Source organism: Halomonas sp. 111, assembly GCF_052379685.1.
Taxonomy (GTDB): Bacteria; Pseudomonadota; Gammaproteobacteria; order Pseudomonadales; family Halomonadaceae; genus Vreelandella; species Vreelandella citrativorans.
In genome coordinates this window covers 1-57671 of record NZ_JBQSYV010000025.1, presented here as the reverse complement: position 1 = coordinate 57671, position 57671 = coordinate 1, and the positions used below count along the sequence as shown (strand labels likewise).

The 57671-nt window shown below is 53.5% G+C and carries 46 protein-coding genes and 5 tRNA genes (1 of these 51 running past the window's edge); 33 read left to right on the top strand and 18 right to left on the bottom strand.

What is annotated here, in order from left to right; all coding sequences use genetic code 11:
• The 6 genes from ACT3T7_RS16535 to ACT3T7_RS16510 form a co-directional block, all read left to right on the top strand.
• The coding region annotated (locus ACT3T7_RS16535) for a YadA-like family protein (RefSeq protein ID WP_444631622.1) crosses the window boundary (this coding region is incomplete at its 5' end): on the top strand, positions 1–2579 show 2579 of its 3329 nt. Its footprint begins 750 nt before the window's first position.
• A gap of 14 nt (positions 2580–2593) precedes the next feature.
• Positions 2594–3418 carry an OmpA family protein gene (locus ACT3T7_RS16530; RefSeq protein ID WP_444631621.1) on the top strand — a complete coding sequence of 275 codons (825 nt, stop codon included), beginning with the start codon at positions 2594–2596 and terminating at the stop codon, positions 3416–3418.
• Between the two features lie 84 nt (positions 3419–3502).
• Entirely contained in the window at positions 3503–3895 is a 393-nt protein-coding gene (locus ACT3T7_RS16525) for a hypothetical protein (RefSeq protein ID WP_444631620.1), read from the top strand.
• A 138-nt stretch (positions 3896–4033) separates the two neighbouring features.
• Complete coding sequence (locus ACT3T7_RS16520) at positions 4034–4951, top strand: SH3 domain-containing protein (protein WP_444631619.1); 918 nt, start codon at positions 4034–4036, stop codon at positions 4949–4951.
• Between the two features lie 59 nt (positions 4952–5010).
• Positions 5011–6330: a FecR family protein gene (locus ACT3T7_RS16515; protein ID WP_444631618.1), complete on the top strand. Its 1320-nt coding sequence runs from the start codon at positions 5011–5013 to the stop codon at positions 6328–6330.
• Complete coding sequence (locus ACT3T7_RS16510) at positions 6314–8602, top strand: CHASE2 domain-containing protein (RefSeq protein WP_444631617.1); 2289 nt, start codon at positions 6314–6316, stop codon at positions 8600–8602. The genes ACT3T7_RS16515 and ACT3T7_RS16510 overlap by 17 nt, the downstream gene beginning before the upstream one ends.
• Before the next feature lie 90 nt (positions 8603–8692).
• Here ACT3T7_RS16510 and tsaA read toward each other — a convergent pair whose 3' ends face one another.
• Positions 8693–9424, bottom strand: a complete 732-nt coding sequence (gene tsaA / locus ACT3T7_RS16505) for a tRNA (N6-threonylcarbamoyladenosine(37)-N6)-methyltransferase TrmO (protein WP_087105969.1) — start codon at positions 9422–9424, stop codon at positions 8693–8695.
• Positions 9425–9528: 104 nt separating this feature from the next.
• On the opposite strand from tsaA, the gene ACT3T7_RS16500 reads away from it, so the two are divergent.
• Positions 9529–10059 (top strand): GNAT family N-acetyltransferase, encoded by a 531-nt coding sequence (locus tag ACT3T7_RS16500; RefSeq protein ID WP_444631616.1) that lies wholly within the window; start codon positions 9529–9531, stop codon positions 10057–10059.
• A gap of 30 nt (positions 10060–10089) precedes the next feature.
• On the opposite strand, the gene nadC is transcribed toward ACT3T7_RS16500, so the two are convergent.
• Entirely contained in the window at positions 10090–10944 is an 855-nt protein-coding gene (gene nadC, locus ACT3T7_RS16495; RefSeq protein WP_444631615.1) for a carboxylating nicotinate-nucleotide diphosphorylase, read from the bottom strand.
• A 107-nt stretch (positions 10945–11051) separates the two neighbouring features.
• On the opposite strand from nadC, the gene ampD reads away from it, so the two are divergent.
• The 7 genes from ampD to ACT3T7_RS16460 all read left to right on the top strand — a co-directional run bounded on the left by ampD (position 11052) and on the right by ACT3T7_RS16460 (position 20441).
• Complete coding sequence (gene ampD, locus ACT3T7_RS16490) at positions 11052–11636, top strand: 1,6-anhydro-N-acetylmuramyl-L-alanine amidase AmpD (RefSeq protein ID WP_444631623.1); 585 nt, start codon at positions 11052–11054, stop codon at positions 11634–11636.
• Between the two features lie 382 nt (positions 11637–12018).
• Positions 12019–14691 carry a pyruvate dehydrogenase (acetyl-transferring), homodimeric type gene (gene aceE / locus ACT3T7_RS16485; RefSeq protein WP_444631614.1) on the top strand — a complete coding sequence of 891 codons (2673 nt, stop codon included), beginning with the start codon at positions 12019–12021 and terminating at the stop codon, positions 14689–14691.
• Between the two features lie 59 nt (positions 14692–14750).
• Positions 14751–16793, top strand: a complete 2043-nt coding sequence (gene aceF / locus ACT3T7_RS16480; protein ID WP_444631613.1) for a pyruvate dehydrogenase complex dihydrolipoyllysine-residue acetyltransferase — start codon at positions 14751–14753, stop codon at positions 16791–16793.
• Positions 16794–17101: 308 nt separating this feature from the next.
• Positions 17102–17755 carry an adenylate kinase gene (adk, locus tag ACT3T7_RS16475; RefSeq protein WP_087105981.1) on the top strand — a complete coding sequence of 218 codons (654 nt, stop codon included), beginning with the start codon at positions 17102–17104 and terminating at the stop codon, positions 17753–17755.
• Between the two features lie 105 nt (positions 17756–17860).
• Entirely contained in the window at positions 17861–18559 is a 699-nt protein-coding gene (tsaB, locus tag ACT3T7_RS16470; protein WP_192527630.1) for a tRNA (adenosine(37)-N6)-threonylcarbamoyltransferase complex dimerization subunit type 1 TsaB, read from the top strand.
• Complete coding sequence (locus ACT3T7_RS16465; RefSeq protein ID WP_444631612.1) at positions 18556–19263, top strand: class I SAM-dependent methyltransferase; 708 nt, start codon at positions 18556–18558, stop codon at positions 19261–19263. Before tsaB ends, ACT3T7_RS16465 begins: the two co-directional genes overlap by 4 nt.
• Positions 19264–19313: 50 nt before the next feature.
• Positions 19314–20441, top strand: a complete 1128-nt coding sequence (locus tag ACT3T7_RS16460) for a phospholipase D-like domain-containing protein (protein ID WP_444631611.1) — start codon at positions 19314–19316, stop codon at positions 20439–20441.
• 26 nt (positions 20442–20467) lie between these two features.
• Here the strand turns inward: ACT3T7_RS16460 and ACT3T7_RS16455 are convergent, their stop codons facing one another.
• Complete coding sequence (locus ACT3T7_RS16455; protein ID WP_087105988.1) at positions 20468–21136, bottom strand: YecA/YgfB family protein; 669 nt, start codon at positions 21134–21136, stop codon at positions 20468–20470.
• A gap of 69 nt (positions 21137–21205) precedes the next feature.
• Between ACT3T7_RS16455 and ACT3T7_RS16450 the strand changes: the two genes are divergently transcribed.
• The 3 genes from ACT3T7_RS16450 (at position 21206) to ACT3T7_RS16440 (ending at position 24842) form a co-directional block, all read left to right on the top strand.
• Positions 21206–21787 carry a SprT family zinc-dependent metalloprotease gene (locus tag ACT3T7_RS16450; protein WP_087105989.1) on the top strand — a complete coding sequence of 194 codons (582 nt, stop codon included), beginning with the start codon at positions 21206–21208 and terminating at the stop codon, positions 21785–21787.
• Positions 21788–21957: 170 nt separating this feature from the next.
• Entirely contained in the window at positions 21958–23907 is a 1950-nt protein-coding gene (acs, locus tag ACT3T7_RS16445) for an acetate--CoA ligase (RefSeq protein ID WP_444631610.1), read from the top strand.
• 272 nt (positions 23908–24179) lie between these two features.
• A complete protein-coding gene (locus tag ACT3T7_RS16440; RefSeq protein ID WP_016916171.1) occupies positions 24180–24842 on the top strand; it encodes a LuxR C-terminal-related transcriptional regulator in 663 nt (220 codons plus the stop codon).
• A 73-nt stretch (positions 24843–24915) separates the two neighbouring features.
• On the opposite strand, the gene ACT3T7_RS16435 is transcribed toward ACT3T7_RS16440, so the two are convergent.
• From ACT3T7_RS16435 to ACT3T7_RS16420, 4 genes are all read right to left on the bottom strand, one after another.
• Positions 24916–28857, bottom strand: coding sequence for a hybrid sensor histidine kinase/response regulator (locus ACT3T7_RS16435; RefSeq protein WP_444631609.1), 3942 nt, complete (start codon positions 28855–28857; stop codon positions 24916–24918).
• A gap of 90 nt (positions 28858–28947) precedes the next feature.
• Positions 28948–29469: a hypothetical protein gene (locus tag ACT3T7_RS16430; RefSeq protein WP_444631608.1), complete on the bottom strand. Its 522-nt coding sequence runs from the start codon at positions 29467–29469 to the stop codon at positions 28948–28950.
• Between the two features lie 102 nt (positions 29470–29571).
• Positions 29572–31368, bottom strand: a complete 1797-nt coding sequence (locus ACT3T7_RS16425) for a sodium:solute symporter family protein (protein WP_172117422.1) — start codon at positions 31366–31368, stop codon at positions 29572–29574.
• A 6-nt stretch (positions 31369–31374) separates the two neighbouring features.
• Positions 31375–31635 (bottom strand): DUF4212 domain-containing protein, encoded by a 261-nt coding sequence (locus ACT3T7_RS16420; protein ID WP_172117423.1) that lies wholly within the window; start codon positions 31633–31635, stop codon positions 31375–31377.
• Between the two features lie 734 nt (positions 31636–32369).
• On the opposite strand from ACT3T7_RS16420, the gene ACT3T7_RS16415 reads away from it, so the two are divergent.
• From ACT3T7_RS16415 to ttcA, 3 genes are all read left to right on the top strand, one after another.
• Positions 32370–34184 carry a putative nucleotidyltransferase substrate binding domain-containing protein gene (locus tag ACT3T7_RS16415; protein ID WP_172117424.1) on the top strand — a complete coding sequence of 605 codons (1815 nt, stop codon included), beginning with the start codon at positions 32370–32372 and terminating at the stop codon, positions 34182–34184.
• On the top strand, positions 34181–34843 hold the full coding sequence (locus tag ACT3T7_RS16410; RefSeq protein WP_444631607.1) for a DNA polymerase III subunit epsilon: 663 nt from the start codon (positions 34181–34183) through the stop codon (positions 34841–34843). The genes ACT3T7_RS16415 and ACT3T7_RS16410 overlap by 4 nt, the downstream gene beginning before the upstream one ends.
• Positions 34844–34990: 147 nt before the next feature.
• Positions 34991–35902 (top strand): tRNA 2-thiocytidine(32) synthetase TtcA, encoded by a 912-nt coding sequence (gene ttcA / locus ACT3T7_RS16405; protein WP_444621515.1) that lies wholly within the window; start codon positions 34991–34993, stop codon positions 35900–35902.
• On the opposite strand, the gene fnr is transcribed toward ttcA, so the two are convergent.
• From fnr to ACT3T7_RS16385, 4 genes are all read right to left on the bottom strand, one after another.
• Positions 35889–36641, bottom strand: coding sequence for a fumarate/nitrate reduction transcriptional regulator Fnr (gene fnr / locus ACT3T7_RS16400; protein WP_444631606.1), 753 nt, complete (start codon positions 36639–36641; stop codon positions 35889–35891). The two genes, ttcA and fnr, sit on opposite strands and share 14 nt — an antisense overlap.
• A 62-nt stretch (positions 36642–36703) precedes the next feature.
• A complete protein-coding gene (gene hemN / locus ACT3T7_RS16395; RefSeq protein ID WP_444631605.1) occupies positions 36704–38131 on the bottom strand; it encodes an oxygen-independent coproporphyrinogen III oxidase in 1428 nt (475 codons plus the stop codon).
• An 85-nt stretch (positions 38132–38216) separates the two neighbouring features.
• A complete protein-coding gene (locus ACT3T7_RS16390) occupies positions 38217–38942 on the bottom strand; it encodes a sulfite exporter TauE/SafE family protein (RefSeq protein ID WP_444631604.1) in 726 nt (241 codons plus the stop codon).
• Entirely contained in the window at positions 38939–40795 is a 1857-nt protein-coding gene (locus ACT3T7_RS16385; protein WP_444631603.1) for a heavy metal translocating P-type ATPase metal-binding domain-containing protein, read from the bottom strand. Before ACT3T7_RS16385 ends, ACT3T7_RS16390 begins: the two co-directional genes overlap by 4 nt.
• 144 nt (positions 40796–40939) lie before the next feature.
• Here ACT3T7_RS16385 and ACT3T7_RS16380 point away from each other — a divergent pair, with 144 nt between their 5' ends.
• From ACT3T7_RS16380 to ACT3T7_RS16355, 6 genes are all read left to right on the top strand, one after another.
• Positions 40940–41677 carry an alpha/beta fold hydrolase gene (locus ACT3T7_RS16380; RefSeq protein ID WP_172117431.1) on the top strand — a complete coding sequence of 246 codons (738 nt, stop codon included), beginning with the start codon at positions 40940–40942 and terminating at the stop codon, positions 41675–41677.
• A gap of 88 nt (positions 41678–41765) precedes the next feature.
• Positions 41766–41841 (top strand) — tRNA-Val (locus tag ACT3T7_RS16375).
• A gap of 59 nt (positions 41842–41900) precedes the next feature.
• Positions 41901–41977 (top strand) — tRNA-Asp (locus ACT3T7_RS16370).
• A 38-nt stretch (positions 41978–42015) separates the two neighbouring features.
• Positions 42016–42092, top strand: a tRNA-Asp gene (locus ACT3T7_RS16365).
• 39 nt (positions 42093–42131) lie between these two features.
• A tRNA-Val gene (locus tag ACT3T7_RS16360) sits at positions 42132–42207 on the top strand.
• A 56-nt stretch (positions 42208–42263) separates the two neighbouring features.
• Positions 42264–42340, top strand: a tRNA-Asp gene (locus ACT3T7_RS16355).
• A gap of 90 nt (positions 42341–42430) precedes the next feature.
• Here ACT3T7_RS16355 and ACT3T7_RS16350 read toward each other — a convergent pair.
• The 4 genes from ACT3T7_RS16350 to glcD are packed head-to-tail and all read right to left on the bottom strand — an operon-like array spanning position 42431 to position 46729.
• A complete protein-coding gene (locus ACT3T7_RS16350; RefSeq protein WP_087111863.1) occupies positions 42431–42832 on the bottom strand; it encodes a GlcG/HbpS family heme-binding protein in 402 nt (133 codons plus the stop codon).
• A gap of 29 nt (positions 42833–42861) precedes the next feature.
• Positions 42862–44097 carry a glycolate oxidase subunit GlcF gene (gene glcF, locus ACT3T7_RS16345; protein ID WP_444621519.1) on the bottom strand — a complete coding sequence of 412 codons (1236 nt, stop codon included), beginning with the start codon at positions 44095–44097 and terminating at the stop codon, positions 42862–42864.
• 14 nt (positions 44098–44111) lie between these two features.
• A complete protein-coding gene (gene glcE, locus ACT3T7_RS16340; RefSeq protein WP_444621520.1) occupies positions 44112–45212 on the bottom strand; it encodes a glycolate oxidase subunit GlcE in 1101 nt (366 codons plus the stop codon).
• 17 nt (positions 45213–45229) lie between these two features.
• Complete coding sequence (gene glcD / locus ACT3T7_RS16335) at positions 45230–46729, bottom strand: glycolate oxidase subunit GlcD (RefSeq protein ID WP_444631602.1); 1500 nt, start codon at positions 46727–46729, stop codon at positions 45230–45232.
• Positions 46730–46942: 213 nt separating this feature from the next.
• Between glcD and glcC the strand changes: the two genes are divergently transcribed.
• Together glcC and ACT3T7_RS16325 are read left to right on the top strand one after the other, a co-directional pair.
• Positions 46943–47719: a transcriptional regulator GlcC gene (gene glcC, locus ACT3T7_RS16330; protein ID WP_444631601.1), complete on the top strand. Its 777-nt coding sequence runs from the start codon at positions 46943–46945 to the stop codon at positions 47717–47719.
• A 130-nt stretch (positions 47720–47849) separates the two neighbouring features.
• Complete coding sequence (locus ACT3T7_RS16325) at positions 47850–48374, top strand: gamma carbonic anhydrase family protein (protein ID WP_172117437.1); 525 nt, start codon at positions 47850–47852, stop codon at positions 48372–48374.
• A gap of 140 nt (positions 48375–48514) precedes the next feature.
• On the opposite strand, the gene ACT3T7_RS16320 is transcribed toward ACT3T7_RS16325, so the two are convergent.
• Entirely contained in the window at positions 48515–50206 is a 1692-nt protein-coding gene (locus ACT3T7_RS16320) for an L-lactate permease (protein WP_444631600.1), read from the bottom strand.
• Between the two features lie 489 nt (positions 50207–50695).
• On the opposite strand from ACT3T7_RS16320, the gene ACT3T7_RS16315 reads away from it, so the two are divergent.
• From ACT3T7_RS16315 to ACT3T7_RS16305, 3 genes are all read left to right on the top strand, one after another.
• Positions 50696–51391, top strand: coding sequence for a glutathione S-transferase N-terminal domain-containing protein (locus ACT3T7_RS16315; protein WP_444631599.1), 696 nt, complete (start codon positions 50696–50698; stop codon positions 51389–51391).
• Between the two features lie 197 nt (positions 51392–51588).
• Positions 51589–51987 (top strand): phasin family protein, encoded by a 399-nt coding sequence (locus ACT3T7_RS16310; protein WP_444631598.1) that lies wholly within the window; start codon positions 51589–51591, stop codon positions 51985–51987.
• 167 nt (positions 51988–52154) lie between these two features.
• Complete coding sequence (locus ACT3T7_RS16305; RefSeq protein WP_087111895.1) at positions 52155–52871, top strand: GntR family transcriptional regulator; 717 nt, start codon at positions 52155–52157, stop codon at positions 52869–52871.
• A 33-nt stretch (positions 52872–52904) separates the two neighbouring features.
• Here ACT3T7_RS16305 and ilvY read toward each other — a convergent pair whose 3' ends face one another.
• Positions 52905–53783 (bottom strand): HTH-type transcriptional activator IlvY, encoded by an 879-nt coding sequence (gene ilvY, locus ACT3T7_RS16300; protein ID WP_172117441.1) that lies wholly within the window; start codon positions 53781–53783, stop codon positions 52905–52907.
• Positions 53784–53978: 195 nt separating this feature from the next.
• Between ilvY and ilvC the strand changes: the two genes are divergently transcribed.
• Entirely contained in the window at positions 53979–55451 is a 1473-nt protein-coding gene (gene ilvC, locus ACT3T7_RS16295) for a ketol-acid reductoisomerase (RefSeq protein WP_172117442.1), read from the top strand.
• Between the two features lie 126 nt (positions 55452–55577).
• The gene (gene modF, locus ACT3T7_RS16290; protein ID WP_193057148.1) at positions 55578–57080 is read left to right on the top strand and encodes a molybdate ABC transporter ATP-binding protein ModF; all 1503 of its coding nucleotides are present in this window, start codon (positions 55578–55580) and stop codon (positions 57078–57080) included.
• Between the two features lie 199 nt (positions 57081–57279).
• Here the strand turns inward: modF and ACT3T7_RS16285 are convergent.
• The coding region (locus ACT3T7_RS16285; protein ID WP_444631597.1) for a cytosine permease at positions 57280–57671 on the bottom strand (392 nt) is incomplete at its 5' end.

Sequence of the window (57671 nt, the reverse complement as noted above, 5' to 3'; positions counted from 1 at the left end):
TCTACGGGGCGACCGGCGCGACCATCACCGACGCGGCGGGCAATGCCAGCACGCTCACCGGCGATTCACTCACCGTGGGCGGTGCGAATCCGATCCTAGTGAGCGGTAGTGCCGGTGAAATCACGGGTCTGACCAACACCACCTATGACGAAAACAACGTCATAGCTGACCGGGCGGCTAGCGAAGGTCAGTTGAGTCAGGTGGCAACGGATCTGACCAACACCGGCTTTAACATCGCAGCCGATAACGGTACGGATGACAATGTCCGTCTTGGCGAAACCGTTACCTACACCAACGACGACGGCAACCTGGTCTCAACGGTACGTGACAACGAAATCGTTTATGACCTGGCGGACAGCATTGCCATTGATCAAGTCACCACCGGCGATACCGTGATGAATGACAACGGCGTCAGCGTGGGTGCCGATGTACAGCTCAGCGATACCGGGCTGGCGATTGGCGATGTTAACAGTAATGATCCAAGCACAAGCGTAGAAGCGGGCACGATCACTCTAGCCGCTAACCCGACCACAAGCCCGGCTAACGAAATCGTCATCGACGCTAATAGCGGCACTGTTAGTGGACTGGCGAACCGTGATCTAAACGGCGCCGACTTCGCCCAGGCGGGTCGTGCGGCTACTGAAGAGCAGCTCAACATCGTCAATGATGCTGCGACAGCCGGCTGGAACGTCACTGATGCCAACGGCAACGCCGCCAACATCGGCCCGAACGGCAACGTGGCGTTCACCGGCGATAGTAATATTGCCGTGGCGCAGACCGGATTCGACGATAACGGTGAAGTTGAAATCACGCTCAACCGCGATCTTGACCTGGACAGTGTGACCACTGGCAACACCGTGGTGAATAACGACGGTCTCACCATTAATGACGGCGCAGGTAACCTGACCACCGTGACCAACGATGGCCTGACCATTGCTGGTGGCCCGAGCATCACTGCCAGCGGGGGTATTGATGCAGGCGGGATGAATATTGCCAATGTTGCAGATGGGGAGTTGAGTGAAAATAGTGCTGATGCCATTAACGGTTCCCAGCTCTATGCCACTAACCAGTGGATCGAAAACCTGCAGGGTAATTTCGTCAACATCGTGGGTGACAGTGCCGATGAGTACATTACTCAAAATGGTCGAGGCATCCGCTATGTACGCACCAACGATAGTGGCCTGGCCGTAAGCGATGCTTTTGCCCAAGGCGTAGGCTCAACGGCGCTTGGCTACGAAGCACGCGCTACTGCAGACCAAGCACTAGCGATGGGCTATGAAGCGGTAGCTGCCCATCAAGGCAGTGTAGCGCTGGGAGCAGGAGCCCAAACCTCAGAAGCGGTAGGCACAGCATCTATTGAGATTGCAGGCCAAACCTATCAGTTTGCAGGCGCTAATCCGGTGGCAACTGTTAGCGTGGGCAGTGCAGGCGCTGAACGCACCATTACCAACGTGGCCGCGGGACGCATCTCCGCTGAAAGCACTGATGCGGTGAACGGCAGCCAGCTACACGCCACAAACCAGGCGGTCGGCGATCTTGATAACCGTGTCACAACGGTTGAAGGCGATATCAGTAATATCAACAACGATCTGGCTGATCTGGATAGTCGCGCGGTGCAGTACGATCGTAACGACGATGGCAGCGTTGATTACGCCACCATTACGCTAGAAGGCGAAGATGGCACAACGATTACCAACGTGGCAAATGGTGACGTGTCTCGGGGAAGCTCCGATGCTGTTAATGGCGGCCAGCTATGGGATGTGCAAAATCAGATCACCAGTATTGAACAGGGTGGATCTAAATACTTCCGTGCTAACAGCGAAGGGCCTGCGGCTGACTCTCAAGGTGTAGACAGCATCGCCATGGGGCCGTCCAGCGTTGCTGAAGGTGACCGCAGTGTTGCTTCCGGTGCTGGCTCCAGGGCTGAAGCAGAGGGTAGCGTTGCCTTGGGCGCCGACTCGATCGCGGATCGTGAAGGCATGAATGGTGAACGCGAGCGCTTCTCCAATGAATCGGTTGCGTCTTCCCAGGGTGCAGTTTCGGTCGGTAGTGAAGGGGCTGAGCGTCAAATCACTAACATAGCGGGCGGCACCCAGGCGACAGATGCGGTTAACGTCCGTCAGCTGGATGCAGTCCAACAGGGGGCAGTGAACTACGCACGTGACGATGAGGGCAACGTGGATTACAGCACTATTACGTTACGTGGCGAAGAGGGAACCACTATCTCTAATGTAGCCCCTGGTGTTAATGCCAACGATGCGGTGAATGTTGGACAAATGCAGTCGCTTAACCAACGTTTCGCTAACGAAATCAATAATGTTCATGGCCGTATAGATAACGTCGAGAGAAACGCCAATGCCGGTGCCGCGAGTGCTCTGGCCGCATCGACTGTTCCGCAGGCCTGGATGCCCGGTAAGAGCATGGTGGGTGTAGGGGCCGGTACTTACGAAGGGGAGTCTGCCGTATCAGTCGGTGTATCGCGGCTCTCTGATAATGGTCGGTGGATTATCCAGGGTAAGGTCACTGGCGACTCGCAAAGCAACTTCGGCGCAGGTATTGGCGCTGGCTGGCATTGGTAAAGGAGAACGTTGTGATGAACCCACGTATCAATATTAAGGCGGCCCTAGGGGCCGCCAGTATGGCCACCGTTCTTATGTTATCTGGTTGCGCGAGTCCACCTAATAACGACCGGACCGACCTGCGAGATGCCGAAAATGGCTTTCCTGCGCTTGATCAAAACTGGCATGGCGGTGGGCAGTTTGTGAACCCTGATGATGTGCTTCGAATTACCGAAGGGCAGTCAAAGGATCAGGTGCGCCAGTTAATCGGAAATCCTCACTTCGCCGAGGGGTTTTTTGGTGTGCGGGAATGGAACTACGTATTTAATCTCTATACAAATAAGGGTAGTGGCTATATTACTTGTCAATACCAAGTGCATTTCAATGATGAAATGGCTCTGGAAAGTACACATTGGCGAGACGCGCAATGCCCATTGTTATTAGCTCCCATCGAAGTGGAGGAAATTGAACAGCAGCCGCGCCAAGAAAAGCTCACGCTTTCAGGTGACATATTGTTCGACTTTGATAGCGACCGGTTGTCACTGGAAGGACGGCGTGCATTAGAGCGAGTTGCACAGGCGGCTCATAGTGAATATGAGTTGCCAAGCATATTCGTGATTGGTTACACCGACCGTTTTGGAAGCAAGCAGTATAATACTGAACTGTCCCAATCACGCGCAGAAGCCACTGGTAATTATCTCAGCAGCCAAGGCATAACCCGCAGTAATATTACAATCGCGGGAAGAGGTGAAGCGGACCCCGTAGTCGAATGCCCTGGAGCGGTAGCAACACCTAACGTTAAAGAATGCTTAAAACCTAATCGTCGGGTGGAAATAACTATTACTGAACGTGCTCGTTAAGTGCAAATCATACATTGTAAACAGTTGAGTAAGGGCTGTTTTCTATAGCCCTTTTTATAAACAGATAAAAGGTTAAATATTTATATGAAGTATGCAGGATATATCACGACGTTTATAGTTGCTGTAGCAGCAGCTGTTGGCTTATCAGTGATGAGTATCAGTGTCTTGGCCGAGCAACCTGATCGTAAAACAGTTAAGCAGATAGACCAACGCTCAATATGTGTCGCTTCAAGTGATGAGCAAGCTCTTGAATGTCCGGAGGGAGGGCTGTTTTTGGCTAAGCTGGCCATTAATGATGCAGATGTTCAAAACACTCTTGTTCTAGAAAATCGTTTGCTCAATACAATGGCTCTCTACTGTGATACTAACTTTGCTATTCAGCATACCCAAACAGGTGTGTTGTGCGTACTAACGCATCAACGCATCAGTGCACGGTCTCAAGCTGATACCGACAGTGAAGAAAGTGAAAATAATTAATAAGTAATTTCATGACTTGATTAAATTTTATGTGCTTAAAATATAGGGAAGAAAATACCTGTATGTATAAGTGAAAGTATTGGTAGGTCTTTTCGCACGATAGGCTAGCGCATATCGGGCTTTTTAGAGGAGTTCCGCGTGAGGGTAGTATCTTGGTTAAGTCTCATGTTTTGGGGAATCAGTGCTTTAGTTTATGCTGATTATAATGTCGGCTTTAATGAATATCAGCGTGAAAATTATGCTTCTGCTATTCACGAGTGGCGCACGGCTGCTGAACGGGGGGATGCCGAGTCACAATTCATGCTAGGAATGATGTATGAACGTGGCCAAGGAGTAAGCGAAAATATTGACGAAGCTTACAAATGGTATCGGCTTTCTGCTGATAATGGATTGATAGATGCCCAATTACGTTTGGGCGAGCTTTATTTATTAGGGTTAATAGAAGGAGAGCCTGATGATGCTGCGCGCTGGTTCGAAAAAGCTGCCGATAAGGGAAGCGCTGCAGCGCAGTTCCAGTTAGGCTTACTCTATTTGGAAGGACGTGGCGTTGAAGCATCTTCTAGCTTGGCTGTACGATGGTTTGAGCTGGCTGCCGAACAGGGGTTTGTGGCTGCGCAAAATAACATCGGAAGTTTATACGAAAATGGTCAGGGCGTTGAGCAAAGCTACACCCGTGCGTTTGAATGGTATGAGCGCGCAGCTAAGCAAAATGACGCATTTGCCCAAAATAATTTAGGAGCGCTTTACGCTAAAGGAAATGGCGTAGAACGGAATTATGCTTGGGCAGTCTTCTGGTTCGTCATGGCAGTGCAAGGAGGCAATGTATTAGCTCAAGAAAATATTACCGCTAGCTTGCAGTATTTAGAAGAAAAGCAAATAGCTGGTAACCGGGTCAATATTCGGGCGGGCTCTAGCACTGATTCTGAGCGTATCACTTCGCTTTCTATGGGGGACTCCGTTCATGTGTTGGGAAATATGAATGGGTGGAGTCAAATATATTTCCAGCAAGAAAATGCTTCAGCGTTGGGGTGGGTGTCTAATGCGTTGATTAAGTAAAAATTAATGAGGAGGGGATAGCAAGGTGCTTACCAATACTTAGTGCGGGCAGAGGCATAATGAAGAAAAGTAGCCGATGTGGAAATGATTATACTAAGATCCGAAATTGCCGTTATTATAGGCTGGATGATTTTATAAAGGTATATTTAGGGATTTTTCTAAGTGTCATATTTCTGTCTAGCTTAACTGCTAATGCCAGTGACTCTATAGAAGACAGTCATCGTATCGTGTTAGGAGATACGCTTTGGGGAATCTCAAAACGTTATTATGGTACTCCCCATGAATGGCCGTTTTTGCAACAGTTAAATACAGTTTCTGAACCTGCTTCTCTTCAACCTGGATCCATGCTGGATTTAGGAATGTCCGACTCATTTCCTTTAACAGTTCTCTACCTTTCAGGAAATGCTTGGGTTATTGAAAATGATGCTGAAGTGCTGTTGACGGTAGGGGCAGTTCTTGAGGAAGGAGCTACTCTTCAAACAGGAAGGAATGCTTCAATAACACTGCAGATGAATGATGGTGCAAGAATTGTGGTGCCTTCTATGTCTCGCATTACATTAAAGCGAGAGTCTGAAAAAGGAGTCACGCTGTTTTTAGAGGAAGGCGAGATTGAGTCTTATGTCCCTATTAAACGAATGCAACAACGACCCTATCACATAGAAACCTATAATGGTGTTTTAGGAGTACGTGGGACTCACTTTAAGACGCGCTATGAATCTAATACATTACTAGCGTCGGTATATGAAGGAACAGTTTCGGCTATTGATCTCATGGTATCTGAGAGAGCTGCTGTTATTGCAGGCAAAGGAGTGCGAATTGATGATCAAGGACATCTACAAGTTGCCAACCTTCTTTCCCCTCCTGAGAATGTCAATGTTTCGTCGCTCCCCTCTGGTGACTTGGAATTACATATGCCGCCGGAAACAGTGAGGAAACAATACCGTGCGCAAATAGCAAGCGACCCAGGTTTTCTGAATATCTTACACGATGAGCGAACTGAAATTGGTCGATTGCGCTTTGTAGGCCTCCCTTCTGGATTCTACCATCTTCGTATTGCGGCAATAGATGAATTGGGAATAGAAGGGAATAGTGCCGCTCATATTATTCATCATCACAGCGAGCACGTAAATGTGTCATCAGAAGATGGCGCGTGGTTGTTCGCTTGGAACCATAGACCTCAAGAAATCTATACCCTTCAACTCGCTTCTGATCAGCAGTTCAATACAATACTACTGGACTATAAGGCGCGTAATACCGGGGTTTTAAAGGTGACCCACCTGCCCCTTGGAGAAATATATTGGCGTATTTTGAGTGTCGATGAGAAAGAAAACATGGCACATGAGGTTGGTAATGGAATATTAAATGACGCAAAGTACTAGAGATTTTTCTCAAAAACTACATAAGCGTTTTCTTGTAACATGGTGGGTAATGGGCAGCTTATTGCTGCCCATTGTCTTTTTTTTATATAGTTTCTCGCCGTTATTATCAGATAATTACCTTTATGATGCTTGGCTCTCTTGGCGAGAAAAATTGCCTTCTTCAGATATATTGATTGTGGCAATTGATGAGCCAAGCCTACAAGCATTAGGACGCTGGCCATGGTCACGTAGCGTGCATGCTCAACTGGTTCAGCAATTACAAGCTGGCAATGTCGAAAATATTGTTTTGGATATTCTGCTGATTGAACCAAGTCGTTTTCCTGAAGAGGACACACTATTAGCTGAATCAATGCGAAAACACGGAGGCGTTTATCTTCCTGTGGCACTACTTGCGGAACAACAGGCTAGTGACAGTATCCGAGATGTCCTGTTACCTCCCCTACCGCTACTGCAAGCGGCAAAAGCAACAGGCCACATTGATATCATTATTGATAAAGACGGCGTTTCCCGTACTGTCGAGTTGATGAAGTCACGCGGTGGGCAGCAATGGCCTCAACTAATGATGCCACTCGGTGCTGAAACTGCTGGTGAACAACCTTCCCGGGTGGTAAGAATTCCATTTCGAGGCCCTACTGGCCACTATCCAACAGTTTCTTATTACGATGTGCTAATGGGACATGTCCCTGCTTCGATTTTAAATGGTCGTACCGCTCTGGTAGGGGTGACTGCTCAAGGCTTGGGTAATCGTTATAATGTATCATTATTGTCTGAAGGGTTGATGCCTGGAGTTGAGATACAAGCCCATTTGCTTGATGCTATTAGAGAAGAGACGCTGATTCGTGAAGTAGATAGTTGGTTTGGCGCGTTAATAGCTAGTATTCCGATTATCATGTTAATGCTTTTGGCTTGGTGGCTACGTTTTCGTTATTTATTATTAACAACTTTATTGCTTAGCGTGAGCGTATTGGTTTTTTCTATAATAGCATTGAATTTGCAGTGGTGGTGGCCACCTACGGCTAGTCTAGTAGCGCTAGGTATCGCATTAGTGGTTGTTGTTGGGAAAAGCCAGGCAATACTTTTGGATTGGTTCAAAAGTGAGCTAAATCGTCTATACCAAGAGCCTGAAATTTTACCGTATACAGAGCGAGCATCTGCCCTTAATGCGGGGAGCAAATTATACCAACAGTCTCAGGCTCTTGAGTTTGCGTTAAACCGTATTGTCGAAGGGCGACGTTTTATTTTTGACGCCATGCAATCCTTACCGTTACCTGTTTTTATCGTGAATAAAGAGGGAGAGGTGTTATTAGCTAATAAAAAAGCTTTAAGCCTTCGTGGAAAAAGCAACCTTTGTGCTATTGAGCATGTTGAACATATTTCGAAAGTTCTTGATTTCAAGGAAAGTCAAACATTTAAATCGCTATGGCCGCCTAAACCCGATTTTGAAAAGGCAAGTATACATATCCGTAAAGGAGGAGTGTGTACCGATGGGCAAGGCAGCACCTATCGATTAGAAATGGGAAGCCTATCCACATCTTCGAGTAATATTGAAGGAGGATGGATACTATGGTTGGTTGACTTAACGAGCGAAGTAGAAACTGAGGCGCAGCGTACCAGTATGTTAAGGTTCCTGTCCCATGATATGAAAGCGCCACAAACCAAGGCTTTAGCCCTTGTTGATGCTCAGCGCGAGTCAGAATTAGCGCTGCCACAAAAAGTTTTCTATCAGGCTTTAGAGAAAAGCTTAAATATGGGGCTGGGAATGATTAATGATTTCATTGACCTAACAAGAGCAGAAACACTGAGTTTTAAAAAAGATTTTATCTTGCTAGAAGATATAATGATAGAGGTGCTGGATCAGATTTTTCCTCTTGCTCAGGCCAAGAATGTTAAACTAAATGGTAATTGTAACGACGAAGAGGGAGCGCCTGTAATCGGGGATAGAAACTATCTCTCAAGAGCGATATTTAACTTAATTGAGAATGCAGTGAAATATAGTCATCGTAATGGAGAGGTCCAAGTGTATGTCTCCGTAAGCGATAAATGGGTTTACCTAAACGTTTTAGATAACGGTGTGGGCGTTGAAAGTGATGATATCGGCATTATTTTTGAGGATTTTAGACGTAGCGATAGATCTAATATGGCACAAGGACATGGCCTCGGGTTAGCGTTAGTAAGAAAAGTAGCAGAAAAGCATGGTGGTAACGTGACTTGTAAGAGTGTGCTGGGCGTCGGCAGCCATTTTACATTGAGAATTCCTGGTTTTAAGGAGTGAGAGTCGATTTACGACTTGGGCGGCGTGATCGAAGCCTACGAAGAAGTAGGCCGACGCTTGGGAATCACCTTTCCTGCCTGATCGCCCGTACTAGCCAGTCATGATGTCGATAGCCACCACTTCTAACGTGGTGGCTTCGTCGTTGTGTAGGGCTCGAAACTTCACATCGACATCGCGCAGCCTAACGCCGTAGACACGCCCAGACTCCTCGCTTTGCTTGTAAGCGGGGCGTGGGTCTTGTCCAAGCACTTGTTCGATCAATGCATGCAAGCTTGCGCTATCAACGCGGCGTGCCAACGTATCCAGTGCATCGTGGCTGAGTGTGACTGGCAGCAACGCGGGGGCTTGCGGCGCAAAACCGGCGACAGCTTCAGGGCGTGCTTCGGCCCAGGGCAGGTAGGGCTTGATATCGACCACCGGGGTGCCGCTCACTAAATCGCAGCCTTCGAGTCTTAAACGAACCCCTTGGTGTGTGTCGATACCGGCAAGCGTTACCAGCGAGAGGCCCAGCCGATTAGGTCGATGGGTACTGCGGCTGGCAAATACACCTACCTTGCGGTTGCCCCCAAGCCGTGGTGGGCGTACTAATGGCGTCCAACGCTCTGGGCTTTGATGAAAAATAAATGACACCCAAAGATGGCTAAAATCCTCCAACCCACGCACCGTTAATGGGTCGTTATAGGGTGCCGTTAGCACGAGACTGGCGTTGGCCGCCTGCGCCAGGCCCGGTTGGCGGGGTATGCCAAACTTGTCCGGGTAGTCGCTAACAACGTAACCGATAGGCGTCAGCGTAAAGGACGCATTGTCAGGGGCATTGTGCATGCTACTGCCTTATGCTGAGATAGGCGGCCAAGTATAAGGCAGCCTGACGTTATACGCCGAATGTTTGCTTGATCCCCATTTCGATAACTGCTTAGAGGTGATGCATGCCAACGACCGAGGAGCTTTCTGCGCCAAAAGCCCCGGCGGCCAGGGTGACCTACCGCGCCGCTCTAGCGCGCGACGCCGCCGACCAGGCAGAAGTGTTTTACCATGCGGTCATGCAAGGCGCAGCCAGCCACTATGAGCTGAGCCAGCGGCGCGCCTGGGCCAATGCGCTGCCCCGAGAAGCCAGCGCCTGGGCGGTTCGCCACGCGCTTTACACCACACTGGTGGCGGTGCGCGACGGCCGCTGTGTCGGCTTCCTTGAGCTTGATGCTAAGGAAGGGCGTATCGAAACGCTGTATGTGTGGCCCTCGCTGACCGGGCGTGGTATTGGCACCACACTGTTGATTCATGCTGAGCGTATGCTGTTGGAGCAGGGAGTTGATCGCATAGAGATTGAGGCGAGTCTGATGCTTTATGACCGCCTGCTGCGCCGAGGCTGGGAAAACCTGGGCGAGCAGTGGGTTGAACGAAGCGGTGAGTCACTTCAGCGCTATCGGATGGAAAAGCGCTTGAGCGCGATTGAAACCTGAGCCTGAGACTAAATCTGAAGCTGAGCCTGGCTATACGCTATAGCTGCGGGTAATTCGCATGGAAAGATCAATTGATTGGATATCTTTGGTCAGCGCGCCACTGGAAATACAGTCGATCCCCGTATCGGCAATCGCTTTGAGTGTAGCCGCATCGACATTGCCTGAGGCCTCAAGCGTGGCGCGCCCGCCGTTCAGTTCGACTGCTACGTACAAATCTTCAAGTGCGAAATTATCCAGCATGATGATGTCAGCTCCGGCCGCCAATGCCTGGTCAAGCTCTTCAAAGGTCTCCACTTCCACCTCTACCAGCACATCCCTGGCAAGTGTCCTTGCCTGACTCACCGCGGCCTTGATGCCGCCGCATGCCGAAATGTGGTTCTCCTTGATTAAGAATGCATCCCAAAGACCTATTCGATGATTGTGGCCTCCGCCGCACGTAACGGCGTATTTCTGCGCCAAACGCAGGCCGGGAAGCGTTTTGCGGGTATCGAGCAGGCGAACGCCGGTACCCTCAATCAAGTTGACGTAGCGGCGCGTTGTGGTTGCCGTGGCAGACAGCGTTTGTAACATGTTGAGCGCCGCGCGCTCCCCGGTTAACAAACTACGTGCCGGGCCTTCCAGTTCCAAAAAGCCTTGGCCTTCATCCAGCAAGTCACCGTCAGCGGCTAGCCAGCGAAGCGTGACGCGCTCATCCAACTGCTGAAAAATTTCATCGACCCACGCAGCCCCACACAGCACTGCAGACTCGCGGGTAATCACCGTCGCCGTTGCCCACTGGTCCTCGGGAATTAGCTGGGCGGTAATATCGCCTGAACCTATATCTTCGTTAATCAGGCGAGTCACGCAGGTGCTGATCTCTTCAGCTAGCGCATTTTGGTTATTCATGGCGGTGAGCTCTCTGGGCATGATCAAATGAGACCGGCATTATAGTAAAAGAGAGCCGCTAATGAGAGCAGTGAAAAGTGCGCGACGTAAAGGAGACTTTGTGGGTGATTAATGACCAGACACACGACGGCTGGTGGGGCAGGGCGCGCAGGGTTGACTCGCCCAATTATGATGCGCGACCTACTGACGAAGTATCTTTATTGGTACTGCATGCGATTAGCTTACCTCCTGGGCAATTTAGTGGTGATGCGATAGAGGCGCTGTTCACTAATCAACTGGCAACGGACCAGCACCCTTTTTTTGCCGAGATTGCCCATTTGCGCGTTTCAGCGCACCTGCTTATCCGGCGTGATGGTGAGTGCGTGCAGTTCGTGAATACGGATCAGCGCGCCTGGCACGCTGGGCGTTCACGCTGGTGGGATGGCCACGCCATGCAGTGGCGGCAGACGTTGAATGACTTTTCACTGGGCATTGAGTTGGAAGGTGATGACATAACGCCCTTTACCAAGGCTCAGTACCACGCACTGGCAGAAGTCACTCAGTGGTTAATGATTCGTTACCCAGCGCTTGATGCGTCACGAATTACTGGCCATGCTCATATTGCGCCGCTGCGTAAAACGGACCCGGGCCCCGCCTTTGATTGGGCCTATTTTTACCAGCGTTTGGCGAAAATCCACCTTGATACGCTTTAAAAAGGACGATTAAGTTGTTCAACGACAAGAAAATAAAACGGTAGTTTAGCTACACTGCCTACGCATAAATGGTAATAGGTCGCACTGTCGAAACGTCTATGTTGCAGCGCAATAGTTTGTTTTCGATACGCTTTTCCACTGCTCCGGAATTGGCAGCGTGGCGACTTTGCGGTATCTTCCTATATACAAAAGGCTAACTTTTACGACATTTATGTAGCTTTACTACATTCAGATGTCTGTAGCTCATTGAATATAGAGCTAAAAAAACATTAGCGTTACCGCGCAAATGCTTTTCTGCGGTGGCCATCAATCACCGCAGCTGCCCCAAGCCCGTACGGGTTGGCGGGGCTCATGTCATTTATCGTCATTCGGAGAGACCTCTATGAGTCTGGAGACAAGAGAAGATCTCGATCCGGTCGAAACCACGGAGTGGCTGGAATCCTTGGAATCGGTGCTGGATCGTGAGGGCGAAGATCGCGCCCGTTACCTGATGACCCGCCTGGCGGATCGCTTGCGCCGGGACGGGATGAAGGTACCCTTCTCGGTGACAACCCCGCACCGCAACACGATCCCGCTTCATCGTGAAGCGCGGATGCCTGGTGATCTATTCATGGAGCGTCGCATTCGCTCCTTGATTCGCTACAACGCGATTGCCCAGGTCATTCGTAATAACCGGGCCAACCCCGGGCTTGGCGGCCACATTGCCAGCTTTATGTCATCGGCAACCCTTTATGATGTGGGCTTTAACCACTTCTTCCGTGCGCCTAAAGATGACTTCGCTGGCGACCTGATCTACATCCAGGGCCACGTAGCGCCGGGCATTTACGCACGCTCCTTCCTGGAAGGCCGTCTGTCTGAAGATCAGATGGATAGATTCCGTCAGGAAGTAGATGGCGATGGCTTGTCGTCGTATCCGCACCCTTGGCTGATGCCGGATTACTGGCAGTTCCCGACCGTCTCCATGGGCCTTGGTCCAATCCAGGCGATTTACCAAGCCCACGTGATGAAGTACCTGCATCATCGCGAAATGAAAGACATGTACGATCGCAAGATCTGGTGTTTCATGGGCGATGGCGAGTGTGATGAGCCGGAATCCTTGGGTGCCATCTCACTGGCAGGCCGTGAGAACCTGGATAACCTGATCTTCGTTATCAACTGTAACTTGCAGCGTCTGGACGGCCCTGTACGCGGTAACTCCCGCGTAATGGACGAGTTTGAAGGCGTTTTCCGCGGTGCTGGTTGGAACGTCATCAAGGTGGTTTGGGGTCGCCACTGGGATCCGCTGTTTGAGAAGGATAACAAAGGTATCCTTCAAAAGCGCATGGATGAAGCGGTCGACGGTGAGTACCAGAACTACAAGGCTAACGGCGGCGCTTATACCCGTGAGCACTTCTTTGGTAAGTATCCTGAAACCGAAGAGATGGTTAAAGATCTTTCCGATGATGATATCTGGAAGCTCAACCGCGGTGGCCACGACCCGTTCAAGGTTTACGCGGCCTATCATGAAGCCGTCAATACCTCTAACGGTAAGCCGACGGTTATCCTGGCGCATACGGTAAAAGGTTACGGTATGGGCAGCGGCGATGGTGAAGCAGCCAACGAAGCGCACCAGGTGAAAAGCATGGAGTACGAAGCACTGCGGACCTTCCGCGACCGCTTCGGTATTCCGCTTTCCGATGAGCAGCTCAAGGAAGTGCCGTACTACAAGCCGGAAGATGATTCGCCCGAGCTTAAGTATATGCACCTGCAACGCGAGCGCTTAAACGGCTACCTGCCCAGCCGAAAAAGCGATTTTGAAGCGTTGGAAATCCCCACGCTTGAAGATAAAACCTTTGCCACGCAAATGGCGGGTTCAAAAGGTCGTGAAGTATCGACCACCATGTCCTTTGTGCGCGTGCTCAATGGCTTGGTTAAAGACAAGAAGCTTGGCAAGCTGGTCGTTCCGATTATCCCTGATGAAGCGCGTACCTTCGGTATGGAAGGTATGTTCCGTCAGCTCGGCATTTATACCGCCGAAGGCCAGAAGTATGAGCCGATGGATAAAGGCCAAATCATGTACTACCGCGAGGACCAGAAAGGTCAGGTCCTCGAAGAAGGTATTACTGAAGCCGGTGCGATGTCAGCGTGGATGGCTGCTGCCACGTCTTATAGCAATAACCACCTTACGCTGCTGCCGTTCTACATCTACTACTCGATGTTTGGCTTCCAGCGTATTGGCGACTTGGCTTGGGCCGCAGGCGACCTACAGGCACGTGGCTTTATGGTCGGTGGTACCGCTGGGCGTACGACGCTTAACGGCGAGGGTTTGCAGCATCAGGATGGCCACAGCTTAATCCAGGCGTCGACCATTCCTAACTGCCGTAGCTACGACCCCACGTACGGTCACGAAGTCGCCGTCATCGTTCAGGATGGTTTGAAGCGCATGTTCACTGATAAAGAGAACTGCTTCTACTATCTGACCGTGATGAACGAAAACTACGAGCATCCGGAGCTTGAAAACGTACCGGTCGACGATATCGTCAAAGGCATGTACCTGCTGCGTGAGACGAAGGGCGACAAGGGCCGCGTTCAACTGATGGGGTCTGGCACCATTCTGCGTGAAGTGGAAGCTGCCGCTGAGCTGCTCGAAAAAGACTGGGGTATTGGCGCTGACATCTGGAGCGTGACCAGCTTTAACGAACTGCGTCGTGAAGCGCTGCTGCTTGAGCGTGAATCCTTCCTGAACCCGGACGTTGAGGCCAACAAGCCGCACGTTACGAAATGTCTGGAAGGCCGTGACGGTCCGGTCATTGCTTCGACGGACTACATGAAGCTCTATGCGGATCAGGTCCGTGCATGGGTGCCAGGTGACTATACTGTTCTGGGTACCGATGGCTATGGTCGTTCTGACACGCGTAAGAAGCTGCGTTACTTCTTCGAGGTAGATCGTTACTTCGTTGTTGTAGCGGCCCTGCGTGCACTGGCTGAGCGTGGCGAGATTGAACGTAAGCAGGTTGGCGAAGCCATGAAAAAATATGGCATCGACGCTAACAAGCCGAACCCGCTGACCAGCTAAACCGCTGCCCGGCGGGTTAAGTACCCGCCGGCTCGATCCGATTTGAAAGGAGCGCGACCTTGAGTAGCGAAATCATCAAAGTGCCCGACATCGGCGGTAGCGAAGGTGTCGAAATCATCGAGATCGCGGTGTCGGAAGACGACGTCATTGCAGCGGAAGACACCCTGATCACGCTGGAATCTGATAAAGCCAGCATGGATATCCCGGCCCCGAAGGGCGGTAAAGTCGTTAAAGTGCTGGTTAAAGAAGGCGATACCGTTTCCGAAGGCGACGATATCGTTGAGCTGGAAGCGGAAGGCAGCGACGACACATCGTCTGAAAGCCAGTCTGATGAGAGCGCCAAAGAAGACAGCTCGAAAGAAGACGCCGCACCGGCAAAAGAGCAGGCTCAGGAAGCTTCCAAGCCTGCGCCTAAAAAAGCCGCGGGCGGCAAGCAAACCGTGGATATCAAAGTCCCCGATCTGGGCGGCTCTGACAACGTTGAGATCATCGAAGTCGCGGTTAGTGAAGGCGATAGTATCGACGCTGAAGATACGCTGATCACCCTGGAGTCTGATAAAGCCTCCATGGACGTGCCGAGTCCGCATACCGGTAAAATTGTCGCGTTTACCGTAAAAGAAGGCGACACGGTTTCTGAAGGCGATGTTATCGGCCAGATGGAAATCGAAGGTGAAGGTGGCGACGAGGCTGACGATGAATCGCCTGCTGAAGAAGAGGCGAGCGCATCCGACAGCGAGCCTGAAGATACCAGCAGCGACGACAGCGAAGACGACGCGGCCAGCGGCGAGCCAGAGCGCAAGGAGATTCGCGTTCCGGATATTTCCGGCTCTACCGACGTACCGATTATTGAAATCGGTGTGGCAGTAGGCGATGAGATCAGCGAAGAAGATCCGTTGATCACGCTGGAATCTGATAAAGCCTCCATGGACGTCCCCAGCCCCTATAAAGGCAAGCTCCTTGAGCTGACCGTTAAAGAGGGTGATACCGTTTCTGAAGGCGATGTCATTGGTTATATGGAAGTAGCGGGCGCGAAGAAAGCCGCTTCCAAGCCAGCGCCGAAGAAGGAGACTGCTCAGAAAACCGCTGAGAAGAGCACTGCCAAGCAGGGTGCATCAGCCGCAGGCGGTACGCCCAGCCCTGAAGCGCAAATGGCCGCGCACAAGCCGCGTGATGGCAAGTTGGTACACGCAGGCCCAGCCGTGCGTATGCTGGCCCGCGAGTTTGGCGTCGACATTGGCCTGGTTAAGCCCAGCGGCCCCAAAGAGCGCGTGCTCAAAGAGGACGTTCAGGCCTATGTGAAGCAGGTCATTGCGAACCAGGGCAAGGCGCAAGCATCGGGCGGAGCAGCTGCCGCCACGGGTGGCGCCGGTATTCCGCCGATTCCGGAAGTCGACTTCAGCCAGTTCGGTGAGGTGGAAGAGAAGCCGATGGGTCGCCTGTTGAAAATGGGCGCGACCAATCTGCATCGTAGCTGGCTCAACGTGCCACACGTGACCCAGTTTGACGAAGCGGATATTACCGAGCTTGAGAACTTCCGTAAGTCGATGAAAGCCGAAGCCGAAGCACAGGGGGCCAAGTTAACCCCGCTGCCCTTCCTGGTGAAAGCGTGTGCCTTTGCACTGCGTAAATTCCCGCAGTTTAACGTCAGCTTAAAAGGCGATGGCGAAACGCTGGTATGGAAGAACTACGTTCATATCGGTATTGCTGTTGATACCCCTGATGGCTTGATGGTGCCGGTACTACGTGATGCCGATAAGAAGTCCTTGATCGAGATTGCCAAGGACATGGCAGAGCTGGGTAAAAAGGCACAAACCAAGAAGCTCAAGCGGGAAGAGATGACCGGTGGCTGCTTCACTATTTCGAGCCTGGGTTCGATTGGTGGCACAGCGTTTACACCGATCGTGAATGCGCCTGAGGTGGCTATTTTGGGTGTTTCCAAAGCCCAAATGAAGCCGGTTTGGGATGGCAGTGCCTTCCAGCCGCGCTTAATGATGCCGCTGTCGCTTTCCTATGATCACCGAGCAATTAACGGTGCGGATGCTGCGCGTTTCACGGCATTCCTGGCGGATGTGTTGACCGATATTCGCCGCTTGTTGCTGTAATCAGGTTGTCGGCATGATGTGGATTGTCGTGGCGCTGTTTGATGCGGTATCACGGCAATCCACGAAGAAGTATATGAGAAAGTAGCTGCAATAAGGTTTAGTCAACGGCGCCCAGTGATGGGCGCCGTTTGCGTTTAGCACTTCAAACGAGGCAGCTAGTGCGCGAGGCTTGCATCACTTGGCTGTTTTATTTAAAAAATCTTACAAAAATACCCTTCTCAGGCTTTTGGGGAGTTGTGCCGCATGAGTGGCCCGGTTATTGTCGGTTAATTCATTTTATTGCGTTTTACATTCAAGGAGCAGTGGCCATGCGTTTAATCTTGTTGGGTGCCCCCGGCGCGGGGAAAGGGACTCAAGCTCAATATATTTGCGAGCAGTTCAAGATTCCTCAGATTTCCACCGGGGATATGCTACGCGCGGCCATCAAAGACGGCACCGAGCTGGGGCTAAAAGTTAAAGAGATAATGAACAGTGGTGGCCTGGTGTCCGATCAGATCATTATTGACCTGGTGAAAGAACGTATCAGCCAGCCAGACTGCGAGAATGGGTTCCTGTTTGACGGGTTCCCGCGCACCATCCCTCAGGCCGATGCCATGAAAGAGGGTGGCGTGAAGATTGACCACGTGCTTGAAATCGCTGTCCCGGATGAAGAAATTGTCAACCGCCTGGCGGGTCGCCGCGTTCACCCGGCATCCGGGCGTGTTTACCACGTCGATCATAATCCGCCTAAAGAGCCAGGCAAAGACGATGTAACGGGCGAGCAGCTTATTCAGCGTGAAGATGACCAGGAATCAACCGTGCGTAACCGCTTGTCGGTTTATCACGATCAAACGGCACCGCTGGTCGATTACTACCAGCAGTGGGCAGACAAGGACGCTGAAGCAGCGCCCCAGTACCACCGTGTTGAAGGCGTAGGCAGCGTTGCCGATATTACGCGCCAGGTAAAAGAAGCCCTTGGCTAATTAAAAGATGCTCGCTAAGCCGATGGCCCGCCAAGCGCGGGCCATCGTCGTATGGGTGCACTAAAGGTATAATGTTCGAATACTTATCACGAGTGCGGAATTGCTATGTCGTTACACCTTCTTGCGCTAGATGCCTCATCCAGCGCCTGCTCGGTAGCACTGCTACGTCAGAACGGCGCTGACCGCGAGTGTCTAGCGCGCTACGAGATGACGCCGCGTGCGCATACTCGGCGGTTAATGCCGATGGTGGACGAGCTGTTAGCTGAAGCGCAGATTACACCGGCGACGCTCGACGCCATTGCCTTTGGACAAGGGCCGGGCTCATTTACCGGGCTGAGAATCGCTACCGGAACGGCACAAGGGCTGGCCTTTGGTTTGGACCGCCCATTACTCGGTGTCTCAACGCTCAAGGCGTTGGCTCTCCAGGCCCATCGGCGCTTTCACTTTCGCTATATCGTCACTGCTCTGGATGCGCGTATGGGCGAGATCTACGCGGCCACATGGCACTGTTTGAACGATAGCGTGAGTCTGGAGCAAGCTGAAGCCGTGTTGGCCCCGGAAGCGTTTTCGCTACCTGAAGATGAAACTGACTGGGTCGGGGTAGGCTCAGGTTTTACGCTTTGGGAGCGCTTTGCAGCCACGGTGCAAGTGCGCATGAGCCAGCACCTGGTTGATATGGAACCTCGCGCTGAAGAAATGGCCTGGTTGGGTGCCGATGATTTAGCAGCAGGGTTAGGTCAGCCGGCTCACCTGGCTCAGCCGGTGTATTTGCGCAATAACGTTGCCTGGAAAAAGCCGGCATGAGCCTGCCTGAAAAGGCCGTACTCCCAGAAGGACTGGCGCTTACGTATTGCGAGGGGCGTTTAGTACTGGCAGGGGATGAAAAACGCTATGGTAAACCGCTAAGCGTTGATTTTGTGGCGGGTAAAGCAGCCCATCGGCGTCAGTTTGGCGGTGGGCGAGGCCAACTGGTTGCCAAAGCGTGTGGGCTTGCTAAAGGCGTGACGCCCAGCGTTGTCGATGCGACGGCGGGGCTTGGGCGGGATGCCTTTGTACTGGCCGCACTGGGCGCTCATGTGCTGCTGGTTGAGCGTGTCGACGCGATTGCCGCGCTGCTGGAAGACGGTCTGCTGAGAGCCGCTAAAGCGCATGATATCGCTGATATCATCGCTCGCATGACCTTGCGCCATGGCGACGCGGCTCAGTCGCTTGAAGCGTTGGTCGCCGATGCCGCGTTTGATCCACAGGTCGTGCACCTGGACCCGATGTTTCCACATCGAGAAAAATCGGCGCTGGTTAAAAAAGAGATGCGTCTGTTTCGCGAGCTGGCGGGCGATGACGATGATGCGCCTCGTTTGTTGGAGGCCGCCCTGGAGGTAGCGACACACCGAGTGGTGGTAAAACGTCCCCGTAAAGCCCCTCCGATTGCAGGCCCCGCGCCTCAGCATGTGCTGGAGGGAAAGACCAGCCGCTATGATCTCTATGTTAAGCAGTCGCTTCATCGTTGAGCCGACGCGCATTACTCATTCACGACGTATTTAATCAGGAGCAGAGCGCTATGAAGTATCAGCCCCTGACATGGCATGCGGGCAATCGGTTTACCCTGCTGCCCGAGGCGTCTCGCTTTCTACCCGCTATGCTTGAAGCCATCAACCACGCCAATCACTATGTCTTGGTTGAGCTTTACTTGATGGAGTCGGGAGCGCTTGCTGACCAGGTTATACAAGCACTTACAACGGCAACCCAGCGGGGTGTAAGGGTGTATCTGCTGTTGGATGGCTTTGGTTCCAAGGGGCTTGCTAGCAGCGACCGCGAGCGACTTCTTGACGCGGGCGTGGCGCTGCGCTTTTTCAATCCGGTGGGGCTACACTCATTGGCCCGGAACCTTAGTCGTGACCACCGCAAAATTATAGTGGTCGATGGGCAAATAGCTTTTACCGGTGGGTTTGGCGCCGTCGATGAATTTTTAGAGGCATGGTACGACATTGCCGTGCGTATTGAAGGTCCGGTCATTGCCGACTGGGAGATGCTTTTTCGCAGCCTTTGGCGCTCGCGTTTAACGCGCGCAGAGGACAAGCGCCCTGCTGAGCCGCTTCCCAAACAGCGCCAGACAGAAGCGTTCGATGGTGGAGCAACTGGCCGCGTTATACAGGGCCGGGGCTACCGGTATCAGGCGATTCGTCACTCGCTTTATCGGCAAGTACACGGCGTTCAGGAGCGCCTTTGGCTCTGTACGCCCTATTTTGTGCCTACGTTTACGCTGCGCCGCCGCTTGGCACGTGCCGCAAAGCGGGGCGTGGACGTACGCCTTTTGCTGCCCGGTGCGAAGCATGACCACCCCAGCGTACGTTACGCAGGACAACGTTTTTATCAGTCGATGCTTAAAGCGGGCGTACGCATTTACGAATTCCAGCCGACGTTTATTCATGCCAAATTTGTACTCGCGGATGACTGGGTGAGTATTGGCTCGTGTAACTTCGACCACTGGAATCTGCACTGGAACCTGGAGGCCAATCAGGAAGTTATGGACGAGCAGCTTGCTCAGGATGTGTGCGCTATGTTTGAGCGTAATTTTTCGGCCAGCAAGGAAGTGCTGGCCGAGGAGTGGGCCGCACGCTCCTGGAAGCAGCGCGCCTTTGAATGGATATTTGGTACGCTGGATTCAGTGATTACCCGGCTTAAGTAACGATACCGGGTTGAATTAACACTGACTTAGCGACGCTTGCGGCTCTTGGCAGGCGTTTTTTTGCGCGGCTTGGGTTTGGGCGTTTCCGGTGGAACGCGGTAATGCAAATACAAATCAAGCACGAGCTCTGGCAATTGTGCTACCAGGGTTTCCTGGTGTGCAGTGTCGCTTGCCATCTCGGCCATGTCGGGCTCATCATCAAATAGCCCGGAAAGCAGCATAAAGGGCAAAAGCAGTGTTGCCGCGGCCTCTTCATCCTCCTGGAACCAGGCGCTTTCATCGCTGAAGACGCCTTCCATAAAGCCCGCGCACCAGTCGCCAATCGGTGTTTCTTCCGCAGGCAGCCCATCCAGGGTTAAATCAAAAGGCAGTTCAGGAAGTCCGCCTTGCTCCAGCACGGCCATTGCGTTGTTGCGCAGCAGGGTTAACAGATTAACAATTTCATTGCGCTCGTTATCATCGGCATAGCGCGGTTCGCCTTGAAACAGCTCAACGAGCCACTGTGCCGGTGATACTTCGCTGGGGGCTACCGCGAGTGCCACGAGAAAGCCGTGGGCGGAGATCAAGTCCAGCGCGTCTTCATCGACCTGGTCTGAGTCGAGGAAATCATCCAGCCTGTCGAGCTGCTCATCGGTCAGCAGTGGCTGCGGAGGGACAGTCTCTGGCGCGTTTGCATCGTCGGGGCGCTCTGCCATAGCAAGCCTCATGGGTTGGGTCGTTTAAAAAATGATACTAATGGGTAACCATCATTTAGGCATTCATTAATGACAAGTTTATCACTAATAGGCGCATCGCTAACGGGCACATTGCCGCTGCCGCCTTGGCCGGAAGATGAATTGGCGGCGCTGTCACCCGAGGCGCTACAAAAAGCGGCATTAAGCCGGGTCGAGCAAGCGTGGCAGCGCTGCCTGGAAGTGTATCCGCAGTTGCCGCGGCCCCGCGTATGGTTTGATTTAAAGGGCGCTTCAGCGGGGCAAGCCCATTTGGGGCGCGGTGGCCTGCGGTTTAATTTTATTTTGCTTAGTGACAATCGTACTGCGTTCTTTAACGATGTGATTCCGCATGAGATGGCGCATTGGCTGGTGTTTCATCTACGTGATGGGCGACGCTTAAAACCGCATGGGCAAGAGTGGAAAACCGTGATGCGGGACTTGTTTGGGCTAGCCCCTCACGTTACCCACCGCTTCGACGTTCATAAGGCTCAGCCCACCCCTTACCGCTATCAGTGCGCCTGCCGTGAACACCCGTTGACGGCCAGGCGTCATGCGCTAGTTAACAAAGGGCGCCGCTATCGTTGTCGTCATTGCCAGGAGACGTTGGTCTATAGCGCTTACGATAATTGTTGAAAGTCATCCAGGTTGCTGTTTTTTAAATAAAAAATGTTAATACCAATGTCTAAGAGGAAGCCGCCTAAGGGAGGTTTATGCTAGGGGAACATTCAGTGGTGTCGGGGCAACAAAGAATAATACCGACTACATTCCTATTGAGAGTGCGTTTCCACGGACATGAGGCAACTATGAGCGAACATCAAAACGTCTATCCGGTGCGCGATGCTATCGCCGCCAACGCCTGGGCCGATAAAGAAAAGTTCACGGCCATGTACCAGCAGTCCAAGGATGATCCCGAAGGTTTCTGGGCAGAGCAGGCCAAGCGTCTTGATTGGATTAAAGTGCCAACCATCATCAAGAACACCTCATTTAAACGGGATAATGTGGATATTCGGTGGTTTGAGGATGGCGTACTCAACGTGAGTGCCAACTGCCTTGACCGGCACCTTGAACAGCGCGGCGATCAAACGGCGATTATCTGGGAAGGCGATAATCCTGATGAATCCAAGCATATTACCTACCGTGAACTGCATGAGCGCACCTGCCAATTGGCCAATGCCCTGAAATCGCTGGGTGTTGAGAAAGGCGATACGGTGACGATGTACATGCCCATGATCCCTGAAGCGGCCATGGCGATGCTTGCCTGCGCGCGGATTGGTGCGGTCCACTCGGTCGTCTTTGGTGGCTTCTCGCCCGACGCGGTAGCCCAGCGGATTATTGGTGCCGATTCCAAACTGATTATTACCGCCGACGAGTCAGTGCGCGGTGGCAAACACGTGCCGCTCAAGGAGAATGTCGATTCAGCACTTACCCGCGAAGGCACCGACGTCTGCAAGAACGTGCTGGTCGTAAAACGTACCGGCGGTGACATCGACTGGAAAGAAGGCCGCGATCTCTGGTTTGATGAATTGGTTGATCGACAGCAAGCCGTGTGCGACGCCGAGCCGATGGGCGCCGAAGATCCGCTGTTTATCCTGTATACGTCTGGCTCAACAGGTGCGCCTAAAGGACTTAAGCACACGACGGGTGGCTACCTTACCTACGCCGCCATGACCCACCAGTATGTGTTTGATTACCAAGAGGGTGAGGTCTATTGGTGCAGCGCTGATGTGGGCTGGGTGACCGGACACAGCTATATCGTCTACGGGCCGCTTGCCAACGGTGCGACCACGTTGATGTTTGAAGGCGTGCCCAGCTATCCGACTCACGGTCGCTTGGGTGAAATTGTTGATAAGCATAAGGTCAACATTCTGTACACCGCGCCCACTGCCGTGCGTGCTCTGATGGCCCACGGTGACAACGTGATGAGCACTAGCTCACGCGACAGCCTGCGCCTGCTGGGTTCGGTAGGCGAGCCGATTAACCCGGAAGCCTGGGAGTGGTTCTATCGGGTGATTGGCAACGAAAACTGCCCGATTGTGGATACCTGGTGGCAAACGGAAACCGGCGGCATCATGATTTCTCCGCTGCCAGGCGCAATGGATCTAAAACCTGGCTCTGCCACGTTGCCCTTCTTTGGCGTACAACCAGCCCTGGTGGATAACGAAGGCCACCAGCTGGAAGGCGCCGCCGAAGGCAATCTGGTGATCCTTGATTCCTGGCCGGGGCAGGCGCGCTCTATCTGGGGCGATCACGAACGCTTTGTGCAGACCTACTTCTCCACCTACGATGGCATGTACTTCACCGGCGACGGCTGCCGTCGTGATGAAGATGGCTATTACTGGATTACCGGACGTGTGGATGACGTGCTTAATGTGTCGGGCCATCGCATGGGCACCGCAGAAATAGAGTCCTCGCTGGTTGCTCACTCGGCGGTGGCTGAAGCGGCGGTGGTAGGTTTCCCCCATGATATCAAGGGGCAGGGCATCTATATCTATGTAACACTGAACGATAGCATTGAGCCATCTGATGAGCTTAAGAAAGAGCTGACCCAGTGGGTACGTAAAGATATTGGGCCTATTGCCTCCCCCGATGTGATCCAGTGGGCGCCGGGGCTGCCTAAAACGCGCTCGGGCAAGATTATGCGGCGTATCTTGCGCAAGATTGCGGCCAACGAATGTGATGGCCTGGGGGACACAAGCACGCTGGCTGACCCCTCAGTGGTTGACGAATTGATTGAGCATCGAGCCAATCAATAGTAGCTTACTACTCAGTGGCTTAAGCGTGATGAGTGCTACGTAAGTTGATGAGTGTCAGCCAAAAAGAGCGCAAATAGCAGCATGCTGCGCTTATGCGTTGTAGTGCCGACCAGAGGGTCGGCACTGTTGCGTTTAAAAGGGTGACATAATGATGACAAAATATGCAGGTATGCTTGGGCATGAAGAAACCTTGGGGTACCATGCGTTGACCGTTTGAGCCTAGCGTCGTAGCGGCACGTATTTCCGCTGCACGAGGAACCGGAGGAATATCCATGGCAGTAGCCCATAAGTTTATCGTTGCAGACGACCATCCGCTGTTTCGTGCAGCGCTCACTCAGGCCTTGCGCCAATTAGCCCCGCAGGCTGAGATTGTCGAAGCCGACACCATGGAAGCCACAACGGAAGTGGTTAATCGCCATCCTGATGCCGACCTGATCTTGTTGGACTTGCACATGCCTGGTGCGCATGGCTTTTCAGGGCTCATTCAGTTGCGTGGCCAAATGCCGGATATTCCGGTGGCGGTGGTGTCGGGCAGTGATGAACCTTACGTCGTGCGTCGGGCAATTGACTACGGGGCTTCGGGCTTTATTCCTAAATCATCGTCGTTGCAGCTGATTGCTGAAGCGGTAGGCGAAATTCTTCAGGGCGAAGTCTGGCTGCCAGAAGCGTTGGCTAACGTGTTGGAAGAGACCAGTGAAGAGGAGTCGCGCTTTGCCGAAGCGATTGCTTCGTTAACGCCCCAGCAGTTTCGTGTGTTGAATATGCTAACCGAAGGGCTGCTCAATAAGCAGATTGCCTACGAGCTCAACGTTTCTGAAGCAACGATTAAAGCCCATGTGACGGCGATTTTACGTAAGCTGGGCGTTCATTCGCGCACACAAGCGGTCATTGCGGCGCAAAAACTGGAAGTCGAGCCGCCTAAAGTCGAGTCATAAACGCTCTCGTGGCGTGATTAAAAAAAACCGCTTACGCACAACGTAAGCGGTTTTTTTCTGCGGTACATGTAGGCTATGTATTGGCCCGGCTGGCCTGTAACGTGCGGGTCAATAGCGCGCGAAGGGCGGCAGGTTTTACCGGTTTCAGCAGCAGTTGATAGCCGTCGCGTTTGACCTTGTCCGCAACGGCTTCGGTACGGTCAGCGGTAATCACAATGCCGGGCACCGCGCCCGATAAGCGCTCGCTCAGTGCGTCCAGAGCCATCAAGCCGGTCACTTCATTGTCCAGGTGATAGTCAGCGAGGATTGCATCCGGGTCGCCATCCATGTTGCGCAGGATGGATTTAGCGCCCCCAATGCTGGTGGCGGTAAAGACTTCACACCCCCAGCCGCTGAGCATGGCGGTCATGCCTTCCAAAATCAGGGTTTCATTGTCGATACACACAATGCGCGCACCGGCTAGCTTATTGCCGCTGCGCCGGTTGGTAGGCTCTTGCTCGGCAGCGGTGATTGCCCTGGCCGCTACCACAGGCACGCTGACGGAGAACACGGTACCAGTACCTTCCCAAGAGCGAACCTTAATCGGGTGGTCAAGCACTCGGCTCATGCGGTCGGCAATCGAGAGCCCAAGCCCCAGGCCTTTTTCACTCTCCTTGTGACGTGATACCTGATCCAGACGGCGAAATTCTTGGAAGATTTCCGTGAGCTTGGACTCGGGGATGCCGGGGCCGCTGTCCCAGACTTCTATTAAAAGCCGCTGCCCTTGGCGACGACAGCCCAGCAGCACATGCCCATCCTGCGTATAACGCACCGCGTTGGAAAGGAAGTTTTGCACGATCCGACGCAGCATCTGCGGGTCCGAATCAACCCATAGCTGGGTTGGCACAACGTTGAGATCCAGGCCGCGGTTATCGGCCATGACTTCAAATTCAGCGCGCAGCGGGCGGAATATATCGGCGAGTGCAAAGTGGCTGCGGCGCGGTGTCAGCGCGCCGGCGTCCAGTTTTGAGATATCCAACAATGTGCTCAACAGCTCTTCAGCGGCCTGTAGCGAGTTATCAATATGCCCGATGGTACGCTGCGTATCCGGAGTGGTTACGTTTTGCATAAGCGCTGACGTAAACAGCCGAGCAGCATTCAGCGGCTGCAATAAATCGTGGCTTGCTGCTGCTAAAAAGCGTGTTTTAGAGGCGTTGGCATCTTCTGCCAGTTGCTTGGCCTGGCGCAGGGCCTGCTCGGCCTCGGCGCGAACACGGTTCTCCTGACGCAGGGCGGCGTTGGCTTCAGAAAGTGCTTGGGTACGCTCGCGAACGCGCTCTTCTAGTGTTTCATTGGTCTCTTCAAGCGCTATTTCAGCTTGTCGACGCTCAGTAATGTCTTGATAAAGCGAGAAAAAGCCCAGAATCGACTGGCTGTCGCCAAAGTGAGGGGTATAGGTGACCAGCATATGGCGCATGACATCGTTGACGTGCATGGAGACTTCAAAACTTACCCGTTCTCCATTCAGTGCTCGGGCGACCCAAGGGCCACGCTCTTCTGACTGCTTAAGTGACAGCACATCCTCAAAGCGCCGGCCAATCACCGCATTACGATCAATGTTAAATGCTTGCTCATAGGCGCGGTTGGTAAACAGGTAGCGGCACTCTTTATCAAAGTAGGCAATGAGCGCAGGGACATTATCGGTGTAAATACGGATATTGTTTTCGGAACGAATCAGTGCCTCTTCAATCCGCTTTTGCTGGGTAATATCCTGGTACGTGTAAACAAATCCACCGCCGGGCATCGGGTTACCCTGAACTTCCAGCACGCTGCCATCCTGACGATAGCGTACGTAGCGATGAGGGTGACCTTCGCGAATATTATCCAGCAGTAGCTGGACATGCTCTTCGGGGTCGCCCGGGCCATATTCGCTGTTATGAGCGTTATAGCGGAAGATGCGATCAATTGGCGCGCCGACGCGAATTAAATGGTCGGGAAAGCGGAACAGCTCAAGATAGCGTTGGTTCCAGACGACCAGGCACAGATTTTGGTCAACAACGCTAATCCCTTGGTTAATGTTTTCGATAGTGGCCTGCAGCAGTGCCCGGTTGAACTCCAGTACCTGTGACGCTTCATCCACAATAGAGATAACATCGGAAATGCCGATTCCGCGTCCTTGTAGCGCTGAGTTAACGACAATGCGTGCCGAGGATGCGCCGAGTACCGAGGCAAGAAACCGCTCGGTAAATTGAATAACATCAATGGAGGCGCGTGTGCTGTAGTCCAGTGGCTTGCCTAGGCGGCGCGCGTAATCCTCAAATGCCCGTTCCACCTGGCTTGCGCCCAAAAAGCGCTCACATAATACTTTTAGGTCGCCCACCGTCGTGGCACCTGTCCACGGGCGGTTCACCGAGGTCTGGCGCGTTTCAACACTATCGACAAATAGCGAGGCCTGGATACGCTCAACCACTCGCTGCGAGGTCACCTGGGAGATGAAGATATAGCAAAACAGGTTAACGCCCAGCGATAGCATGACGCCATGGGTAAAGCTATCCCCCAGGTTCAGGCCAAAAAGGGCAGTGGGAGAGAGCCAGGCAATCCCCATCGGGCCGTCAGAGAGCCATGCCAGGGGCAGCACGCCGGCATTCGTCATGGCGGGCAACAAGAGGCTGTAAACCCAGATGGCAAAGCCTGCGTTCATTCCCACGATAACGCCCAACCGGTTACCGCGTTTCCAGTAAAGCCCGCCAATGACCGCAGGGGCAAACTGCGCGGCGGCCGCAAAGGAGAGCATCCCGATAGAAGCAAGCGAAGTGAGCTCGACGATGAGTCGGTAAAAGCCGTAGGACATCGCCAACACGACAGCAATGGTGATGCGACGGGCTCGCAGGACCAGGCGTCCGTAGTCGCGGGCTTTGGTATCAAACCAGCGCAACCGGAACAGGGCCGGGATAACAATTTCATTGGAAATCATGATGGAAACGGCGACTGCTGCAACAATCACCATGCCGGTGGCGGCTGAAAACCCGCCAATGAAGGTCAGCAGCGTTAACCACTCATGGCCCGAGGCCATGGAAAGCGCCAACACATAGGTATCAGGCTCGACGCCGCTCTCTGAAAAGAGCAGTAACCCGGCTGCGGCCAAAGGCACAACGAAAAAAGCGATAGCCAACAGATAAAGCGGAAACAGCCAGCGGGCTTTGGTGGCGTCATCCGGGTGAATATTTTCAACCACGGCGACATGAAATTGACGTGGCAGGCAGAGAATCGCCAGCATCGCGAGCAGCGTTTGTGCCCAAAAGCTTTGGCCGAAGTCCTGGTTGGCGAGCTGACGCTGAAGGCCAAGCTGGCTCTCTGCGTGCCCCATTAGCTCGCTCAAGCCATCGAACATGCCCCAGGTAACAAAGGCGCCTAGCACAATAAATGCGACAAGTTTGACGATGGATTCAAACGCGACGGCATGAATCAAGCCTTCATGGTGCTCGGTCGCATCGGTATGACGGGTACCAAACAAAATGGCAAACACTGCCATAATAACGGCTATATAAAAGGCGGTGTCGCCAAAGAGCGGGCTTCCCACGCTATCGCTGGCATCGGTTAGCACGCTAAACGTGGACGAGACAGCCTTTAGCTGTAGCGCGATATAGGGAAGCGTTCCGATCAGCGCGACCAGGCTTGCAAACGCGGCAAGCGACTGCGTCTTTCCGTAGCGCGAGGCGATAAAGTCCGCGATAGAAGTGACGTTTTGGTGTTTGGCAACGCGGATCATTTTGGCGAGAACCGGCCAAAACAGTAAAAATGTCAGGATAGGACCAACAAAAATACTCGCAAAGGACCAGCCTGCCGTGGCTGCCTGGCCTACCGCGCCGTAAAATGTCCAGGAGGTGCAGTAAATGGCCAGCGCCAAGCTATATATGAAGGGGCGTCGGCGGCTGGCGCCGTGGGTGCGGGCACGGCGGTCGCCGTGCCAGGCAATACCGAAGAGAATCGCGATATAAAGAAAGGATACCGCGACCAGCAGCCCACCGTGAAACATGCCTATTTCCCCCACCAACGTTTATCTCGCCCAGCGAGCGGCGCGTGTAAAGAGCCCCATTCTAGGCGAAGAGCAACGCTTGCGTCTCTCCTATGCGTCGGCATTCCCGCATACGGTGGCTAACAGCGTGGATGTTTCGCGCAAGAGGCGAAGTTCGCTCAACTGCGCCTCGCCAGCCTCGTTGCTTAGCGGCACCAGTTCACGGCTTTCGCAGTTCAGCAAGTAGGGCTGAGTAGACACAAAATCAGTATGACGGCGAATGAACTGGTAAAGAATAAACTCTACCACCTGGTCGCCTTCAATATCGCGGGTAATAATGTTGTCGCTATCCACCACGCTAAACTGGGTCGTGATGGGGAAAACAAACGTCCATGGGCGCCATACTTCTGTTCCGGTGGCACTACTGACGATGACGGATGATTCAGGTAACTGCTGTTGTTTGTGCTCAAACCACGAGTACTCCACGTGAATCTGATAACCGAGCATACCCAGCCCCGCAAACACCGGCACTATCCATTTAGGAAGCCGGTTGCGAGATAGATTGCGCAGAATCAAACCAATCCCCGCAGCGGCCAGTGCAGCAAAAATAGCGGCAATCAAGTGCCATATCATAAAGCGATTTCCTGAAAGAGAACGGGCTTCCCAAAGGAAGCCCGGTTCGACATGGGTTCCGTGAAATGTGCTCTGGCGAGCGCATTCAGGAACGATTATGGCTTAGTGATCAACTGCGGCACCAGCACCTTTTGGATAGCGTACGCTTTGCACTAGCTCCTGGATCTCTTTAGGCGGCGGCGCCGTCATGCTAGAGACAAGGAAGGCAACGGCAAAGTTGATCATGGCGCCCACCGCACCGAAGGAGAGCGGGGAGATACCGAACAGCCAGTTATCCGGGGTATTGGGCAGCATGTTGGTGCCCGGGATAAAGAACCAGCCGAGGTAGGTAAAGATATACAGCAGGGTACACGCCAGGCCTGACAGCATACCGGCCACGGCTCCGGTGCTGTTCATGCGAGTTGAGAAAATACCCATCATCAGTACCGGGAACAGCGAGGCGCCGGCAATACCGAAGGCCAGGGCGACGGTCTGTGCCGCAAACCCTGGCGGGTTCAAGCCAAGATAGGTGGCCAGCAAGATAGCCCCGCCCATAGAGATACGTGCTGCTAACATCTCCTTCTTCTCGCTGATATTCGGATTGATCGTGTTCTTGATTAAGTCATGACTGATCGCCGACGAGATAGCGAGAAGCAGACCCGCCGCTGTCGAGAGGGCGGCCGCAATACCGCCCGCCGCGATCAAGCCAATTACCCAGGCGGGTAGGTTGGCGATTTCTGGGTTAGCCAGAACCAGAATGTCATTGTTGACCGTCAGCTCATTGCCTTCCCAGCCGCGACTATCAGCGATAACGTCAAACTCAGCGTTGGCATCGTTATAGAACTGGATGCGGCCGTCATCGTTAAAGTCAAAGAACGTGATCAGGCCAGTCTCTTCCCAGGTGCGGAACCACTCAGGACGATCCTCGTAGAAGATTGGCTCGGCACCGGCCTCCTCATAATTCTCAACCTGGCCGGTTAGCTCAGGATAAACGGTGGTCATCAGGTTCAGACGCGCCATGGAGGCTACGGCTGGCGCTGTTAGGTACAACAGCGCGATGAAGACCAGCGCCCAGCCCGCAGACCAGCGTGCGTCAGCCACCTTGGGAACCGTGAAGAAGCGAATGATAACGTGGGGAAGGCCAGCGGTACCGATCATTAGCGAGAGCGTGAACAGCACCATATTCAGCTTGTTGTCGACGTCGGCGGTGTAATCCTGAAACCCAAGTGCCATGACGACATCATCAAGCTTTTGCAGCAATGGCAGGCCAGATTCCGTGTGGGAGCTGAACATACCGAACATGGGGATGGGGTTGCCCGTCAACTGCATGGAAATGAACACAGCCGGGATGGTGTAGGCCACAATCAGTACGATGTACTGGGCGACTTGAGTATAAGTGATGCCCTTCATACCGCCGAAGACGGCGTACAGGAAAACAATCCCTGCAGCGATCCAGATGCCCCAAGTGCTGGGTACTTCCAGAAAGCGTGAGAAGGCAACGCCAGCCCCGGTCATTTGCCCGATTACATAAGTAACCGATGCGATAATCAGGCAGATAACCGCGACGACCCGAGCGGTACGGCTATAGAAGCGCTCACCGATAAAGTCTGGAACGGTAAACTTGCCGAATTTACGCAGGTAGGGAGCGAGCAGCATAGCCAGAATAACGAAGCCGCCGGTCCAGCCCATCAGGTAGGTTGAGTTGGCGTAACCGCCAGAGGCGATCAGGCCCGCCATGGAAATAAACGAGGCCGCTGACATCCAGTCGGCCGCTGTGGCCATACCGTTAGTGATCGGGTGAACACCACCGCCAGCCACATAGAACTCTTTTGTGGAGCCCGCGCGCGCCCATATCGCGATACCGATATAGAGCGCAAAGGAGGCGCCTACAAAAAGCAGGTTGATTGCAAATTGGCTCATTCTGACTTACTCCTCAAGGCCAAATTTCTTATCGAGCTGATTCATTCTCCAGGCGTAGAAGAAGATCAGAGCAATAAAGGTAAGGATCGAGCCCTGCTGAGCAAACCAGAAGCCCAGGTCTGTTCCCCCTATGTGAATGCTTGCTAGAAGCGGTCTAAACAAAATCGCACATCCGTATGACACGAACGCCCACACAATAAGGCACCCGGTAATTAAACGAACGTTGGCTTTCCAGTATTCCGCAGCATTGGATTTGTCATCTGCCATTGTGTTGCTCTCCACTTGTGTTTTTAGGTTTGGAAAGTTCACCAGGAATAGCGTTTAGCATGTCAGGGTAATGGCACGCTAAAACTACCTACCGCTTGGTCTTGCCTCTTGGTTGGTTATTGGTTATTACCGTTGATACAAGCGTTTTATAAGGTTTTGGTAAGTTTTGGTTAGCGCTGTGCAATTACCCTGAATGATGCATTGTCAATACTGAACAATAATCGCTAAAAAATAATCCCAGACTTTGGTATCACTATCTATTGTAGACTAAATAAAGTGTTTCAAATGGCTGAATATTAGCGTTTTTACGTATATTTTTTCAGCAGACTACCCGTTAGTTGAACGATGGTCTAGGGTTTGGTTAAAAGATAATATTTGCTACTTTAAAATAGCGTTCAATGCTAACGGTTAGTTGCTAGGGAGGTGCTACTTTAGTCGTTTAAACCAACGTCGGGGCGACGTTGGAATAATAGATAAAGGTATATAGAGTAGTATGTGTTTCTTGGTGGAAGGTTTTTAGTGGCAGGTTTTTGTACAGGCTTGTTTGGGTTAGTTGGCTTGTTTTATTGAGAAGGACTTATGCTAGGCAGTCGTCTGACGCTACCGTTATTAATAAAAAGTAGTAGGCTGGCTCTTAAGCACCGTAAACCAGAAAGAAGTACTTCACCCGTTGATTGACGTACTTCCAATTTTACGGACGTCGCTTTTTTCTTTTGTCGTGTAAGGACATGCCCATGGTTGATGTTGATCTGTCCCAACTGCCATTTACCTTGCTTGATGACACGGGGCGCGAGCATGTTCGTCGAGGCATGGACCTTGCCTATTTTGACCGCGATGACATTATCCTGGAAATGGGCGAGCAGGGTGCTTACGTTTTTCTTATTCATAAGGGAGACGTCGCTGAGATAGATCCCTCCTTGCCTGCGGCAAGTGCTCACATTGGGCACTACACGGCAGGGGACTTGTTTGGCGCCATTAGCATCTTGAACGGAAAAAGCCGCTACCGCTTTCAGGCTGAGCAGGAGTGCCTTTGCTACACCATGCCCAGCCTCCTGTTTAGCCAGCTGTGTCGCCAGTACCCTCCTTTTGAGCAGTTCTTTAGGCAGTCACTTGCTCACAAGGCGCGCTTGTTGACAGAAAAGCGCGCCGACGGTGGCGTCACCATGGCAGGCTTTATGCTGGCCCGCATCAGTGAATGTATGCGAGCGCCCCTACTGATGGATGCTTCTACCACTATTGCCGGGGCGGTTGAAAAGCTTAACGAAAGCCATGCTGACAGCCTGCTGGTGGAAACCCAAGGCAAGCTTGGCATGGTGACGAAAACCGATTTGCTCAATGGCCTGGTCGTGAGCGGCTTCACGTCAGCCACTCTGGTGGGTCAGGTGGCGCACTTCTCCCTTGTCACGGTAACGCCTGAGCAGTACCTGTTTGAAGCCCTGGTGTTAATGACTCGGCACAAGGTTACCCGCGTTGTGGTGATGGAGCAGGCCGCGTTAAAAGGCGTGGTCGAGCTGACGGATGTGCTGAGTTATTTTTCCAGCCGAAGTTACGTTGTTAGTCTGCAGGTGGAGCAGGCTGATGACTTGGAAACGTTGGCAGTTGCTAGTCATCGTACCCCTGAACTCGTTACAGCCCTGATGGCACAAGGCGTTAAGCTTAATTTTGCCATGGACCTGCTGGCGGCCTTGAATGGCCGGATTATGAGCAAGGCCTGGGATTTTGTTATCAATGAGGAGCATCATCAGCATAGCTGCCTGATGGTGATGGGGAGTGAAGGGCGCGGCGAGCAAATTTTGAAAACGGATCAGGATAATGGTCTGATTTTAGACGACGACGCCCAGTGGCCAAGTGTCGCCGATGATATGCAGGCCTTAACCGAGACGCTCATAAAACTGGGTTACCCGCCGTGCCCTGGTAATATTATGGTCTCTAACCCCGAGTGGGTTGCCAGCGTTTCTCAGTGGAAGAAGCGTATTGCTCAATGGGCCAACGTGCGCGATGGCGATAGTTTAATGAAACTTGCCATTATGCTGGACGCTCATTCAATGGCAGGGAATCCATGTTTACTTGAAAGCGTGCGCGAGGCGCTATTTGCGCGCTGTGCCCATGATGAAATTCTGCTTTCCTACTTTGCGCGTGCGGCTCTGCGTTTTTCAACACCGCTGACGCTTTTTGGTTCGCTTAAAAAGCCTCAGCACGGTATCGATATCAAAAAAGGCGGCATTTTTCCGATTGTCCACGGTGTACGTACCATGGCGCTTGAGCGGCGCATCAGCGTAACCTCGACGCTGGGCAGGTTGGAGGCACTGGTTGATGATGGCCGCCTTGAACGGCGCACAGCTGATGATTTAGGAGAGGCACTTTCACTGTTGACCGAGCTGCGTCTTAAACAGCAACTTAGCGGGCAGGATATGGACGATGCGCGCTCCAATCACGTGGTGGTGCAAGAGCTCTCGTCACTTGAGCGCGATTTATTGCGCGAGTCGCTACATATCGTTAAAGACTTTAAACAGCGCCTCTCCTATCGTTACCATTTAGAGTATTCATGAGCAGCGCTATGCAAGGCAGCAAAAAAGGCATGGCACTGCTGGGGCAAACGCTGCGCAGAATGTTTAAGCGTGAGCGAGATCGGCGCCGCTATGCGAATTCGCCTTACGCCTGGCTTTTCCAGCCCTATATGGGGGAAGAGCTAGTGGCGCTGGCTTGCGAATCAATACCCGGTGAAACGTCGGTATTAAGTGTGGCTGCTGTGGTACTTAATCAACAGCAAGTGCACACAAGCCAGGCGTGGGTGGCGACGTTTGCCGACCCACAAACGGTTGACCAGACGGCGCTGCGCCAGCATCAGCGGCTTTACAATCCCGCCACGGCGGTACCCCTCTGTGCCGAGACACTGCATGCGTTTACCGATTTTATTGGCAACCGGCCGCTGGTCGGGTGGCAACTGGACCAGCAGTTTTGCATGCTTAATAGAGCCTTTAGAACGCACCTCGGGTTTGGGCTGCCTAATGTTCAGGTCGATGTGGCCAAACTGCATCAACGCCAATTGCGCCGTTTACACCCGTTAGTTGAGTCTTCCCAACCGTTTTCCGAGGCGCTGGCCTGCTGGCAAGTGCCTGCTATCTCGACCCAGAGGTTGTTAGGTAAAGCCACCGCAAGCGCCTTGCTGTATATGCGCTTACAGCGTGATATGGCGCAATCGGGTTAGCTTCTAGCGTAGTGGCGCCTGTGCCGATGGCCGTCTTGATAACCGTAGTTATGATCATAGTAACGACGTGATTTTGCCAGTTGGGTGAACGGCGGGAGTATTGTTAGAATAGCGGCTGCTCCTTCTACCATTGGCAGTGCTTATATCATGCAACACCTTGATCATTTTGACCCCGCCGCGGCAACCGTTGCACCGACGCCTGACCTGCAAGGCCAGCCGGCGCTTGAGGACGCCAAACAAAAACGCGAATTCAACAAGTTGCAAAAGCGACTGCGGCGCGAGGTAGGTAATGCGATTATCGATTACCAAATGATCAATGAGGGTGATCGGATCATGGTCTGCCTGTCGGGTGGTAAAGACAGCTACACCATGCTTGAGATTTTACGCAACCTGCAGCGCAATGCGCCGGTAAATTTTTCACTGGTGGCGGTCAATATGGACCAAAAGCAGCCTGGTTTTCCTGAGCATATACTGCCCCGGTATCTGGAAAAACTCGGCGTGGAGTACCGCATTCTGGAGCGCGATACATACTCGGTAGTGAAAGAAAAAACGCCGGAAGGCAAGACAACTTGCGCGCTTTGCTCGCGGTTAAGGCGCGGGTCGCTTTACGGGTTTGCCGAAGAAATCGGCGCCAACAAGATCGCCCTTGGCCATCATCGTGAAGATATTCTGGAAACGCTGTTTCTCAATATGTTCTTTGGCGGCAGCCTGAAGGCAATGCCGCCCAAGCTGCTTTCCGATGACGGCAAGAATGTCGTGATTCGTCCGCTGGCCTACTGTAAAGAGGCGGATATTGCGGAGTTTTCGCGCCTGATGGAGTTCCCGATTATTCCCTGCAACCTGTGCGGTTCGCAGCCGAACATGCAGCGTCAGGTCGTTAAGGAAATGCTGGCCGAGTGGGACAAAAAGCACCCGGGGCGTTTGGAAAGCATGTTTAAAGCGGTCACTAACGTCGCGCCTTCGCAGCTAGCCGACCGCGACCTGTTTGACTTTGCGGGACTGGAAGCCAAACAGGAAGCACTCATGGCGGGGCGTATTGAAGCATTTAACGTGAGCTAATCACCGGCTCTTCCTCTTCAGCAAGCGCTACAAGCCGCTGCATATCGAGGATGTTAACCTCGCGCCCTGAGACGGCCACCACGTCTTGCTGCTGAAAACGGCTCAAGATACGGCTGACCGTCTCAACCGCCAGCCCCAGATAATTGCCGATATCCGCACGTGCCATTGAAAGCCTAAAGCTGTAAGGCGAGTAACCCCGACGCCGAAAACGCTCTGAAAGCGTCAGTAGGAAACTGGCCAGCCGCTGGTCGGCGGTTTTGCGCGACAACAGGCGCATCATACGCCGGTCATCGCGAAGCTCCTTGCTCATGCTGCGGTACAGCTGACCACGAAGCTCTGGCAGCTCCTCTGAAAGCAGGTCCAGCCGATCAAAGGGAATTTCACAGATAGTGGTGGTTTCAAGGGCAATCACGCTGCCTGGGTAGTGCTCTTCGTCAATGCCGTCCAATCCGACAAGCTCGCTGGGCAAAAAGAAGTTAGTGAGCTGATCGTTGCCATTACCTTCGCTGGTTACCTGTTTTAGGCTGCCTGAGCGAACGGCATACACACTGGTAAAACGGTCGCCTTGACGAAACAGTGTTTCGCCCTTTTTCAGCGGTGCTCGGCGTCTGATGATGGCATCAAACTGCCCCATGTCTTCAAGCTCAAGCGCTAGTGGAAGGCAAAGCGAGCTTAGGCTGCAGGTCTGGCAGCGTGCTTCTTGAAGAAGCGAGCGTCGTTGGCTTGTCGAGGGTAGCATGACTATCTCCCTGTTTCTCTTTTGCCTAAATGGCTATCTACCGCAGGCGTTGATGCCGCCGGTTAAACGATTCTTGAGTAGCGTTGGCCTGAGTGCCCCGGAAGGTAAGCATCAAACGCCATGGCCAGTTGGCGAATCAGTAAACGGCCCATTGGCGTCGCCTCAAGCGTATCATCCAAGCGAACGATTAGCCCGTCCTGTTCAGCAGTGCGTAGGCTTTCCAGCGCACTGGCAAAGTAGTCGTTGGCGTTAACCTGCCATTGCCGGCTAACCGCTGCTAAATCCAGGCGCATATCGCACATTAAACGTTCGATAACGTCGGCTCGTATTAGGTCATCCTGATTTAATCGTACGCCTTTCACGGTAGCCAGTCGACCTTGATCCAGGTTCTCTTCGTAGCTAGCCAGGTCAGTAGGGTTTTGCGCATAGCTATCGCCTATTCGGGAAATAGCTGACACGCCCAGACCGATAAGATCGCATCTGGCATGGCTGGAGTAGCCCTGAAAATTGCGCTGTAGGGTGCCGTTGGCTTGGGCAACCGCCAGGCTGTCATTGGGTTTGGCAAAGTGATCCATCCCAATATGTTGATAGCCCGCAGCGGTCAGCATGTCGATGGTCGTACGCAGAATCGAAAGCTTTTCATCCGCACCTGGCAGGTCATCCACGCTGATACGTCGCTGAGGCTTGAAGCGTTCAGGCAAATGCGCGTAATTAAACACGGATAAACGCGCCGGGTTTAACGCGATAACCTGTTCAAGTGTCTTGGCGAAGCTCCTTTCCGTTTGAAAGGGCAGACCGTAGATTAAATCCAGATTCAGCGAGCGAAAGCCCAACCGGTGTGCTTCATCCATTAGTGTTTCGGTAAGCACGCGAGGCTGATGGCGGTTAATCGCCTTTTGAACGCGTGGGTCCAGGTCCTGTACGCCAAGGCTCAGGCGGTTGAAGCCCAAAGACTGCAGATGGCGCAGGGTTAAAACATCGGCTTCGCGCGGGTCAATCTCAATGGCGTAGTCACGCTCTGGTGCGCTTGAAAGCCCAAAGCGGGCGTCCAGGCGGTCAATCAAGTCGCCCATTTGTTCCAGTGAAAGAAACGTAGGGGTTCCTCCGCCCCAGTGCAACTGATTGACAGGGCGCTTTGTATCCAGATGGCGGGCCGTCAGGACCATCTCACGATCTAGCCGATAGAGATACGACTCGGCCAGGGCGGTGTTCTTCGTGGCAATTTTATTGCACGCGCAATAAAAGCAGATTTTGCGACAAAACGGGATATGAACATAGATGGAAAGCGGGCGCTGACTTACGTTGCTGCGCTCAATGGCCTGGGTCGCATTTTCGGCGGTAAACCCTTCGTGAAAGGCCAGCGCCGTCGGGTAGGAGGTGTAGCGTGGGCCGCTTGTATCATAACGGCGCAGCAATGCGTCATCCCAGCGGGTGCTGGATGACGCGGTAGCAGTAACGGATGAGGGGACAGCCGTGGCACATACAGGCATGAAGAGGCGCTCCGGTAGCTGAAAATACGTTTTTAAAAGCTACCGATAGGCTAGAGAACATAGCGCTGTAGTGCGTTGCGCCAGGTCAATGATTGGCGTGTGAGTGTCCGCCTGAATGCCCACCTGAGTGCATGTTGAGTGCCCACAGCTGCCATACGGCAAAGCCGATAATGACGAGCGCGGCGATGGTTCTTGTCGCGGGGTGACGAATAAGATGATTAAGCTTGCGTGCGGCAAGTCCTGTGGCCAGTAGTGCAGGCAGGGTGCCCAAGCCAAAAGCGCCCATTAATAAAGCCCCCTGAAGCGGCCGGGCCGTCGCCAGGCTCCAGGCCAGCATTGAATACACCAGCCCACAGGGCAGCCAGCCCCAAATGGCGCCTAGCGCGAATGCCTGGGGGAAATGAACCACCGGCATCAAGCTCCGGCCCCAGGGCTCAAGGTGACGCCATAATCGTTTGCCCACGGCTTCCACGCGTAAAAGCCCTTTCCACCAGTTAGCAATATACAGCGCCATGAGAATCAGCATGAGCGCTGCAACGCCTTGCAGCAGTTGGCGCGCCAGCAGTGAGGGCGAAAGGACTGTGCCCAACGTGGCTACCAGCGCGCCTGCCGTCATGTAGCTTAATATTCGGCCCAAGTTGTAGCTTAGCAGTAGGCTGCCCATACGCGCCGAGCTACGCATGCTGGGCGGGATGGCAAAGGTTAATGCGCTCATGACGCCTCCGCACATGCCGATGCAGTGGGCCCCGCCCATCAACCCAAACACAAACGCGGCGATAAGCGGAGGAAGATCAAGCCCGGTCGGGTTCATGGCACGCCTTTGACTGCTGAAGTGGATAAATGGGAGGTGGATACGCTGGAAGTAGATAGCCTGCGTGAAAAGCGTAGCGTATTAGCAATGACGGCAAGCACACTGATGCCAGCGCCCATGATGGCGCCAAACGGCGATAGAGCGCCCACTGCCGCTAGGCAAAGCGCTATCACGCTGATGGAGGCCGCCATGCCCATTGAGTGTTGTATGCAGCGCTGCGCGGCGCGGGCAATGGTTAGAGTTTCTACGGCGCGCCCGCTTTGTGGGCTGAGTATGACCACGTCTGAGCAAGACGCTATCGCCTCATCTGCAGGCTGCGTTGTTGTGGCCAATGAAAGCAGGGCGCGAGGATTCATTATCACCACGCCTCGTGCACGTAACTGCTGGTAAGCGACCGTTAGCGCCGCTGGGGTTGCCAACGCCAGTGCGCACGGGCTGCCTGCTATTAGCAGCGAAAGCAGTACATCCATTGCCATTAGCGGTTTAAACCACCACCAGGGGGCTGTCACTCCTAGCGTTATGATAAGCAGGCCAACGGCCCATTTGTGCACGCCGCGTGCGTTAATGCTAGCCAGGTGCTTTCCAGTAAAAGCAGCGCCAACCAGGGCGCCTAGCGCTGTAATACGGGCGCGGGCAGGCGGTTGGACTACGTTAATCACCAGCGGGTTTTCGAGGTTTTGACAGCCTGCCAGCACGCTATCTCCTTTCGCGTAACTCACCGGGAGCGGTTCGCCTGTGAGCTGTGAGGTGTTCAGGCTTGATGCGCCTTGCTCGATAATGCCGTCAGCAGGTATCCGCTGCCCCGCGTTCACTACGATACGATCACCTGGGCAAAGCTCACTCGCGGGTAAAATTCGTTCGCTTTCATCGGGGGTACGTCGAATGGTCGTGGCGGGTAGGGCTCCTTTAAATGTGTCTTGAGGGCTTCTTAAAATGGGTAATGATCGAGCGCAGCCAAAAAGGAGTAACAGCGTTGTGAGCAGCGCAATCATGCCAACGTACATGCCAACGTAGTGCTCCCCTGTGTGAAAAAACGATGCGTAGCCGCTGGCCAGGTAAGCGCAGCCCAGTGCCAGGGCAATAGGCACGGCCGGACCCAACAAGCCACGCTTTATATCGGCAAGCGCTTGTCGAAAAAAAGGCGGCGTGGCAAACAGCATGACAAGCGTTGCCAGTACCATGGGAAGCCAGTGAAGCAGCGTAGTAGTACGCGTATTGAGATCCCCTCGTACTTCACTCGGCAAAAAAAGCATGAGCAGCGTGATACCGAGAAGGCACGCCCCCGATACTCCCAGCCGCCAAGCACACAGGCGCTTTTTATAGCGCCCGCGTTCCTGTGCAGGGTCTGGCTCAAAAGGCAGGGCGCTGTAGCCAATACCGGCAAGCTCGGCCAGTAGCTGGGAAAGCTTAAGCTTGCTGGGGTGCCAGCTAACGTGAAGGCGATGCCGTGATAAATCGACGGCACTTGAGGCGATGCCCTTCAGCGCATTTAAGCGATGTTCAATTAACCAGCCACAGGCATTGCAGGTAATACCTTCTACCGCGAGCGTAGCGCTTAACTGGTCACTGTCGACGCCAAGGGGCAACGTTTTCCGGAATTTTGTTTCAAATTCAGGGCTGTCGAAATACGCCCAGGCATCGCTATCGAGAGACTCTCCGGCAGGCGTTTCGGGCAGCTCAGTGCGCTGCTGGTAATAGCGCGCCAGGCCGCCCTGTACAATGGCATGGGCAACGGCCTCGCAGCCTGGGCAGCACAACGGGTACGTGGTGGCATCCAGCGTTATATGCCAAGGCGCATTGCTCGGAACAGGGCTGCCACAGTGGTAACAAGAGGAGGCCGGTAACGTTGTCATGGCTTCGCTGCCCGTGCTTTAAATAACCGTATCATCAACGCTTTATCAGGTAAGAGTGTTTCCTTAAGGTAGCAGCCATCGGAAAACTCTTGAATGAATAGTGAAGGTTTAACGGATTAAAATGCCAGGAGAAAGAAAACAGTGATGCCAGACGCTTATGCAGGATATTTGCCCCTTCCGCCAGACGCGCTGGAAGATACCTTGGCGAAAACTGAAGCCCCCGGCTTCTTTTTGGTGGAGGGGCTTGGGCCGCTGGCAGTGGTGGGGCGGGCGCATATCGGGCGAATTTTATGGGCGCATGGCGCAGGCGCTGGGCATCAGTCATCTTTTATGCAGCGCATGATCAATGGGCTGGCAGCCCAGGGGCTTCAGGTGTTTGCGATAGACTTTCCCTATATGCAGCAGATTAATCAACAGGGTAAACGCCGCCCGCCACCGCCGGTTGCTCACACGGTAGCGCATTTTACTGCCTGGTATCGTCTGCTTGCGCCATTGGCGGCATCGCCACTGTGGGTGGGCGGAAAGTCAATGGGCGGACGAATTGCGACGATGTTGGCCAGCCAGCGGGCTTGCCCTGGTGTTATCGCCGCGGGCTATCCGTTTCATCCGCCGAAAGCGCCTGAAAAACGTCGGTTAAGTCACTGGCCTGATATTCACTGTCCGGTATTGGTACTGCAAGGCGAGCGTGACCCGTTTGGTACGCGTGAAGAAGTAATTGGCTATCCATTAACGCCTCAAACCAGGCTTGACTGGTTAACCGATGGTGACCATGACTTTAAGCCACGGCGCGCTTCTGGATTAAAACATGAGTTTTTGATTGACGAGGCGGCCTCACTTGCGGCATCCTTCGTCCGCGCTCATGGAACGCCTTCGGGAATGTGAGCAACGCGCTGGTTTAAATCACAAAGTTTAAACATAACGTGTTGACATTCAGCGAGGCTTCTGTAGAATGCAGCGCCACGTGACCAGCGGGTGGTTAGCTCAGTTGGGAGAGCACCAGCCTTACAAGCTGGGGGTCACTGGTTCGAACCCAGTACCACCCACCATCGAAAGATGGCCTGGAAACGTAAAGCAGTACCAAAGTAATATCAGCATGATGTAATGCGGACCGGTAGTTCAGTTGGTTAGAATGCCGGCCTGTCACGCCGGAGGTCGCGAGTTCGAGTCTCGTCCGGTCCGCCATCATCATACGGTTTACTTTGTAGCAGTTATCGCTATTCGGACCGGTAGTTCAGTTGGTTAGAATGCCGGCCTGTCACGCCGGAGGTCGCGAGTTCGAGTCTCGTCCGGTCCGCCACGATAACTTGCAGATTCGTTGATTAAAGATCAACACCCTGGGTGGTTAGCTCAGTTGGGAGAGCACCAGCCTTACAAGCTGGGGGTCACTGGTTCGAACCCAGTACCACCCACCATTTAAAGTCCTTTTAAATGGTTGTCATTGTAATACCGCGTTAAGTGCCTTATATGTGGACCGGTAGTTCAGTTGGTTAGAATGCCGGCCTGTCACGCCGGAGGTCGCGAGTTCGAGTCTCGTCCGGTCCGCCATTAAGCACCTTCGGTTTATACCGAACGAATTCTAAAACCCCGGATCATTGATCCGGGGTTTTTCGTATGTGCGCGGGTTGGTTACGCCAGTCAGGCAACCGCGCTAACACCTGCCTTGGCAATCTGGACATCCTGCTCAGGTTTTACACCGGAAATGCCTACCGCGCCGATCACTTGCCCATCGACGATCACCGGGACGCCGCCTGACAATAAGCCAGGGAAGGGCGCGGAAACAAATGCAGTGCGGCCACCGTTAATCATCTCTTCAAACACCTGCGTTTCCTTGCGGCCAATAGCGGCATTACGCGCTTTATGAGAGGCGATTTCCGCGCTAAAGGGCGCGGCTCCATCCAGGCGACGTAGCGCCAGCAGGTGGCCGCCATCGTCAGTGACCACAATCGTCACCGGCCAGCGGTTGTTGTCCGCTTCTTGTTGCGCGGCATCAAGTATCTTGTTGATATCGGTAAGCGTCAGTACGGCTTTGGTTTGCATGGTATTTCCTGTTGGTTGGTTAATGAGTTTTATTGAGCGAGTGCGGCGTCTACCACTTCGACCCAGTGACGAACCGGCGTCCGGTTCGCGCCTGCCAGGTGCGTTTGGCAGCCAATATTAGCCGTTACGATAAGCGCTGGGTTGCCTGCTTCCAGGGCATTGAGCTTATTGTCGCGCAGCTGTGTGGCGAGTTCCGGCTGGGTGACCGAGTAGGTGCCCGCTGAACCGCAGCAGAGATGAGCATCCTGCACCGGGGTCAGCGTAAACCCTAGCGTGGTTAATACGCTTTCAACCGCGCCGTTAAGCTTCTGGGCGTGTTGTAGCGTGCAAGGGCAGTGAAAGGCCAGTCGCTGAGTCTCTTTTACCTGAAGGGCGTCCAGGGGCTCCTCTCGAAGTATCTCAACAATGTCTTTTGCCAGCGCACTGACTCTCTGGGCTTTTTCAGCATAGCGCGGGTCATCCTTGAGCATATAGCCATACTCTTTGATAAATGCCCCGCAGCCACTGGCCGTTTGAACAATAGCTTCCGCTCCTTGCTCAATATGTGGCCACCAAGCGTCAATGTTGGCGCGCATGCGTGCTCGGCCGTCATCCTGGGCGTTGAGGTGAAAGTCAATGGCCCCGCAGCAGCCCGCCTCTGTGACGGGCGTTAAGCTAATATCCAATCGGTCCAGCAGCCGCGCTGTGGCGGCGTTGGTGTTGGGCGATAACCCAGGCTGCACGCATCCCTCTAGCATCAGCATTTTCCGAGTATGCTGCGTACTGCCCGGCCGTTTGCCGGCATCAACGGGCGCGGCTGGCATTTTATTGCGTAGCTTGCTTGGCACCAGCGGCTTGAAGGTTTGGCCCAGTTTAAGCAGCGCCTTGAAGCGCGTTGGCTCCACCATCATTTTACGCAGCGCGTAGCGCTGGGCACGCTCGGCTGGCGGGCGCGGTACTCGACGCTCAATTTCAGCGCGGCCGATATTTAATAGCTTGTGATACTCGACCCCGGAAGGGCAGGTGGTTTCACAGTTCTGGCAAGTCAGGCAGCGGTCTAGGTGCAGCCGGGTTTCTGCGGTGACCTGGTCATCGTCGTCGTGGCTTTCCAGCAGCTCCTTCATCAGGTAGATGCGCCCGCGGGGGCCGTCACGCTCATCGCCCAGCAACTGGTAAGTGGGGCAGGTCGCGTTACAGAAACCGCAGTGTACGCAGGTGCGCAAAATGCGCTCCGCCTCCTGAATATGCGGCTTTTGAAGATCCGCATCGGTAAAATGCGTTTGCATATCAGTTCTCCTGATTAAAGCGCCGCATAAAGACGACCGGGATTAAAAATAGCGTGAGTATCCAGCTCCGTTTTCAGCCTACGGTGATACTTTTCAACCACGCTGTTTAATGGCGTAAAGGGCTCAGCGGCTCCGCCTTGCGCCTGCGGGGTGTAGCAGGTAGCGTGCCCGCCGGCGGCCTGGCATGCCTTGCGTAACGTTGTTGCATCCAGTGAGGTTTTTACCCAGCGCTGGCTGCCGCCCCAGTCGTAAAAGATATCTTGCTGGGGAATATCCAATGCAAGCGGGGCAGTGTTCGGAGGGAGTGAAAGGCGCCACAGCGGTGGGGCATCGCGGTACTTAAAGAAGTCATGGGTATGATCACGCAGCGAGGCCCAAAAGCTGGCCTCCAGCGGTTCGCCACCCAAGCGCTCACGGGTCGCTTTTACCGAGCTTTCGCCCCCCTCCAGGCGAATAAATAACTCGCCTGCGTGCCAGGCTGCGGCAGTGATGGGCAGCGGCTCGCGGCCAAGTTCAGCCAGTTTGTGTAAGGCCTCTTCAAGGCTTAGTGGCAGGCGCAGACAGTGGCTTGCGGTGGGAACAGGCAGCACCTTAAAGGAGATATCGGCCAGTACGCCAAGCGTGCCTTGGGCACCGGTCATTAAGCGGGAAAGATCATACCCCGCCACGTTTTTCATCACCTCGCCACCAAAGCGCAGCAGTTTGCCCTCTTGGGTAATAATGCGTGTGCCGAGCACAAAGTCGCGTGCGGCACCCGCCCAGGGGCGCCGGGGGCCAGAAAGCCCGGTGGCCACAGCGCCGCCAATGGTGCTGTTCTCACCAAAGGAGGGCGGCTCAAAGGGGAGCATTTGATGGTGTTCGGCAAGCGCTGCCTGAAGCAGGCTTAGTCGTGTGCCCGCCCGCACGGTGACCACCAGCTCTACCGGGTCGTAAGAGACAATGCCGCTGTGCTCTGCCATGTGCAGCGGCTGGCCTTCCACAGGGCGGCCATAAAACGCACGAGTGTTCCCCCCTGCAATACGCAGTGGCGTGCGCGTTTCATAGGCGTTACGCACCTGGTCACACAGGCGCTCAGAAATATCGCGGTCTGCGGCGTTAATCGCTAGATCGGTCATGAGTGTTCCTTATGCCATCAAAACCGCGGAAGCTCCGGGTGCGGCAATTCATTGTTATGCACATGCATGGCGCCAAATTCGGCACAGCGAGCAAGCGTAGGGATGTTTTTACCGGGGTTGAGCAGGCGCTTTGCATCAAATGCGGCTTTTAGCGCATGAAAAACGCAGATCTCATCGGTCTGGAACTGGCTGCACATCTGATTGATTTTTTCGCGCCCCACGCCGTGCTCGCCGGTAATGGACCCGCCCGCTTCCACGCAAAGCTCCAGAATCTTGCCGCCAACGTCCTCGGCAAGCGCAAGCTGCCCCTCTTTGTTGGCATCAAACAGAATCAGCGGGTGCATGTTGCCATCGCCTGCGTGAAACACGTTGGCCACGGCCAGACCACTCTGTTCAGAAAGTGCGGCGATGCCCTTGAGTACGCGCGGCAATTCGCGGCGAGGGATCGTGCCGTCCATGCAGTAGTAGTCAGGCGACATACGGCCAACCGCTGGGAAGGCATTTTTACGTCCGGCCCAAAACATGGCTCGCTCAGCCTCATCGCGGGCCTGTTGAATCTGTGTGGCGCCTGCCTTTTCGAGTACCCGACGTACCGTTTCACAGTCGTCATCTACATCTGCCTCAACGCCATCCAGCTCACAGAGCAAAATGGCTTCAGCATCCATCGGGTAACCCGCTTTAACAAAATCTTCAGCCGCTTTAATGGCTAGCCTGTCCATCATTTCCAGCCCGCCTGGAATGATGCCTGCGGCAATAATGTCGCCCACTGCTCGGCCCGCTTTTTCAATATCGTTGAAGCTTGCCATCAAGACCTTGGCGGTTTCCGGCTTGGGCAACAGCTTAACAGTAATTTCAGTCACCACACCGAGCATGCCCTCTGAACCATTCATCAGTGCCAGAAGGTCAAACCCCGGCGCATCCAGCGACTCGGCGCCCAGCGTCATGTGCTCGCCTTCAATAGTAAGTACGTCAACACGAAGTACGTTATGCACCGTGAGCCCGTACTTTAAACAGTGCACGCCGCCTGCGTTTTCTGCCACGTTGCCACCAATTGAGCAGGCGATTTGAGATGACGGGTCAGGGGCGTAGTAAAGCCCGTAAGGCGCGGCCGCTTCAGAAATAGCCAGGTTGCGTACCCCCGGCTGCACGCGCGCCAGGCGGGCGTCCGGGTCAACGCTTAAAATACGATTAAAACGCGACATTACCAGCAGCACACCTTGTTCAAGCGGAAGTGCGCCGCCAGAAAGGCCAGTGCCCGCTCCGCGCGTCACTACGGGCACATCCAGTGCGTGGCAGCGCTTTAGCAGGGCTTCAACCTGCTCAAGGTTCTCGGGCAGCGCCACCAGCATGGGTAGCACCCGGTACGCCGCCAGGCCATCGCACTCAAAAGGGCGCAGGTCTTCTTCCCGGTGCAGCAGGGTCATGGAGGGCACTGCCTGCTGTATATCGCTTAAAACCTCGGCTTTATCGCGGTGGACCAGCTCGCCGTCAAGACGCTCATCAAAGAGAATATTCATCACAACTTCTCTGGTTTTTTTATCGTTAAAGGTAACCGCACGGTCAATTCGCTATGGCATCAATCTGAGCTTTTTTTGTGCGGTTGTCCAGGGTGTGGTGCAATGGTCAGACCAGTAATTAGTCGATGTTGAAACGCGCTGCCGCCTGCTTGCCAACGGGTAAATCGTACCTTGCCATGGGCGACCAACCAGCGCCTGGATGAGAGAAAACAGATGTCCTTTTCCAATCAAGAACCTGTGCTTGGCCTGCGTACGCCTGACCATGTTGCCGCCCGTTTGGAGCGCTTGATTCTGGATGGCGTCTTTCGGCCAAGCCAACTGCTGCCTTCTGAACGGCGCCTCTGCGAGCGGCTTAAAGTATCCAGAGCCTCGCTGCGTGAAGGCCTGCGCATTCTACGTAGCAGAGGCGTGATTGAAACTCGCCAAGGGCATGGCTCAACCGTGGCATCGCTTCTCCCCATGCAGGATAAAAGCCCGTTGATGCACCTGTTCCATGATCACCCGCGCACGCTGTTTGATCTGCTCGAAGTGCGCGCTCTGCTGGAAGGAGAGTCGGCTTTTTTGGCGGCGACGAGAGGTACCTCCATGGACCGCGTGTTGATTACCCGGCGCTACCAGGAGCTGGAGGATTATGCCGAGCACGCCGAGTGCATTGACGTTGAGCGGCTGGCGCGGCTTGACCACGCCTTTCATCTCGCCGTCTCCCAGGCATCGCACAACCCGGTGCTGGTACATACACTGCAAAGCCTGACCGACCTGCTGCTAAGTTCGGTATTTGCCTCGGTTAAGCATCTTTACCACCGTACGGGGCCGCGTGAAATGATCAACCGCCAGCATGCCCGGCTGCATGATGCGGTTGTCGCAGGCGACGCCGAACAGGCCAGGCAGGTGGCGCTGGAGCATCTCACCAGCATTACCGAGCTGCTACGGGAGCTGGAAGTAGAGAGCGAACGCCTGGAGCGCTCAGCCATGCGTATGGAGCCGTGGTAATGCTTTGCTGATGAAAATGCCTGGTTGATGAAAATGCTGGCTTGAAAAGTACCTGGCTAAAAGATTCACGTTGCCCAGCGGCTGACACAGACGCTAGCCTAGGCGATGACAATAATCAAAGGAGAGCGATGTGGCTATTTACCAGTTCGGTGAGCACCAGCCTGATATTCATGACGACGTGTACGTTGCTGAAACCGCAGACGTGATAGGGCAGGTAACCTTAAAAGCGCGCTCCAGCGTCTGGTATCAAGCGGTGTTGCGCGGTGACAGCGACCTTTTGGAAATAGGCGAAGAGAGCAATATTCAGGATGGCGCGGTATTGCATGCCGACCCGGGGTATCCGCTCAAAGTGGGGCGCGGTGTTACGGTGGGTCACCAGGCCATGCTGCATGGTTGTAGCGTAGGCGATGGCTGTTTGATCGGTATTCAAGCCGTGGTGCTTAATGGCGCGGTGATCGGTGAAAACAGCTTGGTAGGTGCGGGGGCATTTATTAAAGAGGGCGCTGTGTTTCCGCCTAACTCGCTGATTGTGGGCTCACCTGCGCGGGTAGTACGCACGCTTTCTGCTGATGCCATAGAAGGGCTTAAGCTGAACGCGCAAAGCTATGTCATACGCGGCCAGCAGCATGCAACCTCGCTAAAACGCATCGATTAGCACATCAACTATTACATTAGCGATCACATCAACTATCACATCAACGAATGCGCGGCTTTCTAACGACGTTCCTTGCGTTTAAAGCACGACACCCCAAGGCAGGCTTGGGGTGTCGTAAAGGGTGACGCTAACCAGATGTTCTACATAAGTGGGTCCGTAACGCCAAGCACATAGAACGCTACCATCGCAATAATGCCTGCGAAGACAAGATAGTAGATGGTGGGGATAATGGTTTTACGAATGGTCGTACCTTCACGGCCCAGCAGGCCAACGGTCGCAGAAGCCGCCACAACGTTGTGAATCGCAATCATGTTACCCGCAGCGGCACCGACTGCCTGCAGAGCCACCATCATGGCAGTTGAAACACCCAGCGTTTGGGCGACGTTAAATTGAAACTCTGCCAGCATCAGGTTAGAAACCGTATTGGAACCTGCAATAAAGGCACCCATGGCACCCACTGTGGGGGCGAAGAAGGGGTAAATGTTGCCCATGCCATGAGCAACTGCCTGCGCCATCATTACCGGCATTGATACCAGATCCGCCCCGTTAACCCCTGAATTGATCAAAATACGTACCATGGGTACGGTGAAAATCAGTACAAAGCCCGCGCCCAATATCGTTTTGGTGGATTCTGATACCGCCGCGCTTATTTTGCTCGGGTTCATCTTGTGCAGGAAGTAGGTCACGATCACTACCGCCAAAATAATCCCGCCTGGCAGGTAAAGCGGCTGTACACCCCCGCTAACGCCCGTTTCGCCTAGAATATTGTTCCAGTCCAGACTGATAGAGGTGAGCGCCATCCGCAGCGGTTCAATGGTTCGTGAAGCTACCAGGAACAGCGCCAGCAATACGTAGGGAACCCAGCCCATAAAAGTAGACATCGGGGCTTTTCCGGCCACATCTTCAAGCTTGATTTGCAGGTTGCCGATCCACTCATCCGGCCAAGAGGTTGATTCCGGAAAGTCCCAGGTATCTTTGGGAAGTAAAAAGCCTTTACGCGCTGCCGGTACAACAATCGCTAGGCCGACCATGGCACCAATCATGGAGGGAAATTCCGGGCCCAGGAAAACGCCCACCAGCATATAAGGAATCACAAATGAAATGCCGGTGAAAAGGGCAAACGGTACAATCGAAAGACCCTCTTTCCAGGAGCGGTTGGCGCCGAAGAAACGCACCATCACCAGTACCAAAATCAGCGGCATGCAGATGCCGATGATGCCATGCGTAATAGCCACTTCGCTGGTGATCAGTTGGAAAAATGTGCCCCAAGTGGAGCCATCCGCTTCCAATTGTGTCGTTATGCCCGCACGGTCCAGTCCGCTGCCCACGCCCACGATAATAGGCGTGCCCACGGCACCGAACGACACCGGGGTAGATTGGATCATCATGCCCACCACGACAGCGGCAAGTGCCGGGAAGCCCAAGGCAACCATTAGCGGTGCGGCCACGGCAGCGGGAGTGCCGAAGCCAGAAGCGCCTTCAATAAAGCAACCAAACAGCCAGGCAACGATCAGTGCCTGAACGCGGCGGTCTGGACTGATGCCTGAAAAACCATTGCGAATAGCGGTAATGCCCCCTGAATGCTTCAAGGTATTGAGCAGCAAAATGGCGCCAAAAATAATCCACAGCAGGCCTGCTGTTTGGATAAGGCCTTGGATAGTCGAGGCGGCCACGCGGCTAAATGACATATCCCAAGCCGTCAGCCCAATAGTGGCTGCGGTGAGGAATACAATCGGCATCGCTATTTTGGCCGGTATTTTAAAACCAACGAGTAAAATACCTGCCAGCAGTAATGGCAAAAAAGCCAGAAGAGCAAGTGTTGTTTCGTTCATAAGAAAACCGCCTTTTTATTTATGGGTATGCGCTAACTCTGTCTAATGGTTTAAGTGCTAAGAAGCCTCTGATTAACTATTGCGCTTGGTCATACTGCGTTAAAAATCATCTTAAAATGCTCATTTACAGATTGTAAATTCCGCTTTTTCGTTGATTTTTGCCTTGTCTGACCTGTGCTCATTACGTTAATCAGAGGCTTCCTAAGCGCAACATTGAAAAGATACGGCTCAGAGCAAAAAATAACACTATTACGAAACAGGTCTTGCCAAAAGGGGCAAGTTTGTAAGGTCTATATAAGCTCTTTCGTGAATTTTAAATGATTGTTTTATATGCATTGTTAATTGTTTTTAAGCTTCATTGAAGAGGGTCGTTATTAGACTAAAAGACAGTGCTGGGGCTCGCTACTTCTCCATCCAGTGCTTTAATCTCAATGGCGATGAATGCGCCATTTTAAATTTCCTCTTTTCATTAACGGTAAGGGCAAAAACATGACACGTACGCTCTATGACCTGTGTGGCCGTGACGAACGACTGCGTTTTTCTCCCTATTGCTGGCGCGTGCGTATGGCGTTTGCTCATAAAGGCCTGGCCTATAACACCATCGCTTGGCGGTTTGAGGACAAGCAGGCGCTGGCGTTCGCCGACTACGATAAAGTCCCGGTGCTGTGCGATGGGGATCAGGTCATTACCGATAGTTTTAAGATAATGCGCTACCTGGATAAAGCCTATCCCGATGCCCCTGTTTTGGGTGAAGGAGTGGCGTACCAACGCGCGCTATTTTTTAAATACTATGTCGAGCGCAGCGTAACGCCTGCCCTGTTTCGTAGCGTTGCACTGGATTTATTGGCCGCCATTCACCCTGATGATCGTGATTACTTTCGTAAAACCCGTGAAGCGCGCTTTGGGGCACGCCTGGAAGATGTGCATAACCCCGAGCAGGGCAAGCAGCAGCTTTACCAAGTGCTGGCGGCGGTACGTGATCAGTTACATGGCAGTCCTTTTCTAGATGGCGAAACACCCAGCGGTATCGATTACTTACTGTTTGGAAGCATGATGTGGACACACACCGTCTCGCTTGAGCCGTTGACCGAACCCGATGATCCGGTCACCGAGTGGTTTACGCGTATGTTGGATGCTCATAATGGGGTTGCGCGCCAGGCAATCACGATTCGTGATTTAAATTAAAAATCGAATAACCTGCTGATTTAAAATCATATTGAGAGCTGTAGAGGCATGTAGCGCACGAGAATATAAAAAACCATGTTGCGATGCACAAAAGGCGCTGCTAGGTTTACGTACAGCAGCGGCAAATGCCAACGCATCAGCAGCGCCTCCACGACTAACGGGCGGCGGCCTGCTAGCTAACTCAAGGAGATGTCGTGATGATGAAGACTGCAGAGAGTAACACCCAACAGTTCGAGTCTGCCTTTGTGTCACCTATGCGTTCTTACACGCATGCAGCGCTTGATTACTATGAAAAGCTGATGGGTGCTCAACTTGATGCTGCCCGCGCTTATTCAGATATGACCATTTCCCAAGCACGTACCTGGCTGGAAGTTAAAGATGCCGATGGCTTTAAGAAAGCCATGGAAAGCCAGCAGCGCGTTGCAAGTGACTTCATGGAGCGGGTGAAAGGGGATTCTGAAAAAGTAACCTCTATCAGCCAGAGCTTTATGCAGGACAGCGCCAAAATGGCCGAAGAAAATGCCCAGAAGGCGAGCACTGCCACGCAGAAAGCGGCTGATAACGTTCAGAAGTCAGCAGAGTCGGCAAAAAAGTAAATCCCTGTTAAGCCATTTGCATGGCGCTGAAAGCGCTGCGATCCTCTGGACGCAGCGCTTTTTTATTGCTCATCATTAGCCGAACGTCATGTAATATCGCCCACTCAAGCAAGGCCAAGCGCGATATCATGACGCGATGCAAAGTAAGGAGGCGATAGGAGAGCCACATGAGTGATGCGCAGGCGACCGCGAAGCGGGTTGCTCCAGAAAAAGAGGGCGATGAACGTCACGATGCTATATATCGTGCGGTAAGCGATGCGATTGTTGAACAGCGCCTAAAGCCCGGTGCCAGGCTGCGTGAAGATGCGCTTGCCGACGTGTTTAGCATTAGCCGTACCGGCATACGCAAGATTTTACAGCGCCTTGCGCTGGAGCAATTGGTAACCCTAACGCCCCGCCGTGGTGCCAGTGTTACCCGACCCACCGCCGATGAAGCCAAGGATGTTTTCGATGCCCGCCAGCTTGTCGAGTGCGGATTAATGCCCGATGTGGCAAAGCGAATCGGTGAAAAAGAAGCTGCTGAACTGCGCGAGATGGCCCGCGAGGAGCGTCACGCGCTGCGCAGTGGTCAACAGAGCACTGCTATTCGCCTGTCAGCAGATTTTCATGTGCGCCTCGCCCAGCTTTCTGGCAACGCCACGCTTGCCGAATTTGTAGAACGCCTCTGCTCGCGCTCATCGCTTATTCTTGCGGTATATGGCCACCGTGGCCACCTGGGCTGCGAATCCCACGACCATGACGACCTGATCGGCTATCTGGAGTCCGGCAACGGCGAGCGCGCCAAAGCCTTTATGAGCCGCCACCTAAAAGCGATTGAAGCCTCGCTCTCCATGGTCGAAGAAGAGGAGAGCGCCCCGGACCTACAGCAGATATTTGGGGACTGAAGTGAGCTTAATCGCTAACGCCGCGAACAGGGCTTACATCAAGCTCCAGAACGCCTCGACCAGCGGGTTTTTCAGGTTCTTCTTCAGGGTAAACAAGCCAATATCGTAGGGTGCTAATTCCGGCGCTACGTCGAGTACTCGAATGCGACCCACCAATGGGCTGTTGTCGAGGACGATTTTAGGCACCACGCCAATACCAAAGCCCAAGCTCACCATGCTGACAATGGCTTCATTACCGGTGACCTGGGCATAAATACGTGGCGAGATGTCTAGCTTGCGAAACCACTCATCTACACGCGCTCTGGAAACGCCGCTTTCCGATAGAATCATAGGCGTGTTCGCCCATTCTGCTGGTGTGAATGGTGTGCCGGTTGGCGCATTCGGCACTTGCTGTTCCAGCGGGGCAATAAACAGCAACGGCGACGTAGCGATGGGCTTAAAGGCCAGGCCTCGCGGTAGATGGGCAGGCTTTGCTGCGATGCTAAGGTCTTCTTTACCATCCAGTACGTGCGCAATGGCGTGTTCCGGGTCACCGGTGCGCAGTTTGATTTCAATGGCCGGGTAGGCGATACGAAAGCGGCGAAGCAGCTCGTGCAAAAAGCTGTAGCTTGCCGTCACCGAGCCATACAAACTGATTTCACCGCTTAATTGGTCAAGATTGTCGGTTAACTCATGACGAATCAAATTCCATTGGCTGCTGGCATCGCGGGCATATTTGAGGAATTTTTGCCCTTCCTGAGTCAACACCACGGTCCGGTTGTCGCGGTTGAACAGCGACACGCCCAGTTCGTCTTCCAAATGGCGGATGTTGCGCGAAAGCGCAGAAATGCTGACGTAGCACTCATCGCTTGCACGGCCGAAATGCAGCGTTTCGGCCAGCGCGAGGAATTGTTTCAAAAGTTTAAAGTTCATAAGCGCCATGATAATAGCGTTTTGTGAAAATAGGGACGTGTTGTTGCAAATATATCAATTTAAGAAATAGTCGTTTTTGGTTAGATTGGATTCACTTACATAGCGCTGGATCCCGTATTGAGCGGCTGTGTCACTTTTTTCGTGTCGGTGTGTCGTGCATCGATAGCGTGATGATACTTAATCAGGATGTAAACGATGGCTAACTATTTCAATACCTTGCCGCTACGCGAACAGCTGGCTCAGCTTGCAAAATGTCGTTTCATGTACAGCTCAGAATTTGCTGATGGTGTCGACGCGCTGAAAGGCAAGAAAATGGTAGTGATTGGCTGTGGCGCGCAAGGTCTCAACCAGGGGTTGAACCTGCGCGACAGCGGCCTGGACGTTTCCTACGCACTGCGTCCTGAAGCCATTGCGCAAAAGCGTCAGTCCTGGAAGAACGCCTCTGAAAACGGTTTCGTGGTGGGTACTTATGAAGAGCTGATCCCGACGGCGGACGTGGTTCTGAACTTGACCCCGGATAAGCAGCACACCGCAGTGGTGAACGCTGTCATGCCGCTTATGAAAGAAGGCGCTTGCCTGTCTTATTCCCACGGTTTCAACATCGTAGAAGAGGGCATGCAGGTGCGTGATGACCTGACCGTCATCATGGTGGCGCCCAAGTGCCCGGGTTCTGAGGTGCGTGCTGAATACGTTCGTGGTTTCGGCGTTCCTACCTTGATCGCTGTGCACGAAGCCAATGATCCCAAAGGCGAAGGGCTTGCGCTAGCGAAAGCCTACGCAGTGGGCACTGGCGGCCACAAAGCGGGCGTGTTGATGTCCTCTTTCATCGCGGAAGTTAAATCCGACCTGATGGGCGAGCAGACGATTCTTTGCGGTATGCTGCAAACCGGTTCTATCCTCTGCTTTGATAAAATGATCGAAGAGGGTATTGAGCCAGGTTATGCCTCCAAACTGATTCAGTACGGCTGGGAAAACATCACCGAGGCGCTTAAGTACGGCGGCGTGACCAACATGCTGGATCGTCTTTCCAACCCGGCCAAGATCAAGGCCTTTGATCTGGCGGAAGAGCTGAAAGACATCATGCGTCCGCTGTACAACAAGCACCAGGACGACATCATGAGCGGCCACTTCTCCCGCACGATGATGGAAGACTGGGCAAACGATGATGCTAACCTTCTGAAATGGCGTGCAGACACTGCCGAAACCAACTTCGAGAAAACGCCTGCTGGCGACGTTGAAATTTCCGAGCAGGAGTTCTTCGACAACGGCATCTTGATGGTCGCCATGGTGAAGGCGGGCGTTGAGCTTGCGTTCGAAACCATGACCGCAGCGGGCATTATCGCCGAGTCTGCCTACTACGAGTCGCTACACGAAACGCCGCTCATCGCGAACACCATCGCGCGCAAGAAATTGTACGAAATGAACGCGACGATCTCTGATACCGCAGAGTACGGTTGCTACCTGTACAACCACGCCTGTGTGCCGCTGTTGGCAGACTTCATGAAGGGCATTAAATCCGATGTCATCGGTAAAGGCCTTGATCTGGACGACAACGGTGTCGATAACGCACGATTGATCGAGGTCAACGATGCGCTTCGCGCTCACCCGGTGGAAGCTGTTGGCGCCGTGCTGCGTGGCCACATGGCGGATATGAAGAAGATCGTTTAACCCACGGGTTAACCGTTAGCTAGTCAATGGAAAGCCGAGATATCCACCACGATATGCTCGGCTTTTTTGTCCCTGGATAAAGACTTTCCGAACCCTGATTTTTTTACCAATGTAAGGAACATGTTCATGGAGCCTTCAATCCGCTTGGCGAGCATTCAGCTAAACAATGCGACGATCAGCTTCGATGATCGATTCACTCTAAGCGAGATTGACTGGACCATCGAACCTCACCAGCACTGGGTCATCACCGGCGCTAACGGTTCCGGTAAGTCGGCCCTCGCGGCGGCACTGGCTGGTATTGGCAAGATTGAAGCGGGCACTGTTCAAGGGCTTCCCGAGCGCGTCGGGCTGGTCTCTTTTGAAGCGCAAGCCGAGCTTATCGCAGAAGAGCTGAAAAAAGACGATGCCGACATCATGGATGTCGTGTCGCTCGGCACGCCGGTCAGTGAAATGATTTTCGAGCACTGCGAGGATGCCGAACTGGCTTACGAACTGGTGGAGAAATTCGGGCTGACGAAACTCCTCGACCGCGCCTTTCGCAAACTCTCCACGGGTGAAACCCGCAAAGTCATGCTGATCCGAGCGTTGGCTAACAAGCCCGATTTACTCATTCTGGACGAGCCGTTCGATGGCCTGGACGTCGACACGCTCGCCATGCTGCAAGCCCATCTTGCCTCTATTATCGAAAGCGTCCCCATGGTGATGGTGCTCAATCGCTTCGACGAAATGCCGGACTTCATCACTCACGTGGCTTACCTGGATAAGGACCGGCCAGACCCGGCGCAAGAGAATAAAAAGCAAGGCAATAGAGCGCGTAGGGAAGGTGGGCGACTGGCGTTTACAGTAGACCGCCAGGATGAGGCCGCCTTCAACGAGCTTTACCAACTGCTGCATTTGAAAACGACTGACTTAAGCGTACCCGAGGCCGACCCTGCCCATCAGTTGCCCGCGCTCGACCCCAACCAGCCGTTAGTGAAGCTTAAACAAGCGACGATTAAATACGGCGATACCGTCATTGTGGACCAGCTCGACTGGACGATCGAACGCGGGCAACACTGGCAACTGAGTGGTCCTAACGGCAGCGGTAAAACCTGCGTGTTGTCCTTGATCACGGGAGATCACCCGCAATGCTATACCAACGATATTTTCGTGTTTGGTTTCCAGCGCGGTAACGGCGAAAGTATCTGGCAGATCAAGCAGTTCATCGGCTATGTCTCCACGGCCCTGCAATGGGAGTATCGTGTCAGCACTAGCTGCAGGAACGTCATCATTTCGGGCTTTTTTGATAGTATCGGCGTTTACACAAAATCTACCGATAATCAGCAAAAGATTGCCGACCAATGGCTTGATTTACTGGGTATGAAAACGCGTGCCGACCAGCCGTTCAATAAGCTTTCCTACGGCGACCAGCGGTTGCTACTGATTGCCCGTGCCATGGTGAAGCACCCGCCGCTTCTAATACTCGACGAGCCCTGCCTGGGCCTTGATGACATGAACCGCCAGCTCGTTCTCGCGCTCATCGAGAAAATCTGTGAAGGCAAGGAAACCACGGTGCTGTACGTCAATCACCACACGGAAGACAGAATAAAGGAAATAGACAACCATTTAACGCTTGAGAAAAACCACTAGGCGCTGACGTTTTCGTTGCTGCCTGCACTCTAAAAAAGCGCCATCGGCACAAAGCCGATGGCGCTTTTACATCGTCTAAACTGTCGCATCAAGCCAAAGTAGAACACGCTGCCAGAGCTGAGGAGAATAGCTCCTGCATAGTCTCTCTGCATTAATCGTCAGCACGGCTGCACGTAGGCAGCCGTCGGATTGGGAAGGGTTAGCGTGTAAAACGCTGGCAGGCGGGCCAGTGTTTCATCAGCAGGTAATAGGTCAGGCCGGCGGGAATTAAACTGGCGTACCAGGAGACCGCAGAGAAAAAGAGTGCTGCCAAGATGCCCACCGCGGTCGCAACGAGAGCCGCTTTATTGACGCCTTGATAAGGGCCGGTGGGGTCGTAGAGCTTGCTGATATCCAGCGTGCGGCGGCGGATGATGTAGTAATCCACCACCAGAATGGCAAAGATAGGGCCAAGAAAGGCCGAGTAGGTTTGGACAAACAGCTGTAAACCGGCAGCCGAGCCCGGTTGAACCAGCTTCCAGGGGAAGGTGGCAAACGCTAATAAACCGACAATGACGGTCGCGACCGGGAACTTGATCTTGAAGATGTCCA

Coding starts and splice junctions, on each gene's coding strand:
- ACT3T7_RS16440 (WP_016916171.1), top strand. CDS start 24,180: ATGGCAGTAGCCCATAAGTTTATCGTTGCAGACGACCATCCGCTGTTT.
- ACT3T7_RS16525 (WP_444631620.1), top strand. CDS start 3,503: ATGAAGTATGCAGGATATATCACGACGTTTATAGTTGCTGTAGCAGCA.
- ACT3T7_RS16385 (WP_444631603.1), bottom strand. CDS start 40,795: ATGACAACGTTACCGGCCTCCTCTTGTTACCACTGTGGCAGCCCTGTT.
- ttcA (WP_444621515.1), top strand. CDS start 34,991: ATGCAACACCTTGATCATTTTGACCCCGCCGCGGCAACCGTTGCACCG.
- nadC (WP_444631615.1), bottom strand. CDS start 10,944: ATGAATAACCAAAATGCGCTAGCTGAAGAGATCAGCACCTGCGTGACT.
- ACT3T7_RS16420 (WP_172117423.1), bottom strand. CDS start 31,635: ATGGCAGATGACAAATCCAATGCTGCGGAATACTGGAAAGCCAACGTT.
- ACT3T7_RS16500 (WP_444631616.1), top strand. CDS start 9,529: ATGCCAACGACCGAGGAGCTTTCTGCGCCAAAAGCCCCGGCGGCCAGG.
- ACT3T7_RS16425 (WP_172117422.1), bottom strand. CDS start 31,368: ATGAGCCAATTTGCAATCAACCTGCTTTTTGTAGGCGCCTCCTTTGCG.
- glcE (WP_444621520.1), bottom strand. CDS start 45,212: ATGACCGATCTAGCGATTAACGCCGCAGACCGCGATATTTCTGAGCGC.
- ACT3T7_RS16410 (WP_444631607.1), top strand. CDS start 34,181: ATGAGCAGCGCTATGCAAGGCAGCAAAAAAGGCATGGCACTGCTGGGG.
- glcF (WP_444621519.1), bottom strand. CDS start 44,097: ATGCAAACGCATTTTACCGATGCGGATCTTCAAAAGCCGCATATTCAG.
- glcD (WP_444631602.1), bottom strand. CDS start 46,729: ATGAATATTCTCTTTGATGAGCGTCTTGACGGCGAGCTGGTCCACCGC.
- acs (WP_444631610.1), top strand. CDS start 21,958: ATGAGCGAACATCAAAACGTCTATCCGGTGCGCGATGCTATCGCCGCC.
- ACT3T7_RS16430 (WP_444631608.1), bottom strand. CDS start 29,469: ATGATATGGCACTTGATTGCCGCTATTTTTGCTGCACTGGCCGCTGCG.
- ACT3T7_RS16450 (WP_087105989.1), top strand. CDS start 21,206: ATGACAAGTTTATCACTAATAGGCGCATCGCTAACGGGCACATTGCCG.
- modF (WP_193057148.1), top strand. CDS start 55,578: ATGGAGCCTTCAATCCGCTTGGCGAGCATTCAGCTAAACAATGCGACG.
- ACT3T7_RS16465 (WP_444631612.1), top strand. CDS start 18,556: ATGAGCCTGCCTGAAAAGGCCGTACTCCCAGAAGGACTGGCGCTTACG.
- hemN (WP_444631605.1), bottom strand. CDS start 38,131: ATGCCTGTATGTGCCACGGCTGTCCCCTCATCCGTTACTGCTACCGCG.
- ACT3T7_RS16415 (WP_172117424.1), top strand. CDS start 32,370: ATGGTTGATGTTGATCTGTCCCAACTGCCATTTACCTTGCTTGATGAC.
- ACT3T7_RS16320 (WP_444631600.1), bottom strand. CDS start 50,206: ATGAACGAAACAACACTTGCTCTTCTGGCTTTTTTGCCATTACTGCTG.
- ACT3T7_RS16305 (WP_087111895.1), top strand. CDS start 52,155: ATGAGTGATGCGCAGGCGACCGCGAAGCGGGTTGCTCCAGAAAAAGAG.
- ACT3T7_RS16510 (WP_444631617.1), top strand. CDS start 6,314: ATGACGCAAAGTACTAGAGATTTTTCTCAAAAACTACATAAGCGTTTT.
- ACT3T7_RS16460 (WP_444631611.1), top strand. CDS start 19,314: ATGAAGTATCAGCCCCTGACATGGCATGCGGGCAATCGGTTTACCCTG.
- ilvY (WP_172117441.1), bottom strand. CDS start 53,783: ATGAACTTTAAACTTTTGAAACAATTCCTCGCGCTGGCCGAAACGCTG.
- ilvC (WP_172117442.1), top strand. CDS start 53,979: ATGGCTAACTATTTCAATACCTTGCCGCTACGCGAACAGCTGGCTCAG.
- aceE (WP_444631614.1), top strand. CDS start 12,019: ATGAGTCTGGAGACAAGAGAAGATCTCGATCCGGTCGAAACCACGGAG.
- adk (WP_087105981.1), top strand. CDS start 17,102: ATGCGTTTAATCTTGTTGGGTGCCCCCGGCGCGGGGAAAGGGACTCAA.
- ACT3T7_RS16530 (WP_444631621.1), top strand. CDS start 2,594: ATGAACCCACGTATCAATATTAAGGCGGCCCTAGGGGCCGCCAGTATG.
- ACT3T7_RS16315 (WP_444631599.1), top strand. CDS start 50,696: ATGACACGTACGCTCTATGACCTGTGTGGCCGTGACGAACGACTGCGT.
- fnr (WP_444631606.1), bottom strand. CDS start 36,641: ATGCTACCCTCGACAAGCCAACGACGCTCGCTTCTTCAAGAAGCACGC.
- ACT3T7_RS16310 (WP_444631598.1), top strand. CDS start 51,589: ATGATGAAGACTGCAGAGAGTAACACCCAACAGTTCGAGTCTGCCTTT.
- ACT3T7_RS16515 (WP_444631618.1), top strand. CDS start 5,011: ATGAAGAAAAGTAGCCGATGTGGAAATGATTATACTAAGATCCGAAAT.
- ACT3T7_RS16350 (WP_087111863.1), bottom strand. CDS start 42,832: ATGCAAACCAAAGCCGTACTGACGCTTACCGATATCAACAAGATACTT.
- ACT3T7_RS16435 (WP_444631609.1), bottom strand. CDS start 28,857: ATGTTTCACGGTGGGCTGCTGGTCGCGGTATCCTTTCTTTATATCGCG.
- tsaA (WP_087105969.1), bottom strand. CDS start 9,424: ATGCACAATGCCCCTGACAATGCGTCCTTTACGCTGACGCCTATCGGT.
- glcC (WP_444631601.1), top strand. CDS start 46,943: ATGTCCTTTTCCAATCAAGAACCTGTGCTTGGCCTGCGTACGCCTGAC.
- tsaB (WP_192527630.1), top strand. CDS start 17,861: ATGTCGTTACACCTTCTTGCGCTAGATGCCTCATCCAGCGCCTGCTCG.
- ACT3T7_RS16380 (WP_172117431.1), top strand. CDS start 40,940: ATGCCAGACGCTTATGCAGGATATTTGCCCCTTCCGCCAGACGCGCTG.
- ACT3T7_RS16390 (WP_444631604.1), bottom strand. CDS start 38,942: ATGAACCCGACCGGGCTTGATCTTCCTCCGCTTATCGCCGCGTTTGTG.
- ACT3T7_RS16455 (WP_087105988.1), bottom strand. CDS start 21,136: ATGGCAGAGCGCCCCGACGATGCAAACGCGCCAGAGACTGTCCCTCCG.